A 55,529-nucleotide genomic window follows, 5' to 3' on the forward strand; every position below is an offset into this window, starting at 1 on the left:
TTTCACCCCTCGGCCCCGGGGTTTTCCAGGCCCGCAGGGCCTGGTCTTCAGGGGCGCGGGGAACTGCGCGAGAAGCCCCACTCACCCGCACCCGCCCACGAGACAGGCACCCCCACCCCCTCACGCGGCCTTTCGCTCCACGTACTCCCCGATCTCCACCATCGGCGGCCGTTCCTCCAGGTCCACCGAGTAGGTGCGCGGCTCGAACCCTTCCCGTCCCCGTTCGAACTGCGTCAGCACCGGCCGGATCAGGTGGCCCCGGGCCAGCCGCAGCTGGGCGGTGCGATAGATCGCCGCGGACATGCGGCCCAGCGCCGCACCGTCCTGGTGGCGGTGTTTGCGGACGCCCACGTCGACCTGGGCGAGCGCGTCGAGGCCGACCAGGTGCAGCGCGTCGACCAGCATGCCCAGCTCGATGCCGTAGCCCACCGGGAAGGGCAGCCGCTCCAGCAGCGAGCGCCGGGCGGCGTACTCGCCGCCTAGCGGCTGAACGAAGCCGGCCAGCTGGGGCCAGTGCATGTTGAGCAGAGGGCGGGCCATGAGTTCCGTCACACGGCCGCCCTGGCCGGCGGCGGATCCGAGGGGGCGGTCGTACATCGCCTTGACGAGATCGACACCGGGGTCGGTGAGCAGCGGGCCGACGATCCCGGAGACGAAGTCGGACGAGAACTCCTTGAGGTCCGCGTCGATGAAGCAGACGATGTCGCCGGACGTCACCAGCAACGACCGCCACAGGACCTCGCCCTTGCCGGGCACGGCCGGGACGCGGGGCAGGATGTCGTCACGGTGGACGACTCTGGCCCCGGCGGCCGCCGCGACCTGGGACGTCCGGTCGGTGGACCCGGAGTCGACGACCACGATCTCGTCCACGAGCGGCACCTGCCGCATCAGGTCGTGGCGGATGATCGCGACGATGTCGCCGACCGTTGCCTCTTCGTTCAGCGCGGGCAGGACGACGCTGACCGTCTGCCCTGTGGCTCGTTTCGCGGCCATGATCCGGTGGAGCGGGCGGTCGGCCATGGACCAGGAGCGGGTACTCAGCCAGCGCTCGACTTCCTTCAGCACAGTGCGCGGCTCCTCTGCGTTCATCTCGCGGTTCGGACGGCTCTCTCAACTGTCCTGGCCTTCGGTTACAGTCTTGGACAACGCTGGTGACCATCGCATGTCGCGGCTCGTCGGCGTATACAACCAAATACCGCTCATCCAGAGGGGCAGAGGGATACGGCCCGATGAAGCCCCGGCAACCCTCCAGCCGGTCTCGTAGCGATCACCGTCGATCGCGTCGCGAGGCTCCCGGCTAGGGAAGGTGCCAAATCCGTCTCACGGCGAAGTGCGTCGTGAGGAAGATGAGGAGAAAGGGCCTCGCCTCCATGGCTGCGCAGACTGTTGCAAGCACCACCGACTCCACCGTAGACCTCGGCCCCGCCGCCGCACTGAGCTGCCGCGAATGCGGTCACCGCGTTCCGCTCGGGCCGGTCTTCGCCTGCGAGGAGTGTTTCGGGCCCCTGGAGATCGCGTACGACTACTCCGCCTACGACACGGACGAGCTGCGCAAGCGGATCGAGTCCGGTCCCGCGAACATCTGGCGGTACGCGCCCCTCCTGCCCGTCCCGGCGGACGTGGCCACCAAGCCGAACATCAACCCCGGCTGGACCCAGCTCGTCAAGGCCGACAACCTGGCCGCCGCGCTCGGTGTCGACGCCGGCAAGCTCTTCGTCAAGGACGACTCCGGCAACCCGACGCACTCCTTCAAGGACCGGGTCGTCGCCCAGGCCCTGGAGGCGGCCCGCGCCTTCGGCTTCACCACCCTCTCCTGCTCCTCCACGGGCAACCTGGCCGGTGCCGTCGGCGCCGCCGCCGCCCGCGCCGGCTTCCGGTCCTGCGTGTTCATCCCGCACGACCTGGAGCAGGGCAAGGTCGTCATGGCCGCGATCTACGGCGGCGAGCTCGTCGGCATCGAGGGCAACTACGACGACGTGAACCGCTTCTGCTCCGAGCTGATCGGCGACCCGGCCGGTGAGGGCTGGGGCTTCGTCAACGTCAACCTGCGGCCGTACTACGCGGAGGGGTCGAAGACGCTCGCGTACGAGATCTGCGAGCAGCTCGGCTGGCAGCTCCCGGACCAGCTGGTCGTGCCGATCGCCTCCGGGTCGCAGCTCACGAAGATCGACAAGGGTCTGCAGGAGCTGATCAAGCTCGGGCTCGTCGAGGACAAGCCCTACAAGATCTTCGGCGCGCAGGCCGAGGGATGTTCGCCGGTGTCGGTGGCCTTCAAGGCCGGGCACGACGTGGTGCGCCCCCAGAAGCCGAACACCATCGCCAAGTCGCTCGCGATCGGCAACCCGGCCGACGGGCCGTATGTGCTGGACATCGCGCGGCGGACCGGCGGGGCCGTGGAGGACGTGACGGACGAGCAGGTCGTCGACGCGATCAAGCTGCTGGCGCGCACCGAGGGGATCTTCGCGGAGACCGCGGGTGGGGTGACCGTCGGCGTGACGAAGAAGCTGATCGAGGACGGCGTTCTCGACCCGACGCTGACCACGGTCGTGCTCAACACCGGGGACGGTCTGAAGACGCTGGACGCGGTGGCCGGGACCGGACTCACCGCGACCATTCGGCCCAACCTCGATTCGTTCCGTGCGGCCGGTCTCGCGTAAGGGCTGGTAGTCGTTCGTCTGCGCGTCCGTGGGGCTGGTCGCGCCCACGCGGCGGTAGCCGCATACCCAGTACAGCCCCGCGCCACCACTCTTCTGCACCGACCGGAGGTCACACGTCATGAGCGTCAACGTCCGCATTCCGACCATCCTTCGCACCTACACCGGGGGCCAGGCCGAGGTGAGTGCCGAGGGGGCGACCCTCGGCGAGGTCATCGCCGATCTGGAGAAGAACCACAACGGGATCGCCGCCCGGGTGCTCGACGATCAGGGCAAGTTGCGGCGGTTCGTGAATGTGTACGTGAATGACGACGATGTCCGGTTCGAGCAGGGCCTGGAGACGGCCACGCCGGACGGCGCGGGTGTGTCGATCATTCCCGCGGTCGCCGGTGGCTGACCGCCGCTCCGTACCGGCCGGTAGTAACCGTCGGTAACTTCGATTACCGAGAGTTCATCGAATTGCCCCCACCGTGAGAGAAGCGGAGGGGGCAATTCTCTATGGTTGAGCACTGTAGAGTTGGGGAACCCGGTCCGATCACCTTAGTGATTCCTTGCCGGGCGCATATTTGATCGCGCCGCACGCCCTATATGAAGTAGCCAAAGTGTGCAGGCCTTTTGCGTAATTCGTTCCTTTTGTGGGGCCCGACTTGCCCTGAATTCGGGCGAATTGTTCGTACATTCCCGACCGGTCGTGTCCAGAATTCTCGTCCGATTGACCTGTTGCAGAGGGCAGTTGGACAGATACATTCGGCCGCGGTCGACGCGTTCCGGCGCACACCCCCAACCGTTGGGGGGTGAGGTCTGACCCGGATCCGCGAAGTGTGGATCTGTGCAAGGGCCAGTAATAGGGGAGTTAGGCATGGCTCAGGGCACCGTCAAGTGGTTCAACGCGGAGAAGGGGTACGGCTTCATCGCGGTCGACGGTGGTGCGGATGTTTTCGTCCACTACAGCGCGATCCAGATGGACGGTTACCGCACCCTGGAAGAGGGCCAGCGGGTCGAGTTCGAGATCTCGCAGGGTCAGAAGGGGCCGCAGGCGGACATGGTCCGACTGGCGGCCGGCTGAAGTACGCGCCGGGTTCAACGCAGCGACGTTCTTCGTTCTTCATGGGAGGGCTCGCACCCCGTTTCGGGGTGCGAGCCCTCTCGTGTGTGGGCCGCCGGGCCGACCGGTCCGGGCCCGGGTCGTGGGTCCGCCGACGGGCGCACGGGGGTACGTTCACCTGCGGATCATCGAGAGGCGCTTGCACTCGACCATGCCGAGTGCTAATCATTGGCGTTAGCACTCTGAAGGTGAGAGTGACAACGAAGGACCGGGTCGGTGAGGCCCGCAGGCCAGGTGGGGCAAGGAACCACGGGGCAGGCGAGCCGTCCGTCGCGGGCGCGGGCGCGGTCCGAAGGAATCACCCCCAGTCCTGGAGGGACCACTTCACATGGCCAAGATCATCGCGTTCGACGAGGAGGCGCGGCGCGGCCTCGAGCGCGGCATGAACCAGCTCGCGGACGCCGTCAAGGTGACGCTCGGCCCCAAGGGCCGGAACGTCGTCCTCGAGAAGAAGTGGGGCGCCCCCACGATCACCAACGATGGTGTGTCCATCGCCAAGGAGATCGAGCTCGAGGACCCGTACGAGAAGATCGGCGCCGAGCTGGTCAAGGAAGTCGCCAAGAAGACGGACGACGTCGCCGGTGACGGTACGACCACCGCGACCGTCCTCGCCCAGGCCCTGGTCAAGGAAGGCCTGCGCAACGTAGCCGCCGGCGCCAACCCGATGGCCCTCAAGCGCGGTATCGAGAAGGCCGTCGAGGCCGTCTCCGGTGCGCTGCTCGACCAGGCCAAGGAGGTCGAGACCAAGGAGCAGATCGCCTCCACGGCCTCCATCTCCGCCGCCGACACCCAGATCGGCGAGCTCATCGCCGAGGCCATGGACAAGGTCGGCAAGGAAGGCGTCATCACCGTCGAGGAGTCGCAGACCTTCGGTCTGGAGCTTGAGCTCACCGAGGGCATGCGCTTCGACAAGGGCTACATCTCGGCGTACTTCGCGACCGACATGGAGCGCATGGAGGCGGTCCTGGAGGACCCCTACATCCTCATCGCCAACTCCAAGGTCACCAACGTCAAGGACCTGCTCCCGCTCCTGGAGAAGGTCATGCAGTCGGGCAAGCCGCTGCTGATCATCGCCGAGGACGTCGAGGGCGAGGCCCTGTCGACCCTGGTCGTCAACAAGATCCGTGGCACCTTCAAGTCCGTCGCCGTCAAGGCCCCGGGCTTCGGTGACCGCCGCAAGGCCATGCTCGGCGACATCGCCATCCTCACGGGCGGCGAGGTCATCTCCGAGGAGGTCGGCCTCAAGCTGGAGAACGCGACCCTGGACCTCCTGGGCCGCGCCCGCAAGGTCGTCATCACCAAGGACGAGACCACCATCGTCGACGGCTCCGGTGACACGGACCAGGTCGCCGGCCGGGTCAACCAGATCCGCGCCGAGATCGAGAACAGCGACTCGGACTACGACCGCGAGAAGCTCCAGGAGCGCCTGGCGAAGCTCGCGGGCGGCGTGGCCGTCATCAAGGCCGGTGCCGCGACCGAGGTGGAGCTCAAGGAGCGCAAGCACCGCATCGAGGACGCCGTTCGCAACGCGAAGGCGGCCGTCGAGGAGGGCATCGTCGCCGGTGGTGGCGTGGCCCTGCTGCAGGCCTCCGCGGTGTTCGAGAAGCTCGAGCTGACGGGTGACGAGGCGACCGGCGCCAACGCCGTGAAGCTCGCCCTGGAGGCCCCGCTCAAGCAGATCGCCGTCAACGGTGGTCTCGAGGGCGGCGTCGTGGTCGAGAAGGTCCGCAACCTGACCGTGGGCTGGGGCCTCAACGCGGCCACCGGTGAGTACGTCGACATGATCGCCGAGGGCATCATCGACCCGGCGAAGGTCACGCGCTCTGCCCTGCAGAACGCCGCGTCCATCGCCGCGCTCTTCCTCACCACCGAGGCCGTCATCGCGGACAAGCCGGAGAAGTCCGCCGCGCCCGCCGGCGGCGGCATGCCGGGCGGTGACATGGACTTCTGATCGACCCCGGTCGATCACCGTCCTTCGTACCGAGGGCGGCACCCCCTGGAGACAGGGGGTGCCGCCCTCGGGCGTTTCCCGGCGCGCCCAGCGGGCCCCTTCCGCGGTGTGCCCGGGGTCACAGCGGATGCGGGGGTGGGGGCGGAATCCCGTGGCCGATCGCGTGGTTGTGCGGAGGGCGAGCGCTATATGCGTGCGCATGGAATTCATTCCGCTCTCCCCTTCAAGGAGTCCCCACGTGACCACCGCCTCCACCGCCTCCACCGCTTCCGCCACTGGCTCCGCGTCCCGCGCCGCCGAGGTGCTGTCCCGACCCGTCAGGATCAACGGGCTGACCGTGCCGAACCGGATCGCGATGGCGCCGATGACGCGGGTGTTCTCGCCCGGTGGGGTGCCGGGGGCGGATGTGGCCTCGTACTACGGGCGGCGGGCGGCCGCGGGGGTCGGGCTGATCGTGACCGAGGGGACGTACGTCGGGCACGAGACGGCGGGTGATGTCGACGGGGTGCCCCGGTTCGCCGGTGAGGAGCAGCTCGCGGGGTGGGCGAAGGTCGCGGAGGCCGTGCACGCCGGGGGCGGCACGATCGTGCCGCAGCTGTGGCACATCGGGACCGTCCGGGAGCAGGGCAAGCTCTTCCCGGACGCCCCCGTGTTCGGCCCCTCCGGTCTGCGGGTCGACGGCACCGAGGCCGCGGGCGGCCGGGCCATGACCCAGGCCGACATCGACGAGGTCATCGCGGCCTTCGCCAAGTCCGCGGCCGAGGCGGAGCGCATCGGCATGGACGGCGTCGAGATCCACGGCGCCCACGGCTACCTCGTCGACCAGTTCCTCTGGGAGCGCACCAACCGCCGTACGGACGCCTACGGCGGTGACCCGGTCGCCCGGACGAAGTTCGCGGCGGAGATCGTGGCGGCCGTGCGGGACTCCGTGTCCGCCGACTTCCCCGTCATCTTCCGCTACTCGCAGTGGAAGCAGGAGGCGTACGACGCGCGCCTCGCCGAGACGCCGAAGGAGCTGGAGGCGGTGCTGGCCCCGCTGGTGGCGGCCGGTGTCGACGCGTTCCACGCGTCCACGCGCCGCTACTGGCAGGCGGAGTTCGAGGGTTCCGAGCTGAACCTCGCGGGCTGGACGAAGAAGCTCACCGGCAAGCCCACCATCACGGTCGGCTCGGTCGGTCTGGACGGGGAGTTCCTCGCCGCGTTCACCGGCGAGGCGGCGACGACGAAGGGGATCGACGACCTGCTGGACGGTCTGGAGGCCGAGGAGTTCGACCTCGTCGCCGTGGGCCGTGCGCTGCTCCAGGACCCCGAGTGGGCGGCGAAGGTGCTCGGCGGCCGTTTCGACGAGCTGAAGACGTTCGAGCCGTCGGCGCTGGGGTCGCTCAGCTGAGTCGCCCCCGTGCCGGGCCCGCGCCGGGTGCGCGCCGGGGATCTTTCGCCAAGTCTCCCCAGTACCCGGCGGTAGCGAACCAATTCCGTCATATGTGTCGTTGTAGTGTCGTGGCACAGCGCCGTCAGCGCCCCAACTCTCCTTATTTCACCGGGAGTTGGGGCGCCGATGCGCTGACCATCCCATGATGGTCCCCTTCCCCCACGAATCGGACAAGATATCCATGGCACGACACAAGCTCACCCTCAAGCACAAGCGGTTCCTCGCGGCCGGTGCCGCCGTCGTGGCGGTCGCGGGCGGCCTCGGCGTCGCCGCGAACGCGGGCGCCAGCGAGACGGTCGAGAAGAAGGCACCGGTGCCGAAGGTCGTCGTCAAGACGGTGTTCGCCCCGGCCGACACCGCCGATGTCGCGACCGCCGTCACCTACGACACCGCCCTGGTCCCGGTCGCCGGGCGGGTGCAGGTCAAGGAGGAGCTGCGGCGCGACGGCGGTACGCGGATCGAGCTGCGACTGCGGGACCTCGCCGCGAACCGCGTCTACGGCGCCCACGTCCACACCAAGCCGTGCGGCAAGCTGCCCGCCGACGCCGGGCCGCACTACCAGGACGAGCTCGACCCGACCCAGCCGTCCGTCGACCCGGCGTACGCCAACCCCGAGAACGAGGTGTGGCTGGACGTGCGGACGAACAAGGACGGTTCGGCCCGCTCGATCGCCACCGTCGACTGGCGCTTCCGGGACGGCGGGGCCCGTTCGGTGGTTCTCCACACGGCGGCCACCTCCACCCACGCGGGGCACGCGGGCACGGCCGGGGCGCGGCTGGCCTGCGTGAACGTGCCGTTCAAGTAGGAGCCCCCGGCGGGGAACCCGCGGGCGCGGCCGGTGGCCGGTGGCCGGTGGCCACGCAGCCGGCCTGGGACAGGGACAGGGCCGGCGTCGTACGGCCCAGGGCGGCGAGCAGGATGTGGGCGCGGGAGCGGGTGGGGCGGGCTCGGTCCGGTTCCTCCTCGGGTACGTCACCCCGCGTGAACCTCGCCCACCAGGTGTCGTCGCGCGCGGTACGGGAGAACCACGTTCGGGTGATCCACTGCGACGTCCCCGAATCGGCGGTCAGGTGTTCGCGGCCCCGGCGCAAGTGACCCGCGTCCTGAAGCCTGTTGAGGGCTGTACGCAGGGCGCATTGGCCGTACGGCAGCTCCTTGGCCAGCGTCTTCACACTGATGTCGGCGCCGTCGGGGAGGCGGTCGATGTACGCGGCGATCGCTGCTTCGCGGGGTGGGAGGTCGGCGAAGTCCTGTGCCGTGTGGGGGAGTTGGCCGGGGGCGGCGCGCTTGCCGTAGCCCGGGGCCGCCATGGGATGGCGACGCGGAGGGTGCGGGTCCGCGTGCGCGGGCAGGGGGGCAGCACTAGAGTTGGCAGCAGCCATGGGGATCGAATTCATCCTTCGATCTCGTAGGTCAAGCCCCCGCAGGTGTTGGTAGCACCTGGCGGGGGCTGTTTCGTCTGCGGGCACCGTATCAGCATCGTCACGGTGCGTGGCAAGTCGAACGCGTGACGTCAACTCGCCGGGTGGGAGGGTGGGTTGAGGCCCACCTCCCCTTCCGAAAAAAAGAGGGCTCGCGGCTGGTGGCTTGAGCTTCGGGGCCGGTTCCGCCCGCGCGTCAGCCCATGCTCTTCGCGCCGTCCAGGGACTCCCGGATGATGTCCGCGTGACCGGCGTGCTGCGCGGTCTCGGCGGCGATGTGCAGCAGCACCCTGCGGGCCGACCAGCTCGCCTCCCCCTCGAACCAGGGGGCCTTCGGCAGTGGGTGCGACGCGTTCAGGTCGGGCAGCGTGGCCACGAGTTCGTCGGTCCGGTCGGCCACCTCGACGTACTCCGCGAGCACGCCGGCCAGCGTCTCGCCGGGCAGCATCCGGAACTCGTCGGCGCGCTTGGCCCAGTCGGCCTCGGTCATGGCGGTGAAGTCGGGCATCGTCGAGGGGCCGTCCACGATGAACGCCGCCCAGTTCCGTTCCACCGACGTGACGTGTTTGATCAGGCCGCCGAGACAGAGTTCGCTGGCCGTGGTGCGCTGCCCGGCCTGCTCGTCGGTGAGGTCGCGGGTGGTGAAGCGGAGGAAGTGGCGCTGCTTGGCGAGTGTTTCCAGCAGGTCGGCGCGCTCGCCGGTGGGCAGGGTGGGGGCGGGGGTGTTCGTCGTTGTGTTCATGCCCCCACGGTAGGAACCATGTAGGTCAGATCCTGACCTCTTCGCGGGTCAGTCGCGCTTCAGTTCCTCGATGAACAGGGACCAACTCTCCGCCCGGAACACGAGCTTCGGGCCGAGGGGGTTCTTGGAGTCGCGCACGGGGATGTGGGTGGGGTGCGTGGGGTGGGCGAGGGTGACTTCTAGGCAGTTGCCGCCATCGCCGCCGCTGTAGCTCGACTTGTGCCAGCGGGTGACCTCCAGGCAGTTGCCGCCACTGCCGCCGCTGTAGCTGGACTTGTGCCAAGTGGCCGAGCCCAGCTCGTGCTCAGGGATGCTCCTCATGCGCATAATCCTGGGCCATTGTTTCGAGCATGACCAGGGAGTTCTCTGGCGGCAGTGCGGCGGCGGTGAGGAACTCGAAGGTGCGTCGCTGATGGCGGACGGTGGCGGGGTCGTCCTCCAGGCGGCCGGTGCCGACACCCTCGTAGTAGACGAGCGGGGGCGCCTCCATGAAGTCCATCAACTTGATGGAGCCCTCCATCGACGCGTGGGCGCCGGAGTCGAAGGGCAGCACCTGCACGATCGCCCGGCTCTGGTGGATCATCCCGGCGATGTGCCGTAGGGCCTCGGTCATCACCTTGGGTCCGCCCGTGGTGCGACGCAGTGCGGCCTCGTCCAGGACCACCCACAACAAGGGGTCTGCTGGATCGTCGAGGATGCGGACGCGCTCCATCCTGGCCGTCACCAGGTCGTCGACCACCCGCTGCGGTGCCGTCGGCTGGTACGCCCGGAACACGGCTCGTGCGTACTCCGCGGTCTGGAGCAACCCGGGGATAAGCAGCGGAGCGTACTCCCTGATCTCGGTTGCCTCCGCCTCCGCGTCCGCCGCTTCCGCGAAGTGTTCCGGGTACTTGGACTTGGCGGTGGCCTGGCAGTTCCGTAGGAAGAAGTCCCCCGTGTCCAGCGCGACATCGATCAGCCGGGCGATCTCCGGCTGCATACGCCGTACCGCCGCCTCCAACTGGCCCACGAACGAACCGCTCACGAACAGCCGTTGGCCCAGATCCTCCTGGCTCAGCCCTGCCCGCTCTCTCGCGTGGCGCAGCTCCGCGCCCAGAAGTGCTCGCGGCGACGACGACGGGTCGAGGTCCTTCGGTCCTGGCATGGCCATTACCCCCTGTACAGCAGTCCCCCTGTTGGGGCGTCGTGTCTGGCCAGGCTAGGGCGCTGTCGGACACGCTGTGTGGCGAATCGGCAACCCAGCGTGGAGGAATGGCGACGTGAAGAACAGAGCGGCGAACGGTCGGCGCAGGTCCGCGTTCTCGACCGAGGACGCCGTGGAGCAGCTCGACCAGGCCCTGCGTGGCGTCGGGATCATCCTGCCGTCCCTGCGCGTCGACCCGATCACCGGCGCCAGTGAACTGCCCTACCCGCTCGTCGAGTTGGGTCGCTGCAACCTCCAGGTCGCCGCCAAGCTCGCCGCCGTGCTGCGCAAGGCGGCCGAGACGTGAGCGCCCCGCGGCGGTCGTACGCCGTGGACGTGCGCGACGGGCGGCTCGGCGAGGTGATGGGGCGCGAGGGCGGTTACGTGCAGTTGCGGCCGGTCGGGGGTGGGCGGGAGTGGGACTGCCCGCCGGACGCGCTGCGCGAGGCCCCGCCGGGGGAGGTGCTGCGGGCCCGGGTGCGGCGGGTCAACGCGGAGGGGCGGCTGCCGTGCTGAGCGAGACTCTCGGGCGCCCGGGGTCGCTCACATGTTCCCCAGGGGCTCGATGTCCACCCGTACCGGCTCGCCCCAGATGCGGGTCACGTCGTAGTCGGTGAACTCCTGGACCAGGCGGTAGGCGAGGGCGGGGCGGGGGCCGCGGCGTTGGGCGGCGAGGTAGAGCTCGGCCTCGCGGCGGTCGCGGCGGGGGGTGCCGCAGAGCTGCCAGACCTGGCCGTTCCATGCTTCCGGGAGCCAGCGCTGCTGGGGTTGGGGGCGGTCGTCCCGGATGCCGTAGCGGGAGGGGGCCGGGGTGGTGGGGCCGGTGGGGCGGGACGGGCCGTAGCTGTCGTTCAGCTCGGTGCGGCGGGCGGCGCGGCGGCGGGTCTCGCAGAGCAGGCAGCGGTCGGGGGCCTCCTCGTCCACCGGGCCGTTGGGGTGCTCGGCGCAGCGGGTGGTGGGGGCGGCCGTCGTGACCGTCTCGTCCAGCAGCTCCAGGGCTCGCTTGATGTCGGCCTTCACCTCGTGCAGCCGGGCGTCCGGTGTGTCGGCGTTCAGCGCCTCGCCGTGCTCCCCGAGGACACGCAGGGCACGGCCGAGGGCGGTGAGCTGGGCGTGGTTCATGGTGGTGGTCTCACCCCGGGGTGGTGTGGTCGCGGACCCTCTTCTGACCTATGAAGGGTGCCATGCGGCACCGACAACCCCCTCGATGTGGGTCAGGGGCCGCCGCAGGGTGCCGCCGCGAGCGGCTCACGGAGACGTCGCCGCCGCCAGGGCCGCCCGGAGGTGGCCCTCGTTCTCCGTCAGGAGGCGGGCCGCCGTGGGGGCGTCCACGCCGCTCAGGATGGTGAGGATGGCGTTCTTGACCTGGCCGTTCGAGGCGGTGAGGGCCGTGTCGATCTCGTCGTCCGTCGCGCCGGTGGCGAGGGCGACGATGCGGTGGGAGCGGGCACGGAGCTTGTCGTTGGTGGCCCGCACGTCGACCATCAGGTTCCCGTAGGTCTTGCCGAGGCGGATCATGGTGATCGTCGAGAGCATGTTGAGGACGAGCTTCTGGGCCGTGCCCGCCTTGAGCCGGGTGGAGCCGGTGACCAGCTCGGGTCCGACGACGATCTCGATGCCGTGATCGGCCGCCGCCGCGAGCGCGCTGGCCGCGTTGCAGGACAGGCCCACCGTCAGCGCGCCGGCCGCCCGCGCGTGCTCCACCGCTCCCACCGCGTACGGCGTGCGCCCCGAGGCCGAGACGCCCACCACCGTGTCGTCGGGCGTCAGGGCGAGCGCGTCGAGGTCGGTCCGGGCCAGCTCCGCCGAGTCCTCCGCGCCCTCGATCGAGGTGACCATGGCCTCGCGGCCACCCGCGATCAGGCCCACGACCTGCGTCGGGGCCGTATTGAACGTCGGCGGGCACTCGGACGCGTCCAACACCCCCAGCCGGCCCGCCGTCCCCGCGCCCGCGTAGATCAGCCGACCGCCCCGGCCCATCCGCTCCGCGATCGCGTCGATCGCCGCCGCGATCAGCGGCAGCTGCGCGGCCACGGCCGTCGGCACTCCCGCGTCCTCGGTGTTCATCAGCTTCGCGATGTCGAGCGTCGGAAGCTGATCGATGTCGGCCAGCTCCGGCCGGAACGCCTCGGTCGTCAACGACTCCAACTCCGCGCGCACGGCCAGGTGGTTGGCCAGGGCGGCACCCGGGAGGCCGGAGCCGCCCGGAAGGCCGGCGGCGTTCGAGAGTGCGGAGGTGTCCGGGGAGGTGGGGGGCATGGCGACTCATTTCGTGCGGGTGGAGCGACTGTGCGTTGGCGGGCGGACGCCGCGGTGGTCCGGGCGGCCGGGACGGCCGGCCACGGCCGCCGCGACAGCCGTCCCGGCTACCGCGAGGGGCCCCCGATCCGATGCCGATGGGCCAGCGCCTCGTACGAGGCGGACAGCGCCGGCGCCGCCGACTCGTACGTCCGTTGTGCCACTCCGACGAACAGGCAGTCCACGACCAGCAGTTGGCTCGTCCGGGACGACATCGCCGCCGGTCGCAGCTCGCTCTCCCGTGCCGTGGACGTCGTCAGGACGTGGTCGGCGTACTGGGAGACCGGCCCGTCCGGGCGGCCGGTGATCGCGACCGTCGTGGCGCCGTGGTCGAAGGCGACCCGCAGCGGTTCGATGACGTCGCCCGTGGAGCCGGAGTGGGTGATCGCCACGGCCACGTCCTTCGCGCGGAGCTGCACCGCGTTGGTGACGGCGAGGTGCGGATCGCTGTGCGCCTGGGCTATCAGCCCTATGCGGAGCAGTTTCTGTGTGAGGTCCTGGGCGACCAGCCCGGACGCCCCCACCCCGTAGACGTCGATGCGCCGGGCACCGGCGAGCGCCGCGACCGCCGCGCCGAGCTGGCCCATGTCGAGTCCGGCGGCCGTGTCCGCGAGGGTCTGCTGCTCGTCGTAGGCGAGCTTGGCGACCACGTCGGACAGCGGGTCGTCCACCGCGATGTCGGCCGTGACCGAGGGCGCGCGGCCCGACAGCTGGTGGGCGGCGAGGCCCGCGAGGGCGAGGCGCAGGTCGCGGTAGCCGGGGTAGCCGAGGACGCGGGCGGTGCGGACGACCGTGGCCTCGCTGGTGCCGGTGAGTTCGGCGAGGCCCGTGACGGTGAGCGCCGCGCAGGCGGCCGGGTCGTTCGCCACGGCCTCCGCGACGCGCTGCATGGAGCGGGTCATGGAGGGCGCCAGCGTCCGCACCTTCGCCGCGAGGGCGGCGGGGGCGGGCGGCGCGACCGGGGCGGACGCCGGTGAGAAAATTTCCTTCACGTCATCGCTCACATAGTGAAAGATATTTTCTGTCGGGTGCGATGGTCAAGGGCCGCACAATGGATGCATGAGCCCCAGCAGTGACCCCGTGAGCCCCCTTGAGCAGACGCTGCACGCGGCTCGCGCCCTCGTGCTCGCCGATCTGGTGTCCGGGAAAGTCGCGGAGGCGGACATCGTCTCGATGGTCGAGGAATCCGTCGCACAGCGCCGCTGGTGGGTCGAGCAGTGGCCGGACGGCGCGGCGTACGTCGCCGGGCTCGTCGCCCAGGACGTCCAGGACGCCCTGCTCGAACGGTACGGCCGCTGGCCCCTGTGCCCGGTCTGCGGCGACGGCGACCCGCACGCCCTCGACGTCGAGCCGGAGCTCGGGCCCGATCCGCAGTGGGTGTGCCACAAGGCGGGGGTGCGGGTCGCGGCGCTGGGGTCGCTGGGCGCCCCGTCCGGAGGAGGCTTCGGGGATGCCCCCGGAGGGGCGGTGTCCCCGTGACCCTCTACGTCGATCCCCCCACCTGGCCCGGGCACGGGCGGATGTGGTCCCACCTCGTGAGCGATGTGTCCTTCGACGAACTGCACGCCTTCGCCAGGGAGTTGGGCATCCCCGAGCGCGCCTTCGAGCGCGACCACTACGACATCCCGTCCCATCGCTACACGGAGGTCGTGCGGGCCGGCGCCGTGGAGGTGGGCTCGAAGGAACTGCTGCGCAGGCTGACGGGAGCGGGGCTGCGCAGGCCGAAACGACGAGGGCCCGCGGCCTGAGAGGGCGCGGCTGAGGGCCACGCGGCGCCGGGCGCGCCGCCCGTACGGGGCAGTGGGTCGGTCGACGAAGACCGCGTCCAGCCTGTGCACCCGGTCCCGGAGCGGTCGGGCCCGGCGTACGTCAGGCGCGCAGCCGGAGTTCGTACGCGAACTGCTCCCCGTCCTCCCCGTCGCCCCAGTCGTCGCTCACCTTCTCGAATCCGGCGCGGGAAAGGACGCTCTGCGAAGGGGTGTTGAACTTCTCGACGACCGCGAACAGCGACCGTACGTCCCCCCGCTCCCGGCTCCGCTCCCGCGCCCAGCCGGTCAGCGCGCCCACCGCCTCGGTCATGTAACCGCGCCCGCGCGCCCCCTCGACCAGGTCGTACCCGATCTCGACGCGGCCCTCCTCGTCCGGCGCCCCGTGGTAGCCGAGCGCGCCTACGGCCAGCCCGTCCTCCTTGCGGACGAGCACGAACATGCCCCACTCCGGCCGGTGCACCCCCGCCTCGTACGCCTGGAACACCAGGCCCGCGCCGACCCGGGTGCCCTCGACCGGGCCGCCCACGATCCAGTCGAAGCCGCCGGTGCCGCCCTCGGCGAGATCGGCCGCGGCGGCCGGGTGGACGCCCTGGAGGACGAGCCGCTCGGCGTCGATGTGCAGCGGGTTGCTCCACTTCCACTCGGTGACGGGCGCCCGGTCCGGCAGGTCGCCCCGGCCGGTGGCCCACAGCAGCGTCGCCCAGGGGTCGTCACCGGGCCTGACGTGAGGGAAGAGGCGGGCGAGCACGGACTCCGACAGTCCGAGCCCGGCGGGCGGCACAGCCGCGGCCGTCGGGAGCCCGAGGCCCTCGATGATGTCGTGTACGTGCAGCAGCACCTCGGCGACGCCCATCGCCGCGAAGCCCTCACGGTCGGCGGCGCGGAACGGGTACGGGTGGAAGGCGCGGACCGAGCGGGGGGTGGTGTCGACGGCGGCCGTGAGCAGGGCGCCGGTCGTGCGGATCACTTCCAGCAGGTCGGCGTTGTTCTCGCACTCCGCCATGTCGATCTCGAACGGTGCCCAGCGTGCCGTCGGCCGCCCCGCCAGCTGTCCCGCGTAGGCGATCAGGTCCGACGCGACGTGCTCGGCGGTCTCCCGGCAGGTCCAGTCCAGCCGTCCTGCCTTGGTGCCCTTCCAGTCTCGCTCGGCCACCGTCCCCAGCACCGCGAGGCCGTGCTCGACGGCTTCCCGTACCTGTTCCCCACCCATTGGTCGCATGGCGGCGAGGATAGGCGTGGTCAGGCCTCCGTACGTACTGGATTTACGGTGCCCGCGCCGGCGGTGTCACTGCTTCCGGCCACCAGGCGGGAGGCCCGCGTACGCCGGTGGAGGCGCAGGGACACGGCGGTCGTGACGATGGCGGCCGCGGTGATGGCGCCGCCCGCCCAGGCCGTGGCGGCGAACCCGTGGCCCGCGTCGATGACGACCCCGCCGATCCAGGGGCCACCGGTGTTGCCGAGGTTGAACGCGGCGGTGGTGGTGGCACCGGCGAGGGTCGGGGCGGCGCCGGCGACGTTGAAGAGGCGGGCGTTGAGGGCCGGGGCGGTGTAGAAGCAGGACACCCCGAGGAGGAAGGAGAGGAGGACGGCGGCCACGGCGTACTGGGCGAGCAGCGCCAGGGCGACGAGCAGGACCGTGGAGGCGGCGATCCCGCTGAGCAGCACCCCGAAGAGGTGCGCGTCCGCGAACCGGCCCCCGATCGCCGTGCCGATCAGCGCCCCGATCCCGAACAGCGCGAGCACCGTCGGCACCCAGCCCGCGTCCAGGCCGGAGACGTCCGTGAGCAGCGGCGCGAGGTAGCTGAACGCGCAGAAGACGCCACCGGCGGCGAGCGCCACGATGGCGATGGACAGCCAGACCTGCCCGTCGCGGTAGATCCGGGCCTCCCGGGCGAGCCGGGGCCGCTCGGCGGGCAGCGGGATCGCCGGCACGAGCGTGACCACGCCGACCAGCGCGATCGCCGAGGCGACCGCCACCGCCCAGAACGCCGACCGCCACCCGAAGTGCTCCCCGAGGAACGCGCCCGCCGGTACGCCCAGCACGTTCGCGATCGACAGCCCGCCGATCATGATGGCCAGGGCGCGAGCGCGGGCGTTGACGGGCACCATGGCGACGGCCACGGCCGCCCCGACCGCCCAGAACCCCGCACAGGCGAGCGCGCTCACGATCCGGGAGGCGAAGAGGACGGTGTAGCTGGGGGCGAGGGCGCCGGCGATCTGTCCGAGGCCGAAGACCGTGATCAGGGTGACGAGGGTCGTCCGGCGCGGCAGCCGCAGGGTCGCCACGGCCAGGAGGGGCGCCCCGACCACCATCCCGATCGCGAACGCCGAGATCAGCAGTCCCGCCCTGGGGATGGACACGTCCATGTCCTCGGCGATGGGCGGCAGCAGCCCCGAGAGCATGAACTCGCTGGTCCCGAGCGCGAAGACGGCGAGGCCGAGGACGTAGACGGAGAGGGGTATGCGGAAGCGGGTGGCGTGGTCCGGGGCGGCGGCGGGTGAGGACATATCCATGGGCAACCTTCTCGTTCGGGGCCGCATTCCCGGGTGCGAAATCCGCCGCCGGTTCGCCAATGCACCGGTTCACCGGTTCACCGGTGGGTTGGTGACCGGTTAGCTGTCGTCCGGTTCCGTCCGTCCCGCGGGCTCCGTCAGTCCCGCCGGCTCCGCCAGTCCTTCCAGTTCCGCCAGTTCCGCCCGCAGGTTCTCCCGCGCTCCGCGCTCCCACTCCCGCTGTCCGTGCGGTGTCCTGAACAGCCGCGGCAGGGCGAGGAGTTGGCGCAGGACAGCCGCCCGGCCCGCGCGGAACGCGTCGTCCGGGACGAAGCCGTACTCCTCCCGCACAGCGGCGGCGTAGGCGGCGTACGCGTCCGGCGGGGACGCCAGGATCGCGAGGTCCGCGTCGCACAGCACCTGCCCGTTCGGGTCGTCGTCGGCCGGATCGTGCGTGACGGTGAGGCGCACCAGCCGTGCCACCTCCGCCCTCCTCTCCTCCGGCACCCCCGCCTCCCGCAGCGCCCGCTCGGCGAGCCGCGCCGACCGCTCCTCGTTCTCCGACCGCTCCGGCAGATAGACCGCGTCGTGGAACCAGGCGGCCAGACGGACGAGGTCCGGGTCCGTCGCGTGGTCCTCCAGCACCTCGACACGGTCCAGCACCGCCGTGAGGTGGTCGAGGGTGTGGTACTTCCGCTGCGGCTCCGACCAGCGCTCGATCAGGGCGTCGGCGTACGGGAGCGGCGCGGGATCGCGGGCCCCGTCCCGGGCCGACAGCAGGGCGGGCAGCCAGCGGTGCCGAAGGACCGCACGGCGGCCCTCGTCGCCGCCGGGCGGATCGGGCGTGGTCTCGGGGTCGGGCATGTACGCATTGTGCCGTGGCCGTGCACTCGGCGCCCCGCTCCCCCTAGGGCGCTTCTGGCCTACGGTGGTTTCCATGACGACTGTGGCTGATACGCACGATGTACGGGACCCCGGACTCCCCGCGCGGCTGTTGGCCGGTGAGCGGGACACGCTGGTACCGCTGTTGCGGGCGAGGCCGGAGGGAGACTTCGGGGCGGCGACCTGTTGTCCGGGGTGGAGTGTGCGGGACGTGCTGGCGCACTGCTCGGCCGCGCTGTCGCGGGTGGTCGAGGGCCGGTTCGAGAAGGGTGTGTTCAGCCCGGAGTCGAACGACCGGGACATCGCCGAGCGGGGCGAGTGGTCCGTCGCGCGGATCGTCGACGAGCTGGAGCGGGGCATGACCGAAGCGGGCCCGGTCATCGCCGAGGCCGGTGGCACCTTGGACGGCGTCGCCTTCGGTGAGTGGGTGCACGCCGGTGACGTCCGCGAGGCGTGGGGCCTGCCCGAAGCGTACGGCGGCCCCCAACTGGGCCCCGCCGTGGAGCTGTTGACTCATCTGACCCGGGTGCGCGGCACCCGCCCGCTGCACGCCGACCTCGACGACACCGACACGCCCCTGCTGCTCGGCGCCCCGAGCGGCGACGCCCCGCCCGCCCGTTACATCGGCGACGCGCCCACGCTCGTACGCCTCTATTCGGGGCGTCGCCCACCGGCAGGTACGTCGTACGAGCTGGCGGGCGCCACCGAGGCCGAGCTGAACCTCTACGCGTGAGTGCCGGGGTCAGTCCCAGAGGGACTTGAACTTCGCCGCGTACACCCTTTACTGAGCCACGCGGATCTCCCGGGCCGCCGCCACGAAAGACGACCAGGCGGCGGCCTGGAACACGAGCACATCGCCGGTGGGGTTCTTGCTGTCGCGGACCGGGACGAGGCCGGGGAGGTCGTCGGCGACCTCGACGCACTCGTCGGAGGTGCCTGCGCTGTGGCTGGACTTGCGCCAGGAGAGCGCGGCGCCGATGAAGTCGCCGCCGACTTCGACGCATTCCGCGCTGGTGCCCCCGCTATAGCTGCTCTTGCGCCACGTCGCGGTCCTCAGGTCGAGTGCGGTGTGCATCCTCGTACTCCTCGGCCGCCTGCTCGATCAGGGCGAGGGACGCGCCAGGCGACAGCGCCGCACCCCCAAGCGGATCGTAGGTCAGCGTGAAGCGGGTCACCACAGTGGGCTCATCGAACAGGCGGCCGGTTTCGGCCGCCTGGGTGTACACCATGGGGGGCTCGTCGTTGAAGGCCATCAGCTTGAAGATGCCTCCCGTTCCGGCGTTCGCGGACGATGAGTTGGCGGCGCCGCATCATCGCCGCGATGTGCCGGAGTTGCTCCGCCATGACCGCCGGGCCGCCCACCGGGCGGCGTACGACCATCTCGTCCAGCACCGCCCAGTCCTTGATCGTGTGGGCCAGGCCCTCGAACTCCACCACGTCGGCGAAGTGGTGCTCGTAGGGCGACCTCCTCGCCGCCTCCAGGTTCCGCGTGAAGAACCCGTCCGCGCCCAGCACCTCGTCCGCCATCTTCGCGAACGGGCTGCATCCTGCGCGTCCCGACCTCAAGCATCCCGACATGCGCTCCGGTGATGAACAGCGCGGCCCCCAGCTCCTCCTGGGACATGCCCGCCCGTTCGCGCCGGTGGCGCATTCCGCGCCGTACATCGCGCGCGTGGACTGGGACGGGTCGATGGTCCTGGGCCTTCGGCATCGGGCAACTCCCTCTCGGGCGGACGGTCTTGTTGTCGCGCGCCGATTCGAGGGTAGATGCGGAGGGTGGTCGGACGCCTGCGAACGGTGACGGCCATGTCCAACAGTCCGGGTTGTTGTTAAATTGGACCTCAATTGGACTAGACCTGTTGTCGTCACGTGCAGCCCGAGGGAAGGGGCCCCATGACCACGCGCGCGCTTCTGGAGGTGATCGCCCTCGACGCCGAAGACGCCGTCGCCGCCCAGGCCGGAGGTGCCGACCGGCTGGAGCTGGTGGCGGACATGGCGGCCGACGGGCTCACCCCGACGGTCGCGACGTTCGTGGAGGTGCAGGCCGCGGTCGACATCCCCGTACGGGTCATGCTGCGGCTGGCGGACGGGTTCGCGGCGGGGCGGGTGGACGCGTTGGTGCGGGTCGCGTGCGACCTGCGGGCGGCCGGGGCCGAGGAGTTCGTGCTCGGGTTCCTCGGGGAGGACGGCGGGCCGGATCTGGACGCCGTGGAGCGGGTGGTCGCCGAGCTGGACGGGCGCTCGTGGACGTTCCACCGGGCGATCGACCGTGCCGCCGACCGGGACGCCCTGCGCAAGCAGCTCGCGGACCTGCCGGGGCTGGACACGTATCTGACGGCGGGGTCGGCGCAGGGGGTGGACGACGGTCTGCCGGTGCTGCTGGCGGAGGCCGCGAGACGCGGGGACCCCGGCTACACGCAACGCCTCATGATCGGCGGCGGCCTCCGCCTCGACCACATCCCCCGTCTGCGCGCCGCCCGCGTCGACGCGTTCCACATCGGCGGCGCGGCCCGCCCGAACGGCTGGACCGCGCCGGTCGCCGCCGAGGCCGTACGGGACTGGCGCGAGGCCCTGGACGCCCGCGTCGCCCGCGCGGGAGTGAGACCCCGGGGCGACTGACGCCGCGCGCCGGGGCCGTGGGCTCCTCGGTGGTCTGTCCGGGTCAGCGCGGGTCAGTCGGGGGCACCGGGAGCGCCGCCACCCGGTCCGCGTCGACGGCGGGTTCTTCTTCGACCTCGATGCCGTTCAGGTCGTCGTGCAACCGGGTCAGCAGGGGGAGCAGCTGGGTGCGGGTCATCTTGCGGACGCGTCCCTCGTGGGTCCAGGCGTCGACGGCCGAGGGGTCCAGGAGCACGATCTCCGGGGTCCAGTCGGAGCGGAAGCGGATGACGGCCCGCAGGAGCGTGGTCCACCTCAGGCGGTCGGGGTCGTGGAACCCGGGCAGGGGCGGGAAGCGGGGCGGCTGCCAGTCCGGCCCGTGGACCTGCCGCAACTCCTCGGCGCGCGCGGCCAGTTCACACTCGGCCGCCTCCCGGAAGTCGTCGTACTCCTGCCGGACGTCGTCCGTCTCCCGGTCGCCGTAGATGAGGACCAGTACGGACTCGGGGCGGCGCAGCCGCATCACCTCGGTCAGTTCCCACAGGGTGCCCTGGCTGGTGCCGGCCACCAGCAGCACCAGGCGGGCGTCGGTGATGAGGGAGGTGACGGTGGGCTGCCAGTCGTGGAGGGGGAGGTAGAGGCGGCGGGAGCCGGCGAGGGGGAGCGCCTCGTCGGGTTCCCCCACGGCGAGCGGACGGCCGAAGGCGCTGAACGTCCGGCACACACCCTCCTCCAGGGTGAGCGAACTGCCGCTCACGAGCGAGCCGCCCACCCCCATCCAACGGCTGAACGCGTGCCGCATCAGGGTGCCGGTGGCATCCTCGGCGAAGGGGCGCAGGTAGAGGACGTACGGCTCCCGCCGGGCCTCCTCCATCGTCCTGACCACCCGGACGTGATGGCGCCGCCCGTGCCGCCGCATACGCAGCCCGACCACCAGCGACAGCGCACCCCAGAGGCCGATGCCCGCGACGACCGCCACGTTCTGCATCATGGGCCCGATGCCGTCGACCGGGATGAAGACGGTGTGGACCCGTTTGGCGGCCAGGATCACCATCAGCCCGCCCCAGACCGTCCCCGCCAGGCCCACGAGCCGCAACGCGCAGCCGAGCAGGGGGCGCTGGCGTCGGCGAGGTGTTCCGAAGGGAGTGTGATCAGTCATGCGGAACAACAGATCCGAGGCCGGTCGCGCCGCGCAATCGAACAGCGAGATCACGGAGCCGGATTCGCTCTTTCGTGGCACGCGACGGCCCGTACCGGTGGGGATCCGGCGCGGCGGACATGATGGGCGGATGGCAGACCTCCACCACTCCCTGTGGAACGCAGACGTCGCCCCCGACAGCTACACGCCCGCCAACACCCCTTATCTGGGCGTGCTCTTCGAGCAGTACAAGCTCTGTGTGGAGACGGCCGACCGCGTCAGCGCCCGGCGAGGCGCTGCCAACACCTTCTTCCTGTCGCTCAACAGCGCCATCGCCACGGCCATGGTCGGCGGGCTGGGACCGCGTCCTGGCCGGGTGTCGGTGTGGCTGCTCCTCGCCGGTCTGCTGATCCTCGTCGGGCAGTGTGCGGCCTGGTACCTGATGGTCCGTTCCTACCGCCAGCTGAACACCGCGAAGTGGGCGGTCATCGGCGCGTTCGAGAAGCGGCTGCCCGCCTACGCCTACTCACGCGCCGAATGGACCGAGCTGGGGGAGGGCGAGGACTGGCGCCGGTATGTGCCGCTGACCCGGCTGGAACAGTGGGTGCCGCCCCTGTTCGTGGCCGCCTACCTGGTGGGGTTCCTCGCGCTGGCGTGGGCGCCGTAGCCCCGCCCCGCCGTCAGGCGTTCGGGTCGAAGGAGATCCCCGACGGCATGGCCTTCGTGAGGTTCGAGGCGAAACTTCCGTCCTTGAGGCCGAAGTTGGCGCTGCCGAAGTCGTAGGAGACGAGGATGTCGCGGATGCCGGCCGGGTAGCCGTTCCAGCCGACGAGTGGCGGGTACTGCCAGGTGCCCTCGTGGTTCTCCGGCGGCTCGTCGTTCGAGCCCGCGAGGCGGAAGCAGTGCGTCCGGATGCCGTCCTTGTGGTAGACGATCTTCGGGTGGGTGCCGTCCCAGCGCACCGAGGACGCGGCGTGCACGGTGAAGCCGCCGTGGTTGGAGGTCGAGACGTACTGGGCCGTGCCGTTCTGCACCCAGACCACGACGTGCTCCCAGTCGTGCCGGTGGCCGCCGATGCTGCTGCCCGCGAGCGCCTGGTCCTTCTCGAAGTAGAGGTCGTACATGATCGCGCACCAGCCGTTGTCGCACTTGTAGCGCGAGTAGCCGTTGGTGTTGTCCAGGTCGGACTGGTCGCGGCAGTTGCCGTTCAGTGAACCGGTGGGCTTCAGGCCGCCGTTGACCGTGCCCGTCGGACCGATCGCGGGAGTCGAGTAACAGCCGTCCGTGTCGTAGTCGTACGCCGGCTGCCACGTCTTCTCCAACGTCTCCGCGTTGGCGGGCAGTGCGGCGGGCGGAGCCGCGTACGCACTGCCGGCGACGCCGACCACCAGCGTGACGGTGGCGCCGAGCACCACGGCGGATCTGCGGAAACGACGCGAAGTGCGGGTGCGCGAACCTGTCTTCACTGCGACCTCCTGAGGCCCGCCGGGGGATGGCATGCGCAGGTCAGATTGACGCTACTCGCGGGTAGTGCACAAGGGTCCGGAGGTGTCGGAGTGATGACGAATCAATCATGGTGAGGAACCCGTGAGTTGGATCCGTCGCGACCGATGGATACGGACCCGCCACATCACAGGTAGATATCCGCCACGTAGTTGTTGTGTGCGAAGTCGCCGCGAAGGGCGCCCGGACGATCATCGAGCGCTCACGCGCGGGCATAGTGGTCTCCGCCCCAGACAAGCGGGGGCATGACAAGTTTCATCACACGGGGACGGGCTCCATGCCATTCATACGCCGCCGCGGCCTCACGGCCGCTGCCGCCGTGATCGCCGCGGTCATGGTCACTACCACCGCCTGCAGCAAGACCGAGGAGAGCGGGGCCAAGGCCTCCGACTCCACCACCGCCCAGGCGGACGCGGGCGACAACATCGACACCGGCGAGAACGAGAGCGGCGGTGACACGACCGTCGGCGGCTTCAAGCTCCCGGAGGGCGTGCCCACCGAGCTCGACGGTGACGCGCTGCGGAAGTGGAAGGACGGTGGCTGGCAGGACTTCAGCAGCGACTGGGCCTCCAAGGCGGAGGACTTCGCCAACCCGTACATCGAGAACTTCTGGACGCCGGAGCGCATCGCCGAGGCCGAGGAGAACCTGCCGGACCTGCCCGCGATCGCCGAGGCGGGCAACACCGCCACCGGTTCGAGCAAGACCACCCAGGTCTGGCTGCCCGACGGCAAGGTCAAGAAGCAGCAGGCCAGTAGGGTCAAGGCGACCTACCACAAGTACGCGCCCCCGGTCGGCAAGCTCTTCTTCACCACGCCCCAGGGGTCGAGCGTCTGCTCCGCCGCCGTCGTGAAGGACCCGGCGCACCCGGGCAAGTCCAACCTCGTGTGGACCGCCGGGCACTGTGTGCACGCGGGCAAGGGCGGCGGCTGGTACCGCAACATCGCCTTCGTCCCGTCCTTCAACAACACGGGCAAGCTGAACATCGGCCAGGCGTCGGCCAACTACCGCGCCGGCAACGTCTCCCCGTACGGCGTCGCCTGGGCCGACTGGGCCACCACCTCCGGCACCTGGATCAAGGGCGGTGCCGCGAGCAAGGGCACCGTGGCCGCCGCCTACGACTACGCGGTACTGCACGTGAAGCCGGAGAAGGGCGCCAAGTCCCTGGAGGAGCGCCTCGGTTCGGCCCTGCCGGTGTGGTTCAACGCCCCCGCCGCCAACAAGGTCAAGAACATGAAGGTGCGCGGCTACCCGGCCGAGGCCCCGTACGACGGCTCGAAGATGTACCACTGCCAGGGCGCCACCAAGCGCTTCGTCCTCGGCTACGGCTACCCGAGCGACTACCCGGCCCAGTACATGGTCGGCTGCACCATGAACGGCGGCGCCTCCGGCGGCCCCTGGTTCATGTCCCACAAGGGCCGCACCTACCTGGTCTCCAACAACTCCCTCAGCGACCGCTCGACGTTCATCACCGGGCCCCGGCTCGGCAAGAACGCCAAGCAGGTCTACCTGGCGACCAGCAACAAGTTCAAGTAGGCGGAACACCCGCCCGAGCGGCCCCCGGTGACCTCGGTCGCCGGGGGCCGTCTCGCACGGCGAGCACGTCCGGTGACGCCCATCCGGGTGGCCGTCGGTCGCCCGCCGCCGGACGTGACGTCGCGGGAGTGGGCGAGGCGTGTCCGGGCGGCCATCATCTCCCTCATGACCGGGCCGACCGGACTTGCCGGGCTGGCCGAGCCGACAGGTTGGCAGGCCCGGCCGGCGAACCCGACCAGTGGTTGAAAGGGAGTCACCAGCCATGTCACTCGTTCGTGTCCACAACTTCTCCATCTCGCTCGACGGCTTCGGCACCGGTGAGGGCCTGAGCCGCGACGAGCCGTTCGGCCACGCCGGTGAGCGGTTGCACGAGTGGATGTTCGCCACCCGGTGGTGGAAGGAGGCGACCGGCGGGTCCGGCGGGACCGCCGGCCTCGACGACGCCTTCGCACGGAAGTTCCAACCCGGGGTCGGGGCCGAGATCATGGGCGCCGGGAAGTTCGGCTACCCCGGATGGGACGAGGACCCGGAGTGGAAGGGGTGGTGGGGGCCCAACCCGCCCTTCCACACCCCGACCTTCGTCCTGACCCACCACCCCCGGCCGTCGATCGAGATGGAGGGCGGCACGACCTTCCACTTCCTCGACGCCTCACCCGCCGAGGCGCTGGAGGCCGCCCGCGAGGCCGCGGGCGGCCAGGACGTACGCATCGGCGGTGGGGTCACCGTGGTCCGGGACTTCTTCGCCGCCGGGCTCATCGACCACATGCACGTCGTGGTGGCCCCCCTCCTGCTCGGCCGGGGCGAACGCCTCTGGGACGGGCTGGAGGGTCTGGAGAAGGACTACGAGGTCGAGGCCGTCTCCTCGCCCAGCGGGGTCACGCACCTGACGTTCAGCCGACGCTAGCCGAGCTCCGGCGGCAGCGGGGCCGCGTGGGTGACGATCAGTCCCGACACCGCCCGGGTGAGGGTCACGTAGAGGCGGCGCAGGCCGGTCCGTTCGTCGGGCTCGCCGTCGACGATCGCGCGCGGCTCGTCCAACACCACGTAGTCGTACTCCAGACCCTTGGCGAGCGACGCCGGTACGAGGGTGAGGCGCGTGACGTGCGTGGTCTCCTCGCCCGGCGCGAGATGGCCGATCCCGGCCGCCGCGAGCGCCTCGGCGAGCGCGGGCACCCGGGCGTCGGCGGCGATGAGCCCCACCGACCCCTCGTTGCGGAGCAACTCCTCGCAGGCGGCGACCACCCGGGAGTCGTCGGCGCTCTGCCGTACCTCGAAGAAGCCCGGGTTCTCCCGGACGGACGCGACCGGCGTCAGACCGGGCGCGATGTGCGGCAGGAGCCGGGAGGCGTAGGCGATGACGTCGGTCGGGACGCGGAAACCGGCCGTCAGCTCCTCCACGTGGGCCTCCGCCTTGCCCAGGTGCGCCAGCGCCTCCTGCCAACTCCGCGTCGCCCACGGGGTCGTGCCCTGCGCGAGGTCACCGAGGACCGTCGCGGAACCGGTGGTGCAGCGGCGGCCCACCGCCCGGTACTGCATGGGGGAGAGGTCCTGCGCCTCGTCGAGGACCACGTGCCCCAGCGAGTGCGTCCGCTGCACGAGGTCGGTGGCCTCGTCGATCAGCACGGCGTCGGCCGCCGACCACTTCACCGACTTCACGCTCCGCGCCGGCTTCGCCCACAGGATCGTCTTCCGCTCCTCCTCGGTCAGGATCCCGTCCGCGTGCTCGGCGAGGAAGTCCGCGTCGGAGAGGAGACGCATGACGAGCTTCGCCGGCTCGACGGGCGGCCAGATCGCCTTGACGGCCGCCTTCACGGCCGCGTTGCGGGCCACCGCGTCCTGCACGCGGTCGTCGGGCGCCTCACCGGAGCGCTCCATCTGCACCAGCACGGCGTGCGCGATCCGCTGCGGCAGGGCGTCGCGGGCGGCCCCGTAGCGAATGTCCCGGTCCAGCAACTCCCGCACGATGTCTTCGAGTTCGTACGCCGGTACGCGCCAGCGACGCGACCCCCGGACGACCACGACCGGCTCGGTGGGCAGCGTGACGTGCGACCGTACGGCCCGCCGGAGCACCTCGGCCATCCGGGCGTCGCCCTTCACGACGGCCGCCGCCGCGTCGTCCGTGCCCCGCACCTCGACGTGGGCGACGAGGTCGTCGACGGTCGCCTGCTTGACCTCCAACTCGCCCAGCGCGGGCAGCACCTGCTCGATGTAGTGGAGGAAGGAGCGGTTCGGCCCGATGACGAGGGTGCCGGTGCGGGACAGGCGCTCGCGGTGGGCGTACAGGAGGTAGGCGACCCGGTGCAGGCCGACGGCGGTCTTCCCCGTGCCGGGGCCGCCCTGGACGCAGAGGGAGCCGGCGAGGTCGGAGCGGACGATCTCGTCCTGCTCCGGCTGGATCGTCGCCACGATGTCCCGCATCGGGCCGACACGCGGCCGCTCGATCTCCTGCTGCAGCAGCTTGCTGGTGGTGGCCGCCTCGGCGGGGTCGGTGAGGTGCTCGTCCTCGTACGCGGTGAGGTCACCGCCGGTGTACCCGAAGCGGCGCCGCAGCCCCACGTCCATGGGGTCGGTCCTGGACGCCCGGTAGAAGGGCTGCGACACGGGGGCGCGCCAGTCGATGACCATCGGGTCGCCGTCCGCGTCGTGCACATGTCGGCGCCCGATGTGCAGTGTCTGATAAGCGGCCTCCGGCCGCGGGCGCTCCCCCTCCGCGCCCTCCGCCCGGTCCGCGCCGGGGGCGTGGAGGTAGTCGAGCCGGCCGAAGAAGAGGGGGGTGTGGCTGAGGTCCGCGAGGGCCTTGATCCGCTCCTCGATCTGGCGGGACAGCACCTCCGCGTTCACCCAGTTCGCGGTGACGTCCTTGATGTCCAGCGCCTCCACGTCCTCCCGCATGGCCCGCAGCGCGGCACGGGAGGCGGCGAGATGGGAGCGCTCACGGGAGAGCGGGTCGGTGGGGGCGGCGGGGCCGGCGGGGTCGGCGGTGGGCTGCGCGGACAAGGGGGTGCCTCCGGGGGCCTGCGGGAGCTGGGGGTACGCCTGACGGCGGTGACCGACCGGTTTCCGTCCGGGCGGTGGCGCTCCACGGACGGGAGGCGGGCAAGAGCGGAGAGTTTAGGTGAGGTGCGCGGGAGGATGCCAACGGATTTCTCCGCCGTACCCCTAGGGGGTCCGTACACCGCCGGTACTAGGGGTGGGCTGAACCTGAGAGGGAGTAGAGGGCCCGGCGCACTCACTCCGCAGACCGACGCAATCCAGAGGCGGACGTTCCACCATGGAGACATGAGTGCAGCGACCTTCATCCCAGCATCGGCCTCCGGCCGACCCGGTCCGCCGCCCGGCGCGACCGGCCTCGACGACCACCACAACCGTCACCGCCTCGCCGACGCCCTGCGCGCCGTCAAGGTCTTCGCGAGCACCGCGTTCGGCGTGGTCATCCTCGGCGAGTACGCGGAGGAAGCGGGCGTACGCCGCCGGTGAACTCCGGCCCCTCACGCGTGGCCCGCCGATCACCCCTGCTTCAACGCCTCAACCGCCGTTCACCGCCCGCCTCCAGGGCCCGACGACGTGGTTCCCGCTGCCCGCACTCAAGGCGGCCTCCGTCCTCGGCGCCCCTGCCCGGGACCGGTGACCGAGAACGGTCACCGGTCACCGGTCACCGGTTGTGGACTCAGCCCTCCGCCAGCAGCTCGTCCGCGTCCATGATCCGGTAGGCGTAGCCCTGTTCGGCGAGGAAGCGCTGGCGGTGGGCGGCGAAGTCCTGGTCGATGGTGTCGCGGGCGACCACGGAGTAGAAGTGGGCCTTGTGGCCGTCGGCCTTGGGACGCAGGACGCGACCGAGGCGCTGGGCCTCCTCCTGACGGGAGCCGAAGGTGCCGGAGACCTGGATGGCGACCGTGGCCTCCGGCAGGTCGATGGAGAAGTTCGCGACCTTCGACACCACCAGGACGTTGATCTCGCCCTGCCGGAACGCTTCGAAGAGCTTCTCGCGCTGGGCGTTGCTGGTCTCGCCCTTGATCACGGGCGCGTCCAGATGGGCGCCCAGTTCGTCGAGCTGATCGATGTACTGCCCGATGACGAGGATCTGCTGACCGGCGAAGCGGCGGACGATCGCCTCGGCCACCTTCCGCTTGGTCGCGGTGGTGGAACAGAAGCGGTACTTCTCCTCCTGCTCGGCGGTGGCGTAGGCGAGCCGCTCGGAGTCGGTCAGGTTCACCCGGACCTCGACGCAGTCGGCGGGCGCGATGTAGCCCTGCGCCTCGATCTCCTTCCAGGGCGCGTCGAACCGCTTGGGCCCGATGAGGGAGAACACGTCCGACTCGCGCCCGTCCTCCCGGACCAGCGTCGCCGTCAGCCCCAGCCGCCGACGGGCCTGGAGGTCGGCGGTGAACTTGAAGACCGGCGCGGGCAGCAGGTGCACCTCGTCGTAGACGATGAGGCCCCAGTCACGGGAGTCGAAGAGCTCCAGGTGCGGATAGACGCCCTTCCGCCGGGTCGTCAGCACCTGATAGGTGGCGATGGTGACGGGGCGGATCTCCTTGCGCGTCCCGCTGTACTCGCCGATCTCCTCCTCGGTCAGCGACGTCCGCTTCACCAACTCGTGCTTCCACTGCCGCGCGGAGACGGTGTTGGTGACGAGGATGAGGGTGGTCGACTTGGCCTGGGCCATGGACCCGGCGCCGACGAGGGTCTTTCCGGCGCCACAGGGCAGTACGACGACCCCGCTGCCGCCGTGCCAGAAGTTCTCCACCGCCTGCTTCTGGTAGGGACGCAGCGCCCAGCCGTCCTCGGCCAGCTCGATCGGGTGCGCCTCACCGTCCACGTACCCGGCGAGGTCCTCGGCGGGCCAGCCCAGCTTCAGCAGGGTCTGCTTGATCTGCCCGCGCTCGGAGGGGTGCACGGCGACGGTGTCGGGGTCGATCCGCGCCCCGATGAGCGGAGCGACCTTCTTCGACCGCAGGATCTCCTCCAGCACCGGCCGGTCGGTGGTGGTCAGGACGAGACCGTGGGTCGGGTGCTTGGAGAGCGTGAGCCGGCCGTAGCGGTCCATCGTCTCGGCGACGTCCACGAGCAGCGCGTGCGGCACCGGGTAGCGGCTGTACTGCACCAGCGCGTCGACGACCTGCTCGGCGTCGTGGCCGGCGGCGCGCGCGTTCCACAGCCCGAGCGGCGTCACCCGGTAGGTGTGGATGTGCTCCGGCGCCCGCTCCAGCTCGGCGAAGGGCGCGATGGCCCGACGGCACTCGTCCGCCTGCTCGTGGTCGACCTCCAGGAGCAGCGTTTTGTCGGACTGGACGATGAGGGGACCGGGACCGTTCACGCGTGACACCTTTCGATTCGGCCAAACGTCCAGTGTGCCTGATCGTCGGGGATCCGCGGGGCGTCCGGCCGTGCGAAACTCCTTCCCCCACCACCACCGTCACCGCCGGTCCTATTGGATGTCTATTCATTCCGATGAGTGGCTGGAATTCAGATTTGCGGCCACGGTTCCCAAGAATGCGAACCGTGCACCCACCCACCCCGGCCGACGCCGACCCGGTCACTCCGTCCGTCTCCCCGCAGGGCACCACGCTCGGCTACGCCCTGTTCGCCACCCGCTGGCTCCAGGCGCCGCTGTACTTCGGTCTGGTGGCGGCGCAGGGCGTGTACGTCTACAAGTTCTTCAACGAGCTGTGGACGTTAATCGTGCGGTGCGTGAGCGGGAGCGCCACCGAGACCTATGTGATGCTCGCGGTGCTCAAACTGGTCGACGTCGTCATGATCGCCAACTTGCTGATCATGACGATCGTCGGCGGCTATGAGACCTTCGTCTCCCGCATCGGCCTCCAGGGCCACCGTGACCAGCCGGAATGGCTCTCGCACGTCAATTCCAACGTACTGAAGGTCAAGCTCGCGACCGCCATCGTGGGCATCTCCTCGGTGCATCTGCTCCAGATGTTCGTGGACGTCCACCACACCTCCCACCACGCGCTGCTGTGGGGCACGGTGATCCACATGGCCTTCATCGCCTCGGCGGTCCTGCTGGCCTACATGTCGGGGCCGATGCTGCGCGAGGACAAGGGCCACGGCTCCCACCACGACCCGTCCGACGACCCGAAGCCACCGAGGGGCCCGCGCGGTCCGGCCGAACCGACGGAACGGAGCGAGCCGACGGTGGCCGCCGCCCCTGTGGTGTTCCGGGCGCCGCTGCCGATCCCGGCCCAGGCCACCTCGTACGAGAACCGCGAGAGGTACGACAGCCGCGAGAGGCACGACAGGCACGAGACCCGCGAGAGGCACGAGACCCGCTTCGCGCGGGGCGGGACGCGGCTGGTGGTCGAGACGGGCCTCGGGACCGGGGTCGAGGGGCGGGTGCGGGCGGCCGGGTTCCCGGCGCGCAAGCTGCTGGAGGAGTTCGACGAGGAGCACCCGCGCTCCTTCGACCGGCGGGTGCTGACCCGGCTGGGCACGCTGGACTTCGTGGACACCGGGCGGAACGTGGTGTTCGTCGGCGCCCCCGGCACCGGCAAGACCCATCTCGCGATCGGGCTCGGCGTACGGGCCTGCCAGGCCGGCCACCGAGTGCTGTTCGCGACGGCTACGGAGTGGGCCGCCAGACTGGCCGCGGCACGGGCCGAGGGCAGGCTCGCCCAGGAACTGTCCGCACTCGACGCCTGCCCCCTGCTGATCGTCGACGAGGTCGGCTACCTCCCCTTCGACACGGACACCGCCCGGCTCTTCTTCCAGCTGATCGCGCACCGCTACGAGCGGGCCTCCCTGGTCGTGACCAGTGACCGGCCGCTCGGCCGCTGGGAGGAGATCTTCGGCGGGGCCGCGGCGGCGATGGTCGACCGCCTCGCGCACCACGCCGAGATCGTCCTCCTCGAAGGGGACAGCTACCGGCTGCGCCGGGCTACTTCAGCAGGCTGACGTTCTGGATCAGCGGCCCCTCCACGCCGATGCCCTCGCCGACGAGGGTGCCGAGTTCGGGGAGGGGCAGGGGTGGGTTCGCGGCGGCCGGGGCGGCGAGTGCGCCCATCAGGGCGACGGTGACGGCGGCGACGGCGGAGGCGGAGACGAGCGTGGCGAGCGGGCGCATGCGTATGTGTGGGCCTTTCGAGCGCAGGAGTCGATCTCGATCGGAGACAGGGTGGCTGCCCAGCGTTCCGGGAGAGGATGCGCCGGGCGATCCGCGCTCGCCCATGAGGGGGAAAACCGGGCGTGGCCTGCATGAAAGCGGGCGTACGCCCGAACGGGTGATCTCCGGGAGGTGGCTTGATCGACGGCGTCCCCCGGAACCGGCGGGTCAGGTCGCGTCGTCCGCCAGTTCCGCGACGCCCGTGATCCGGTGGAGCGGGAAGGTGCGGACCTCGTCCGCCGTGTGGTCGTACGCCGTCACGAAGCCGCCCTCGACACGGACCGGGGCGATGACGCGCTGGCTTGCGGAGCCCTCGGCGTTGACGTAGCCGATCCAGAGGGCCTCGCCGGTGAGGACGGCGGCCTGCATCGTCGCGAGGGTCTCGGCGGAGCCGGTGCGCGGCAGGGCGCCCGGTGGGGTGGCCGCCCCGCCGGACGTCCGGCGGGGCGTGGTGGAGGCGAGGTCACCGGCGCGGATGGCACGGATCGCGGCGCCCAGCAGGGTGTCGTCCGGGGCCGGAGGGCCGTCCGGGACGGGATCCGGTGCCGTCCGCGGCGGGGTGCGGTGGGCGAGCGCCCGGGTGATCAGCACGTCGCCCTCCGCCGACTCGGCGGCCGGTGCGTACCCCATCGCCCGCAGCCCGTCGAGGAGCGTCGCCGGGTCGGCCTGGGCGGCGAGCACGGTCGGCGCGAGCCTGCGCAGCCCGAGCCCCTGCGACCGCTTGTCGGCCAGGATCTCGCTGAGCATCGCGTCGTCGTCGCAGCGGACGTACGCCGACGCCGCGCCGATCCGCAGATGGCCGTGGCGGCGCGCCACGTCGTCGATCAGATACGCGAGCGGCTGCGGGACCGGCGTACGGGAGTGCGCGGTCAGGAAGTCGTGCAGGTCGGAGGCGCTGCGGCCCGCGTCCAGGGCCCGGCGCACGGACCCCGGCGTGAACCGGTACACCGTCGCGCCACCCTTCGACTCCACGTCCGCCAGCACACCCAGCGTGTCGGCCAGCGGACGTCGCAGCGGGCCCGGCGCGACGGCCGTCAGGTCCGCCTGCAGCAGGACGTGGTCCAGCGGCTCGGGGAGCAGCGGCGCGAGCAGCCGGGCGGCCCGGGCGGCGGCCGCCGCCTGCTCGGCGACGGGGTCGGCGGACGACGCCGGACGGTCGGGCAGGGGCACATGGTGGGCGGGGAGCTTGTCGCCGGGGGTCTCCGGCAGCTCGGCCGTGGCAGGGGCCTCATGGGCGAGCCCGAGGAGGGCGCGACCGTGCGAGGACAGCGCACCACGCCCGGTGACCCCGAGCGACTCGGCCTCGGAGAGGGTCCACCGGGCGATCCGGGCCCGCAGGTCCTCGCCCTGGCGCGACCGGGCGGCCGGTTGCTGGGACGACGGGGCAGAGGGGGACGAGGGGGCCGATGAAGGCGACTGGGACTGAGACGGCTGCGCGGGGGCCTGGTGGGACTGCTGGCCGCCGCGCGTGGGGCGTTCCCAGTGCAGGCGGGCGAGGACGGAGTCGGGGGTGGCCGAGGTGCCCTCGGGGAGCCCGGCGAGCAGGGCGAGGACCCGGTGACGCACCTCGGGCGCGGCCGACCGGTCCAGCCCCGGGCCCAGCGCCGACAACGTACGGTCCTTGGCGTCCCGTTCCCCGATCACGCCCGGCGTACGGGTCGCCGTCAGCCAGGCCGTGGCGAGCCGCGCCCAGCGCTCGGCGGCGGGCAGCTCCAGCCACTCGTCGTACGCGGGCGTCGCGGCGTACCGCTCGTCCGCCTCCCCGTCGGAGGCCAACAGCCCGGCGGCGTAGGCGAGTTCGACCCAGAAGGCGGCGACCGGCTCGGGCAGGTCGAGGGCCACCGCGGTCCGTTTCAGGTCCCGCACGCTCAGCCCGCCCGCGCGCAGGACGCCGGGACCGCCCTCGTCCCAGTCCTTCAGCAGCTCCTCCACGGTCGCCAGCGCGGTGTACGCCTGCCCGGCCGCCGTCGCGTCCACAACCTGTGGACGGTGTGTGCCCGACGCCTCGACCGGCGGCGGCACCGGCTGGACCTCCCGGTGCGCCCGGCCCGACCGCAGATGCAGGGCGACCTCGCGGGGGATGACGACCGTGCCGGGGGCGGTCGGCAGCAGCAGTCCCCGGTCCAGCAGCCAGCGCAGATGGGGCGCCGGGTTGGCGGTGACCTGGCCGTACGGCGGCCCCCACACCAGCCGGGTCAGGACGTCGAGCGACTCGGCGGGCGCGGCGGCGAGGAGGCCGGCCATGCGGCGGCGGTCGGTGAAGAGCGCGGCGAGGGAGGTGACCGCCGAGACCGAGTCATGGGTGCTCGGCAGACCCACCGCCGCGACGATCTCCTGGACCCGCCCCGGCGACATGCCCGCCGTGGCCTCCGCGACGGTCGGCCCGAGACCGGTGGGCGAGGGGTGCTGCGGCGAGGGCGCGAGCAGTTCCCGGGCCGTGCGGACGAGGCGGAGCCGGTCGTCGGGGCCCCACACGAGGGCCTGGTCGCGCAGGGTGCCGACGGCGTGGGGCAGCGCGGCCGTGACGGCGGGGTCCGCGTCGTCACCGGCCAGCAGGGAGGCCAGTTCGTCGTACGACGCCGGGTCCGCCGCCACGGCCAGGGCCTGCGCCGTCTGCAGGGCGAACCGGTCCAGGCGTTCCAGCGCCCGTACGACCGACGCGCGCGTCCCGGCGCGGGTCGCCAGCTGGGTCAGGTCGGTGGGCACGGGTGTGATGAGGTCCGGCCGAGCCCGGAGCAGCACGGCGAGCGAGCGGTCGTCCCGCCCGCGCAGGGCTTCCGCCAGGGAACGGGGGGCTCCACCGGCGGGCGCCGCCTCCGTGGGGAACTGCTCCTCGGTGCTCATCCGGCCAACGGTAGCGGCTGCGCCGGAGCGGGGCCCCCAGGAGCCCGGGGGCGCGTGCATTCGGGCGGCCGCGGGTTCGGTGGGGGCCTCGCGCCCCGGCGGCCGAGCCGCGGACCGGCACAGCCGCGCGCCCCTGACAGGGTTGAGTCCCTGACAGGGCTGGGTCCCTGACGGGGCTGAGTCCCTGAAAGGGCTGCGCCCTTCCCCTCGCCGCGCCCCCCACGGGAAGCGATACCGTCTGGGAAGTACGCGCGCCAACCCCGGAGGGGCTTCGTGGGGATTGAGAGCGACCAGGTCGTCTACGAGTATCTGAGCCGGGTCGGTGACCTGGCCCAGCAACGGCAGTTGCCGTCGTCGACGCGGATGCGTCTGGTGTCGGGGCTGCGGGACGAGATCGACCGGCGACGGGCGAAGGCGCCGGTGGACAGCCCGGCCGCCGTGCGCCGCATCATCGCCCGCCTGGGTACGCCGGACGAGGTCGTCGAGGCGGCGGGCGCGCCCGGTGACGTACCGGAGCCGCCGGCCGCCGCCGTGCCCGTGCAACGGGTGACCGGTGGGAACACGGCCCCCGAGGACACCGGGGACGCGGGAGACACCGGGGAGCGGGCCAAGGGCCTGTCCAGGGGGCTGCGCCGGGTCGTGCCGCGACCGCGTTCCGCCGATGCCGTGCCGCCGCCGGTGGCGGGTGGCGGTGCCGCTCCGCCGCATCTCGCCCCGCTGCACGAGCTCGGCGAGGGGGACGCTCAGCCCGACTGGTGGCGGGTCGGTGGGGGCGGGGGAACCGGCGGTGACATCGGGTTCGGCCTCGGGGACTCCGTGCCGGGGTTCGTCGGCGGCGTGGAGATTCCCGAGCTGCTGAAGCCGCCTCCGGTGCCGGCGGAAGGGGACGGGAAAGCGGACGGGGAGCGTGGCGCGGGGGCGGTCGTCGAGAAGGCGGCGGCCTCGGCGGGTGGTGGTGTGTCGGCGGGCGAGGCGGAGCAGGAGGCGTCGTCCCGGCGGCGACGGGTGCCGTTGCCCCGGTTGCGGCCCGCGGGCGGGGGGTGGAGCAATCCGCTGCTGTTGCTGGCGGCCGTGCTGCTGGTCGCGGGAGCGGTCATGGGGAGCCTGGTGCCGCTGGGGCTGGGGTGGTTGATCGCCTATCTCTCGCGGAGGTTGACGCCCGCGGAGTCGAAGTGGGCGGTGATGGGGCTTCCCGGCGTGGTGGCGGCGGGGGGTGTGGTGTGGCTGTGGGGACGCGGTGACGGGCGCTGGGGGGATCCGATCGCTCAGGGGCAGATGAGCGATGCGTTGGCGGAGACGTGGCCGTGGATGCTTCGGGTGGCGGCCGTGTCGTCGGCGCTCTACCTGCTGTGGCGGTCGCAGCGGCCGCGGTGAGCTGTGGGTTCGTCCCGCCCCGCGTTCGGTGGTTCTTCGGGTGCGGGTGCGTGGGGGCTTCTCGCGCAGTTCCCCGCGCCCCTGAAAAGCCAGGGGCTGCGCCCCGTGCTTTTCAGGCCCGCGGGGGCCTGCTCTTTCAGGGGCGCGGGGAACTGCGCGAGAACCCCCTGCCCACCCGCACCCACAGTCGGACCTCCTCCAACCCCACCCCACAATGGACCGCATGACCTCTCGCATGCTGACCGTCGGGTTCGATCTCGATATGACGTTGATCGATTCACGGCCGGGCATCCACGCCTGTTATGAGGCGTTGGCCGCGCGGACGGGGGCCCACATAGACGCCGACCTGGCCATCACCCGGCTGGGGCCGCCCCTGGCGGACGAGCTGGCGCACTGGTTCCCGGCGGCGGAGATCCCTGCCATGGCGGACCTCTACCGCGAGATGTACCCGGCGATCGCGATCGCCGCGACCCCCGCGATGCCGGGCGCGCCGGAGGCGATCGCGGCGGTCCGGGCGGCCGGGGGCCGGGCGATCGTCGTCACCGCCAAGTACGAGCCGAACGCCAAGCTGCACCTGGAGCACCTCGGCATCGAGCCCGACGTGGTCGTGGGCGACCTGTGGGCGGAGGCCAAGGCGGACGCGCTGCGCGAGCACGGCGCGAGCGTGTACGTCGGCGATCACACCGGCGACGTACGCGGCGCGCGCACGGCGCAGGCGTACTCGGTCGCCGTCGCCACCGGCCCCTGCGACGAGCGGGAGCTGCGCGAGGCGGGCGCCGACGTCGTCCTCGCGGACCTGACGGCCTTCCCCGCGTGGCTCGCCACGCACCGAGGGGCGCCCGGCCGGTAGGCCGCCCCGGTCCGGCTAGAAACGTGCCTCGCGGGCCCTTCTGCGCCCCGCCGCGACGGACTGGAGGACTCCGGCACCGGCGATGAGGAATCCGACGCCCATGAGCATGCTCAGGACGAACATGAACGTGGGGAACGGAGTCGTTCCGAGGAACAGCGGGGCCACGGTGACGAGTGTGGCCACGGCGCCGACGATGAAGACGATGCCGCCGACACGGATCAGCCGGTCACCGGGTTCGGCGGAATTCGGTTGGGTTTTGTCACGCACCCGACCAGGGTAGTTCCCAGCGCGAGGGAACAGTCGGCCGACGTCTTGTCACTCGCCCCCGGACCAATAGGCTGGGTACCGGCGGGTCCGACGACCCGCTGTAGTGCTGTCCAGAGCAGTTTGCGCACACCGAGAACACACTCAGAACACCTACGAACACTTTTCAGACGCAGTTTCCGACGAGTACGAGGACGAGGACAGACGGTGCCTACCGGCAAGGTCAAATGGTTCAACACCGAGAAGGGCTTCGGCTTTCTCTCCCGCGACGACGGCGGTGACGTCTTCGTCCACTCCTCCGTACTGCCCGCCGGTGTCGACACCTTGAAGCCGGGTCAGAAGGTCGAGTTCGGAGTCGTCGCGGGTCAGCGCGGCGACCAGGCCCTTTCCGTGACGATCCTGGAGCCCGCCCCCTCGGTCGCCGCCGCCCAGCGCAAGAAGCCCGACGAGCTGGCCTCGATCGTGCAGGACCTGACCACCCTGCTGGAGAACATCACGCCGATGCTGGAGCGGGGCCGCTATCCCGACCGTGCCGCCGGCAAGAAGATCGCCGGTCTGTTGCGCGCCGTCGCCGACCAGTTGGACGTGTAGCCCCGCCGACTCCCGTCCCTCTCAAGGGAATTCGAGCGCGTCCGGGCCGAGGGGCGGTACCAGTCCCTCGGCCGCCGCGCGGGTGAGCAGCCCCCTGACCGCCGCGTAGCCGTCCTCGCCGAGGTCGGCCGTGAACTCGTTGACGTACAGGCCGATGTGCTGGTCGGCGACGGCCGGGTCCATCTCCTGGGCGTGTGCCAGGACGTACGGGCGGGAGGCCTCGGGGTCGTCCCAGGCCGCGCGGACGGAGGTGCGGATCGTCTCGGCGAGCGTCGTCAGGGTCTCCCGCCCCAGCGAACGCTTCGCGATGATCGCGCCGAGCGGGATCGGCAGTCCCGTCGTCTCCTCCCAGTGTTCGCCCATGTCGGCGAGCTTGTGGAGGCCGTAGTTCCGGTATGTGAAGCGGGCCTCGTGGATGACGAGTCCGGCGTCGACCTTCCCGTCCCGTACGGCCGGCATGATCTCGTGGAACGGCAGCACGACGATCTCGCCGACCCCGCCGGGCAGCGTGTCCGCCGCCCAGAGACGGAAGAGCAGATACGCGGTCGAGCGCTCGCTCGGCACGGCCACCGTACGGCCGGTGAGGTCCGTGCCCGGCTCCCGCGTCAGCACCAGCGGACCACAGCCCCGCCCGAGCGCACCGCCGCACGGCAGCAGCGCGTACTCGTCGAGGACGTACGGCAGGACGGCGTACGACACCTTCAGTACGTCGAGGTCGCCGCGTTCGGCCATCCCGTTGGTGATGTCGATGTCGGCGAACGTCACGTCCAGGGCGGGCGCGCCCGGGATCCGGCCGTGGGCCCACGCGTCGAAGACGAAGGTGTCGTTCGGGCAGGGCGAGTACGCCATCCGCAGCGTGCCGGTCCCCTCGGCGGCGGGGGCGGCTTCGCCGGGGGCGGTCGTGGGGCTCGTCTCAGGGCTCATAGGGGTCCCAACTCTCCAGTACGGGCGTCAGCTTCCCGAAGCCCGTGGTGAGTGCGGTCAGGGCGTCGCCGATCCGCCAGGCGGCGCGGTCGCGCGGGCCCACGGGATTGGAGACGGCCCGCAGTTCGAGGACGGGCGTGGAGTGCGCGGCGGCGGCCTCGGCGACCCCGAAACCCTCCATCGCCTCGGCGAGCGCGCGCGGGTGGAGTGCGCGCAGGGCGGCCGCGCGTTCGGCGCTGCCGGTGACCGTGGAGACGGTGAGGACGGTGCCGGTGCGGGCGCCGGTGGCGGTCGCGGCGGCGCGTACGAGGTCCCGGGGCGGGTGGTGGGTGACGGTGCCGAAGCCGAGGTCGGTGACCGGGAGGAAGCCGTCCGGTGTCTCGGCGCCGAGATCGGCGGCCGTGATCTCGTCGGCGAGGACGAGTGAGCCGAGGGGCGCCTCGGGCAGGAAGCCGCCCGCGATGCCGGCGGACACGACCAGCCCGTACGGCCTGCCCGCCAGGGCCGCGGCGGTCAGCGCGCCGGAGGTGGAGGCGGCGGCGAGGGCGGGGCCCACCCCGGCGGCGAGGAGGTCGTACTCCGGGCCGGTGGTGAGGGAGGCGGGCTGCGAGCCGGTGGTGAGGGGGGCGGCGGACGGTGGCGTGTCCGGTCCGTGGGTGGTCGTCCGGTGGCGGTGCAGGGTGCCGGCCGGGAGGCGGGTCTCGGTTCCCGGGGCCGGAAGCGCTCGTGCCACCGCGTCCCGTTCGGCCGGGACGGCGGTGGCTACGAGGATGCGCATGGGTGTCGGCGGTGGATCAGGCGTCCGGGTTCTTCAGCTCGAAGTTCCACACGCCCTCGATCTTCGAGCCCTCGGCGTTCTGCTCGACGACGCTGATGGTCAGCGACTTCTGGGCGGCCTGACCGGGCTGGGTGGCGAAGAGGTCGGCGTTCTCGAAGGCCCAGTAGGTCTTGTCGAACGTGTTGTTGGTGGCCTGCTCCCCGTTGATCCACAGGGCCCAGCCCGTCTCCGACACCTCCGGGTCGACACCGATGCGCAGGGTCTCGCCCTGGGCCAGCTCGATCGACTTGGAGGGCTTCTCCTGCGCGCACTCCTTGGCCTGTTCGGCGGTGAGGGTCCGGTAGCAGGCGGCCTCGGAGCTGATCGAGTCGGTACCGATCGTGACGGTGGCCATCGGCGTCGGCTCGTCGCAGGCCGACAGGACGAGGAGTCCGGCGGAGACAGCGCCGAGAGTGGCTGCGGCGCGACGGCTGTGTCGACGAGCGGCTCCGCCGCGGGGCTGGAAGGTCATGGGCGAAGGCTATCTGGCCCGTCCGGGGGTGCCCCTACGTGGGGTACGGCGTGCCGGGTGGGTCATGCCACACGGGGCCGGGGCGCACCCCCGTGCCGGGCGGAGGCGAGCAGTCCGCGGACCGTGGTGAGCCAGCCGACGGCGACGATCGCGGCGGCCACGGCCATGCCCAGAGTGCCGTTGAGGGGCAGGGCGATCCCGATGGCGCCGCCGACCACCCAGGACATCTGGAGCAGGGTCTCGGAGCGGGCGAAGGCGGAGGTCCGCACGGCTTCGGGGACGTCACGCTGGATCAGGGCGTCCAGCGACAGCTTGGACAGGGCCTGCGAGAAACCGGCGACCGCGGCGAGGCAGGCGATGAAGAACGTGCCGAAGAACAGCGTCGCCAGGATCGCCACCGCGAGTTCCACGGCGACGACGGTCACGATGATCAGCTCCGGCGAGCGCTGCTTCACCCAGGCACCGACGGCCGTGCCCAGCGCGTTGCCGGTACCGGCGGCCACGGCCACCATGCCCAGCGACAGGGCCGCACTCTGCCCGTGCAGCGGGTGGATGCGCAGCAGGAACGCCAGATAGAAGATCAGGAATCCGGAGAGGCCGCGCAGGGCGGCGTTCGCGGCGAGCGCGTGGGTGACCGCCGGGCCGACCGTCCGCAGGCCCGGCCGCTTGAGCGTGCTGGTGCGGTGCGGGCCGTGCAGATGCTCGGCGTCCGCCGCGAGCAGGGCCCGGTCCTCGCCCTTCGCCGAGTCGACCTTCGCGGGCAGCGTGAAGGAGAGGAACGTACCCGCCACGAAGATCAGGAAGGCGCCGTAGAGCGGCCAGCGGGGGCCGAGCGCCTGCAGTCCGGCGCCGATGGGCGCGGCGACGCCGGTGGCGAGCAGACCGCAGAGGGTGACCCGGGAGTTGGCCTTCACCAGGGAGAACCGGGGCGGCAGGAGACGGGGGACGACCGCGCTTCTGACCACGCCGTACGCCTTGGACGCGACGAGGACGCCCAGGGCGGCGGGGTAGAGCTCGATCCCGCCCGTCTCGACGGCGCCGACCAGGATCAGGGCGAGGAACGCCCGGGCCAGCATGGCGCCGGCCATGGCGGCGCGGCGGCCGTGGGGGAGACGGTCCAGCAGCGGGCCGACGACCGGGGCCAGCAGGGCGAAGGGGGCGAGGGTGATGGCGAGGTAGAGGGCGACCCGGCCGCGGGCCTCGTCGGTGGGGACGGAGAAGAAGACGGTGGAGGCGAGGGAGACGGTGATCATGACGTCGCCGGCGCCGTTCACCCCGTGCAGCTCGATCAGTTTGCCGAGGCCGGACTCGCCGGCGCCGTGGGCGTGGGTGGCCTTGCGGATGCCTCGGGCCGGGCCGGTGAACGGCAGGTGCAGGGCGCGGCCCACCGAGCGGACCGCGCCGGTCACCCGACCCGATCCGCGCGCTTCGCTCCGCTCGGCGCCGTTCACCCCGTCATAGTGCCCCGAGAAGGCGGGGCGTAGTGCGGTTACCGCTCGTATGGCCGTGGGGTGGGTCGGGGGCGCCTGTTTCGTCGGCGGGTGCGGGTGAGTGGGGCTTCTCGCGCAGTTCCCCGCGCCCCTGAAAGCCATCAGGCCCCTGCGGGCCTGAAAGAGCAGGCCCTGCCGGCCTGGAACGGCAACGGGGCCGCGGGGGAAAAGCACGGGGCGTAGCCCCTGCTTTTCCGGGGCGCGGGGAACTGCGCGAGAAGCCCCACCGGGCCCGCGCATGACCACGTCGCCCCGGCTTCCGGACCGGCTGACGTGGAGCCCACCGCAGGCCACGGCGGTTTCCCGCCAACCATCGACCCCGCCCGAAGTCCGCCCCCACCCCCCGTCGTCGGCCGGAGCCGAGCGCAGCGGAATCGCGGAACCCTTACGTCGGTGTGGGCGCGGAGCCTCGGAGAAGGTAGCGTGCATAGCGCGCCTGCGGCGGTTGTTCTCGGCCGCGCGCCTCTCGTTCATCCCGCAGAATGGATGACATAGGTGCGCCCGAGTGCGATCGGGCGCGGACGTCGACGCGGCCCCTTGGTCCGCTCCGTCCGCTCCCCCCGCCGAGGGAGGCGCACTCGTGAGACGGCGTAGGAGAGAAGCGATACCTGTGAGCGCAGCGACAACGCGAAGCCGCACCCCCGACCGTCTGTGTGCCGAGGCCGTCGACCTCGCCCGCTCCGCCGCCGAGGAGGCCGCCGCCCCCGGTGTGGTGGGCGAGCACGCGGGGCTCGTCTCCGAGGGCGATCGTGTCGTGACGCACTTCTTCGAGTGCAAGGAGATGGGCTACCGGGGCTGGCGCTGGGCGGTGACCGTCGCCCGTGCCTCCCGCGCGAAGATCGTGACCCTGGACGAGGTCGTGCTGCTGCCCGGCCCGGACGCGCTGCTCGCGCCGGAGTGGGTGCCGTGGAGCGAGCGGCTCCGGCCCGGCGACATGGGCCCCGGCGATCTGTTGCCCACCGACGCCGAGGACCTGCGGCTGGAGCCCGGGTACACCGGCGAGGACGAACCGCTGCCCAACTCCCCGGTCTCGCACGACATGGCCGAGCTGGTGGAGGCGGAGGACGCCGAGGTCACCGGCGGGGTGCCGGCGAACCTGCCGCTCGTGCCGAGCCGCGGGTCGATCGCCGCGGTCGCCGAGGAGCTGGGCATGCGCCGGGCCCGTGTCCTGTCCCGGTACGGGCTGCACACGGCGGCGGACCGGTGGGAGGAAGGGTTCGGGGCCAAGACCGCGATGGCCCAGGCCGCGCCCGCCGCGTGTGTGAGTTGTGGATTCCTCGTGCCGATCGGGGGATCGCTCGGGCAGGCCTTCGGCGTGTGCGCGAACGAGTTCGCCCCGGCGGACGGGCGGATGGTCTCCCTGACGTACGGGTGCGGGGGGCACTCCGAGGCGGCGGTCATGCCGAAGCCGCCGCGGCCTGCTCCGCCGCGGCTCGACGAGACCCGGGTGGACCCCTTCCCGCTGCGGCCGGCCCCGGATTCCGGGTCGGTGCCGATGGGGTCGGAGGATGTCGAGTCCGAGGCGGACCTGGGGCATTCGTAGGGCCGCCGGTTCACCGGTCGCCGGTTCGCCGGTTCGCGGGTGCGGCTCCGGTGGGGCTGCTCGCACCCCCGGACATACCAGCTACCCCCACCACCCTGGACAGACGGCCTAGCCAGCGCGGCGACCCGGTACCTTCGTGTCCACCACACGACAGGGAGAAGTGAACCGTGAGCAAGTTCGTGCGGCCGGCAGCCGAGGGTGCGGACCCGTTCGGGACGGCGCGACTGCGGCGGGGCGTGCTGGACGCCTGGGCGACCAGCCCCGCCCGGTTCCGCGAGGACGCCAACGCCGAGGAGGATCTCGTCCTCGGCGGCTACCGGGACCGCCTCGTCGTGGAACTGGCGCAGAACGCCGCCGACGCCGCCGCCCGGGCCAAGGTGCCGGGACGGCTGAGGCTGACCCTCCGGGACGGTGTCCTCGTCGCGGCCAACACGGGCGCCCCGCTGGACGCGGGAGGCGTGGAGTCGCTGTCCACGCTCCGCGCGTCCGCGAAGCGGGACACCCAGGGCGGCGGCCACGAGGGCGCGGTCGGCCGGTTCGGTGTCGGGTTCGCCGCCGTGCTCGCCGTCACCGACGAGCCCGCCGTCGTCGGGCGGCACGGCGGTATCCGCTTCTCGCTCGCCGAGGCCCGGCTGCTCGCCGCCGACACCGCCCGGCACAGTCCGGGACTGGGCGACGAGATCCGCCGCCGTGACGGTCACGTGCCGCTGCTGCGGCTGCCGTTCGCGGCCGAGGGGACCGCTCCGGACTCGTACGACACCGTCGTGATCCTGCCGCTGCGCGACGCCGCCGCCGCCGATCTCGCCGAGCGGCTGCTGCACGCGGTCGACGACGCGCTGCTGCTGGCCCTGCCCGGCCTCGACGAGGTCGTCATCGAGATCGGCACCGATGAGGTACGGACGATGCGACGGCGCGTGGAGGGGGCGTACGTCGTCGTGGAGGACTCGCGGGACGGGGTGACGCGCTGGCGTACCGTCGCCGAGCACGGGGCGATCGAGGCCGCGCTGCTCGCCGACCGGCCCGTCGAGGAGCGGCTGCGGCCGTACTGGTCCGTCACCTGGGCGGTGCCGACCGGGCCCGACGGCGCGCCGGTCCGGCCGCGCACCAGCCCCGTCGTGCACGCGCCGACGCCCAGCGACGAGGCCCTCGGGGTCCCCGCGCTGCTCATCGCCTCCTTCCCGCTGGACACGACGCGGCGGCACGCGGCGCCCGGACCGCTCACCGACTTCCTCGTGCAGCGCGCGGCCGACGCGTACGCCGCGCTCCTCGCGGCCTGGGAGCCGGTGGGCGAGGGCATCATCGACCTCGTGCCCGGCCCGCTGGGCAAGGGCGAGCTGGACGGGGCGCTGCGGCAGGCGATCCTGGAGCGGCTGCCGCGGACCGCGTTCCTGCCGCGTGCCGTGACGCCCGAACCCGACGACGAGCTGGACGAGTTGTCCGCCGCGCTGCGTCCGCGTGACGCCGAGGTCGTCGAGGGGGCCGGCGCCGAGACCGTGCGGGTGCTCGCGGACGTCCTGCCCAGCCTGTTGCCCGCCGGGCTCGAACGGCGCGCGGAGCTGCGGACGTTGGGCGTCGCCCGCCTGCCGCTGGGGGACGCGATCGACCGGCTCGCGGGGCTGGAGAAGGCCCCCGACTGGTGGCGGCGCCTCTACGACAGCCTCGCCGGGGTCGACCCGGACCGGCTGTTCGGTCTGCCCGTGCCGCTCGCGGACGGACGGACCGCCATCGGCCCCCGGCAGATCCTCCTGCCGACCCCCGACGGCCCGCAGACGGCCCGCCCCGACACCCTGGCCCGCCTCGGGCTGAGGGTGGCGCACCCGGACGCCGCGCATCCCCTCCTGGAGAAGCTGGGCGCGCTGCCCGCGACCCCGCGTGCGGTGCTCACGACCCCGCAGGTGCGGGCCGCCGTGGCCGCCTCCCTGGACGACGAGGGCGGTGTCTGGGACGAGGAGGACGGACGGCCGGACGCCGAGGAGCTGGCCGATCTCGTCCTCGCCCTGGTCCGTGACGCGGCCCTCGACCCCGGGGACGAGCCCTGGCTCGGCGCCCTCGCGCTGACCGACGAGGACGGCGAACTGGCCCCCGCCGGTGAGCTCGTGCTGCCCGGCAGCCCGTTCGCCCGCGTCATGCGCGAGGGTGAACTCGCCTTCGTCGACGCCGAACTGGCCGACCGCTGGGGCGAACAGCCCCTGGCCGCCTGTGGGGTCCTCGCGGACTTCGCCCTCGTCCGCGCCACCGACGTCGTCCTCGACCCCGACGAACTGGAGCCGCGCGACGGGGACTTCGCCGAGCCCGACGACGCCGGTCTGCTGGACGCGGTGGACGTGTGGTCCGAGGACATCCTCGACCGGTTCCCGGACAGCCCGGTGCCGCCGGTCGCGACGGAGATCGTGGCCGTGCGCGACCTGGACCTCGTCGACGAGGACCGCTGGCCGGAGGCGCTCGCCCTGCTCGCCCGCCCGCCGCTGCGTGACGCGCTGGTCCAGCCGGTGCGCATCCTGCTCCCGGACGGTACGCACGAGATCGTCCGCCCCTACACGGCCTGGTGGCTGCGCGGCCACCCGGTGCTCGACGGCCGCCGCCCGGCGGGCCTGCTCGCGGCCGGCGGCGATCCGCTGCTGCGCGGCCTGTACGACGAGGCCGACGCCACCGGCTTCGACGACGAGCAGGTCCTGCGGGCGCTGGGTGTGCGCACCTCGGTGGCCGCGCTGCTGGACGAGCCGGGTGGCGCCGCCGAACTGCTGGACCGTCTGGCCGACCCCGGCCTCCCGGTGTCCGCCACGCAACTGCACGGCCTGTACGGCGCGTTGGCCGACCTCGATCCCGAACAGGTCACCCTCCCCGATGAGTTGCGCGCTGTGCTGGACGGCGAGGTGACCGTCGTGGACGCGGCCGACGCCGTGGTCGTCGACTCGCCCGACCTGCTTCCCTTCACCTCCGGGGTGCCACTGCTCCCCGTACGGCCGTCGCGGGCCGCGGAGTTGGCCGAGCTGTTCCAGGTGCGGCGGCTCAGCGAGTCGGTGACCGGGGAGGTCGACTCGGAGGGCACGGAGCACGACGTACCGGAGTCGGTACGGGTCCTGCTCGGCCCGGCCACCCCGTCGTCGTACGTCGAGCACGAGGAACTCGTCGTCGACGGAGTCGAGTTGGACTGGCGCCGCACCCGGGACGGCGTGCTGCACGCCGCCACGCTGGAGGGCGTCGCGGCCGGGCTGGCCTGGGCGGCGGGGCAGTGGCCGCGTCGCTTCGAGGTGGCCGCGCTGCTCGAAGACCCGTCCAGGACCGAGGAGTTGGCGCGGGACCGCTGGTTCGACTGACCAAACCTTCGCGATGTGATCCGCGCAACATTCGCAAAGGTTGTTCACAACTCGTACAACCATTCCCACGGGCCCCGAGTCTGATCTGGTGAGCCACCCGGCTCTCCAGACACTCGGGCCCCGTGTGCCGACACTTCGTGCGTCATCTTCGCCGCGGGTCCCCTTCTACGTGGGGAATACATTGCACAAGCGTGCGACTCTGGGCGTCGTCGTCACCGGCGCCCTGGCTCTGACCGCCCTCGCTGCTCCGGCCGCGCAGGCCGACGAGAAGTACGGCAACATCAAGGTCACCAGCGTTTCCGTCAACGGCGGCAAGGCCGTCGTCGTCGGCGCGAAGGCCAAGAAGACCATCACGCTCAAGTTCACCGTCACGGACAACTCCGGCCACCGCATGGCCACGGCGTACCTGTACCGCGGTGCGAACATCGAGACCGCCGACAGCGCCGCCTCGCCGAGCAAGGACCCGATCACCTGCAAGAAGGTGACGTCGACCAAGTCCAACTGCACGGCGAGCTTCACCTTCACGCCGAACGGCAACGCCATCAACTCCGTCGCGGGCACGTGGAAGACCTGGGCGATCGCCCAGGCCAAGGACTACGACTACGTCCAGAAGGACAACCTCAAGTCGTTCAAGGTCCTGCGCGCCGCCCAGCTCGCGGGTGCGAACGCCTCGCCGGAGCCGGTCGCCAAGGGTGCGACGATCACCGTCACCAGCAAGCTGACCCGCGCCAACTGGAACACCGGCGTGAACGGCGCGCTCGGCGGTCAGCCGGTGCAGCTGCAGTTCAAGAAGGCGGGCACGACCGCCTACAAGACGGTCAAGACCGTCAACTCCGCCTCCACGGGCGCGGTGTCCACCACCGTCAAGGCGAGCGCCGACGGCACCTACCGCTACGTCTTCGCGGGCACCTCGACCACGGCGGGTGCGACCGCCACGGGCGACACCATCGACGTGAAGTAAGCAGCTGGACCAGGGGACGTGCCGGGGGAATCGGCGCGTCCCCATCCGCAGCGCCCGCGGGTCGACCGACTCGCGACCACCTGGGCCCATGGGACGACTACCGTGAGCCCCACCTCACCACCGGGGGAAATACATGCGTATGCGTGCCACTGTGATCGCCGTCTCGGGCGCTCTCGCCCTGTCCGCCTTCGCCGTTCCGGCCGCGCAGGCCGATGACGCGCCCGGCGCCCTCGGGGCGTCGGTCACGCCGTTCGGGGCCCTGGCGGACGAGATCGTCGGCGACACCGTCATCAAGAAGGTCACCGTCAACGGTGGCAAGGACATCGTGGTCGGCACCTCCAAGAAGAAGAGCGTCACGCTCTCGGTCACCGCGACCGACCCGTCAGGCATCGAGGACGGCTACGCGTTCCTGTGGAAGGGGAACGACATCGACTCCGGCGATGTCGTGGGCGCGATGGTCCCGGACGCGGATAACGGCACCTGCACCGCCGTCGACGCGACCACGTCCACCTGCAAGGTGACCGTCGTCGCCGACCCGAAGGACAACATCTACAGCAACGTCCTGGCCGGCAAGTGGCACGTCTATGCCGGTGCCCTGGCCAAGGACGGCGACTACAACATCCAGGAGAAGCACTCCACGGCGAGCGTCAAGCGCGCGTCCGCGCTGACCACCAACGCCTCTCCCGAGCCGGTCAAGAAGGGCAAGACCATCACGGTCTCCGGCAAGCTGACGCGCGCCAACTGGGACACGCTCAAGTACGCGGGCTACACCGGACAGTCCGTGAAGCTGCAGTTCAAGAAGAAGGGCACGTCCGTCTACAAGGACGTCAAGACGGTCAAGTCCGGCTCCGGCGGTGCGCTGAAGACCACCGTCAAGGCGAGCGCCGACGGTTCGTACCGCTTCACGTTCGCGGGCACCTCCACCACGCCGGCCGTGACCTCCGCGGCCGACGCGATCGACGTGAAGTAGGACGTCGAGCACGGACCCGGCGAGGGGTGTCGTGGCCGGTCGTCGGCCGCGGCACCCCTCTCCGTTCGGTCAGAGCGTCGGGAAGAGCAGGGCGAAGAAGAGCCACAGCAGGACGGCCCAGAAGAGTGCCGCCGCCAGCGACACCAGCAGGGAACCGCGCCACTTCAGGACCAGGAACGGGAAGAGCACCAGGGCCGCCCAGTAACCGGCCACGTCGATGGAGACGCGGGCCGCTTCGCCGAGGGTTCTCGCGCGGCCGGTGGCGATGTGGCGCAGCAGCCGCTGGGAGGCGAAGCCGTACAGGCCGAAGACGACGGGGAAGAACCACAGCGGTGTGATCGAGACCAGCTCGGACTCGGAGAACTCGTCGAACATGACCAGGTAGACGAGACCGGCGGTGAGCAGACCACCGATCAGCGTGGTCACGTAGAGGGCGGTCAGCGCGAGCGGCTCGACGGCGTCGGCCGGGACGGGCACCGCCGAGGCGTACGGGACGTCGGGCGGCGGGACCCGGACCACCTGATGACAGTGGGGGCAGCGGACCTCCTGCCCGACGCGGTCGGCCGGTGCCGAGATCAGATGCCCGCACGGGGCGTGGAACTCCACCGGCTGATCCGGGTTCATGTGGTGCTTCCCCCCTCGCTGTACCGGACACCGCGCACGGTCCCGCTCCCGGCCGGTGAGGCCCCGGCCGGTGAGGCCAGGGAGGCCGGGCAGGCCGGGAGCGGTCGCGACGAGGTCGGTCAGAGGCGAGGACGCCGGCCGGGCGGGTCCGGTTTCCCCCACGGGCGCACGCCCGACTCCCGCGCGGGCGTACGCCCTGCGCGCGGTGCCCGTGCTACGCGGGGAAGCGGCGGTCCACCCATCTCCACAGGAACTCCAGGATCGCCGCGGCCCCGGCCGCGACGGCGACCGCCGTCCACGGCATCGTCGTACCGACCAGGCGCAGCGCGAAGAAGTCCTGGAGCCAGGGGACGACGAGGACCAGCAGGAACCCGGCCGCCATCGCGGCGACCAGGCCGAGACGCCACCAGGTGTAGGGGCGGGCGATGATGGCCAGCACCCACATGGAGATCAGGAAGAGCGTGAGGGTGGCGGCGCTGGTCTCGGCCTCCAGCGCGTCCTCACCCGTGTAGTGGTGGCGGGCGATCAGGTAGGTGGCGAAGGTCGCCAGGGCCGCCAGTACGCCGCCCGGGATGGCGTAGCGCATGACCCGGCGGACGAAGTGGGGTCTCGCCCGCTCCTTGTTGGGGGCGAGGGCGAGGAAGAACGCCGGGACGCCGATCGTCAGGGTGGAGAGCAGGGTCAGATGGCGGGGGAGGAAGGGGTACTCCACCTGCCAGCAGACGACCAGGATGGCGAGGAGCACCGAGTAGACCGTCTTCACCAGGAAGAGCGTCGCCACGCGGGTGATGTTGCCGATGACCCGGCGGCCCTCGGCGACCACCGACGGCAGCGTCGCGAAGCTGTTGTTGAGGAGGACGATCTGGGCCACGGCTTTCGTCGCCTCCGACCCGGAGCCCATCGCCACACCGATGTCGGCGTCCTTGAGGGCCAGGACGTCGTTCACCCCGTCGCCGGTCATCGCCACCGTGTGGCCGTGGGACTGGAGCGCGCCGACCATGTCCCGCTTCTGCTGGGGGGTCACGCGGCCGAACACGGTGCCCGCGTCGAGGGCCGTCGCCATCTCGCCGCGTTCGGCGGGCAGCCGGCGGGCGTCGACCACGTCGCCGCTCAGGCCGAGCTTTCCGGCCACCGCGCCGACCGACACCGCGTTGTCGCCGGAGATGACCTTCGCCCGTACGTTCTGTTCCTCGAAGTAGCGCAGGGTGTCGGCGGCGTCCGGGCGCAGCCGCTGTTCGAGGACGACGAGGGCGGTGGGGTGCGCGCCGGTCGCGACCTCGGGGTCGTCCAGTTCCCGGGTCACCCGGGCCAGCAGCAGCACCCGTAGCCCGTCCTCGTTCAGCCGTTCGGTCTCGGTGAGGGCCGGGTCGTCGTCGGGGAGGAGGACGTCGGGGGCGCCCAGCAGCCAGGTGCTGGACTCGCCGTCACCCTCGTTGAAGGCCGCGCCGCTGTACTTGCGGGCCGAGGAGAAGGGCAGTGACTCGGTGCAGCGCCAGTCCTCGCCGTCCGGGTAGGCGTCGATGATCGCCTGGAGCGAGGCGTTCGGCCGGGGGTCCGAGGTGCCGAGGGCGCCCAGCACACGGCGTGCGTACGACTCGTCCGTCCCGCCCAGGGGACGCAGCTCGGTGACGTCCATGCCGCCCTCGGTGAGCGTGCCCGTCTTGTCCAGGCAGACGGTGTCTACGCGGGCCAGGCCCTCGATGGCCGGCAGCTCCTGCACCAGGCACTGCTTGCGGCCGAGACGGATGACGCCGATGGCGAAGGCGACGGAGGTGAGCAGGACGAGGCCCTCGGGGACCATCGGGACGATGCCGCCGACCGTGCGGGCGACGGAGTCCTTGAAGTCGTTCTCCTTCACGATCAGCTGGCTGATGATCAGGCCGATCGCTGTCGGGACCATCATCCAGGTGACGTACTTGAGGATGGTGGAGATGCCGGAGCGCAGCTCGGAGTGGACGAGGGTGAAGCGGCTCGCCTCCTCGGCCAGCTGAGCCGCGTACGCCTCGCGTCCGACCTTGGTCGCGGTGAACGCGCCGCCGCCCGCGACCACGAAACTGCCCGACATCACCTGGTCGCCGGGCTGTTTGACGACCGGATCGGCCTCACCGGTGAGCAGCGACTCGTCGATCTCCAGCCCGTCGGTCTCGACGCACTCCCCGTCGACGACGATCTTGTCCCCGGGCCCGATCTCGATCAGGTCCCCGAGGACGATCTCGGAGGTGCCGACCGACGCGGCGGCGCCGTCCCGCCGGACCGTGGGCCTCGCCTCGCCGATCACCGCGAGGGAGTCGAGGGTCTTCTTCGCCCGCCACTCCTGGACGATGCCGATGCCCGTGTTGGCCAGGATCACGAAGCCGAAGAGACTGTCCTGGATCGGCGCGACGAAGAGCATGATCACCCAGAGGGCGCCGATGATCGCGTTGAACCGGGTGAAGACGTTCGCGCGGACGATGTCCACCGTGGAGCGGCTGCTCCGTACGGGTACGTCGTTCACCTCGCCGCGCGCCACCCGCTCGGCCACCTCGGCGGCGGTCAGACCACGCGCCCGTTCCGTGTCCAGGGGGGCCGAGGCGGTGGTGGGGTGCACAGGATCGAGGTCGGTGCCCGCGTCGATGTGCGTCATGCATTCGACGGTACGTGCGGATTTGGGGGTTCACCCACCGAGTGCGCGAAAGATCCGACCTGGGGAGGAGGGGGGAAGGGGCGCCGTGGTGCCCGGGAACTACACCGGAGGTTCGGGCCGCCCGGTCCGGCGGAGGAGTGCCCGCTCGGCCGGTGTGATCCCTACTCGACCGGTGTGACGTCGGTGGCGTCGGCCCCGGTGCCCGCCCCGGCCTTACCGGTCTGCGCGTCCGCCTCCGCCTCGGCCGCCCGCTTGATCGCCGCGTCCCGTCTGCGCACGTAGTAGATGCCGATGAAGCCGAGTCCGCCGCCCGCCAGGCAGGTCCACACCCACCAGGTGTGCCCGTGGTCCTCGTACCAGCCGTAGAAGGGGAGCTGGACGACGAAGAGGACGAGCCACAGGATCGTGCCGCCGATGATGGTCGGCACGATGGGCCCTTCCAGGGGCTCCGGTGCCTCGTGCTTGGGGGTCCACTTCGCCATGGGCACAGCTTACGAGGCGCCGGGGTCTACGCGCGGAGATGGCTTCGACCGCAATGTATGTTCATACTGAAACGGTTTCTGACTGGCCACTTCCGTTCGTAGAAAACTCCAACAAGCCTGAAGGTCTGTTGGGGATGAGGTCTCGTATGTCCCCGCAGGGCTCCTTCGACCGCTACTTCAGGATCACGGAGCGCGGCAGCACACTGTCGCGTGAGATCCGGGGCGGGTTCGCCACCTTCTTCGCGATGGCGTACATCATCGTGCTCAACCCGATCATCCTGAGCAGCGCGAAGGACATGTACGGGCATCAGCTGGACTACGGCCAGCTGGTCACCGCCACCGCGGTCACCGCCGCCTTCACCACCCTCCTCATGGGCGTCATCGGCAATGTGCCCATCGCGCTGGCGGCGGGGCTCGGCGTGAACACGGTCGTCGCCCTCCAGCTCGCGCCGCGCATGTCGTGGCCGGACGCGATGGGCATGGTGGTGCTGGCCGGTTTCATCGTGATGCTGCTGGTGGCGACGGGCCTGCGGGAGCGCGTCATGAACGCGGTGCCGCTGGGCCTGCGCAAGGGCATCTCCATCGGTATCGGCCTGTTCATCATGCTGATCGGGCTGGTCGACGCCGGCTTCGTCACCCGTGTCCCGGACATCGCCAGGACGACCGTGCCGCTCCAGCTCGGCGCGGACGGGCACCTCAACGGGTGGCCGGTGCTCGTCTTCGCCCTCGGCGCGCTGCTGACGCTCGCGCTGATCGTGCGCAAGGTGCCGGGCGCGATCCTCATCTCGATCGTCGCGATGACGCTGCTCGCGGTGGTCGTCGAGGCCGTCGCGAAGCTTCCTGCCGGTTCCTGGGGCCTGACCACCCCGCAGTGGCCCGGCAGCCCGGTCGCGACCCCCGACTTCGGGCTGCTCGGCGAGGTCAGTCTCTTCGGCGGCTTCGACAAGGTCGGCCTGTTGACCGGCGTCCTCTTCGTCTTCACGGTCCTGCTGTCGTGCTTCTTCGACGCGATGGGCACGATCATGGGCGTCGGCGACGAGGCCAAGCTGACCGACGCGGACGGTCAGATGCCGGGCATCAACAAGGTGCTCTTCGTCGACGGCATCGCCGTCGCGGCCGGTGGTGCCAGCTCCTCGTCCGCCACGACCTGCTTCGTGGAGTCGACGGCGGGCGTGGGCGAGGGCGCGCGCACCGGCTTCGCGAACGTGGTCACCGGTGGCCTGTTCGCCGTCGCGCTGTTCCTCACCCCGGTCGCCACCATGGTCCCCTCCCAGGCGGCCACTCCGGCGCTGCTCGCGGTCGGGTTCCTGATCCTCGCGAACTCCGTCCGCGAGATCGACTGGGCCGACTACACGATCGCGATCCCGGCCTTCGTGACGATGGTGATGATGCCGTTCACCTACTCGATCACCAACGGCATCGGCATGGGCTTCATCACCTTCGTCGTGCTGCGGCTGGCCGCGGGGCGCGGTCGCGACGTTCCGGTCGCGATGTACGCGGTGTCGGCGGTCTTCCTCTTCTACTACCTGATGCCGGCGCTGGGTCTGACGTGAGCGGGCGCGGCCGCTGCGGCTGACCCCGCCTCCCCGGCCCTCGGTCCCCCACGTCGCCCCGGCCCTCAGGTCACATCAGCCCTCAGGTCACCCCGTAGAACTTCTCCGTCTCGTCGACGGCGGTCTGGAACCGCTCGTCGAAGTCGTCCCGAATGAGCGTCCCGATCACGTAGTCCTGGACGCTCATTCCCCTTTTCGCCGCGTGGGTCCGGAGCCGTTCGAGCAGCTCCTCGTCTATCCGCAGGCTGAGCACAGTGGTCCCCATGTGTACGAGGGTCAGGTGCGCTCTGGCCGGTCGTGTCATGTTCTGCGTACTAGTCACTCATATGAGTGATCCGGGGCGTGGATCGGCGTGAGTGGCGGGGCTCACGGGCACGGCTGTGGAGTTTCAGTGGTCTTTAGGGAGAGTAATGAGTTAGGCTAAAGAACATGCCTGACCTGAACCATGGCGACGACGAGGCCGCTGTGAACGCCCTCCGCTCCGCCGTGATGCGCCTGTCCCGTCGGCTCAAGCACCAGCGGGTCGACGAGTCGCTGAGCCCGACCGAGATGTCGGTGCTCGGCACGCTCGCCCGTTGCGGTACGGCCACCCCCGGTGAGCTGGCCCGCAAGGAGCATGTGCAGCCGCCGTCGATGACCCGGATCGTCGCCCTGCTGGAGAGCAAGGGGCTGGTGAAGCTGGAGCCGCACCCCGAGGACCGGCGGCAGAAGGTGGTCACCCAGACCGAGCGGGCCGAGGCGATGTTGGAGGAGAGCCGGCGCAAGCGCAACGCCTTCCTCACGTCCCTGGTCGAGGGACTCGGCGAGGAGGAGTGGGCCGCGCTCCGGACCGCCGCGCCGGTGCTGGAGAAGCTCGCGCACCTCTGATCCCGGGACCGGCCGTCTGATCCCGGGACCGGCCGTCGGATGCGCCGCCTTCGTGGGCGGCGCGCCGGTGCAGCCGCCGGTGCGCCCCGGCATACAGCCCGTGCGCCGTCCGGGGTCGGGCATGGGCCGACCCGAAAGCCAGCAGACAGAACAGGAGCGGTGAGGCTCACGCAACCCCACGACGTACACGCGTTTCACGCAAGGAGGCGAGCCCCTTTGAGTACGGGCCCCGGAACACCTTCCGTCCCCGCACCCCCGCCCACCCACGAGCCCCGGCCCACCCCCGCCGTACCGGAGGCCCCGCCGGATACCACCGGCCAGGTGCACAAGAGCGAAACACCGGGGAACTCCGGCTCACCTACCGCGCCCACCACGCCCACCATCCCGCCCGCTCGCCACCCGGTGGCGCATGGCTCCGAGCCCGGCGGTTCCCCGGCCGGCGCGGTCGAGGCCTCGCGGGCCTCCATGTTCCGGTCGTTGCGGGTGCGGAACTACCGGCTGTTCTTCGTCGGGCAGGTCGTGTCGAACATCGGCACGTGGATGCAGCGCATCGCGCAGGACTGGCTGGTGCTGAGCCTGACGGGGTCGTCGACGGCCGTCGGTGTGACGATGGCGCTCCAGTTCCTGCCGATGCTGCTGTTCGGGCTGTACGGCGGCGTGCTCGTCGACCGGTTCCCCAAGCGGCGCCTGCTGTTCGTGACGCAGACGTCGATGGCGGTGACGGGGCTGGCGCTGGCCGCGCTGACGCTCTCGGACCAGGTACAGGTGTGGCACGTGTACGTGGCCGCCTTCGCCGTGGGTATGGCCACGGTCGTCGACAACCCGGCCCGGCAGTCGTTCGTGTCCGAGATGGTCGGGCCGGACCAGCTGCAGAACGCGGTCAGCCTCAACTCGGCGAACTTCCAGTCGGCCCGTCTCGTCGGCCCCGCCGTCGCCGGTGTGCTGATCACCACCGTCGGCACGGGCTGGGCCTTCCTCTACAACGGCCTCTCCTTCGTCGCCCCCATCATCGGCCTGCTGCTGATGCGGACCCGCGACCTGCATCCCGTCCGCCGCGCCCCCCGCGCCAAGGGCCAGCTCCGCGAGGGCCTGCGCTATGTGGCCGGACGCCCCGAACTGCTGTGGCCCATCGTCCTCGTGGGCTTC

53 protein-coding genes, 2 pseudogenes and 1 riboswitch (1 of these 56 running past the window's edge) are annotated in these 55,529 nt (G+C 71.4%); of the genes and pseudogenes, 27 read left to right on the forward strand and 28 right to left on the reverse strand.

Translation table 11 applies throughout. The annotated features are described in order from the left end of the window. Positions 1-120 precede the first annotated feature (120 nt). Positions 121-1,065 (reverse strand): glucosyl-3-phosphoglycerate synthase, encoded by a 945-nt coding sequence (locus RM704_RS32780; protein ID WP_033525957.1) that lies wholly within the window; start codon positions 1,063-1,065, stop codon positions 121-123. A gap of 131 nt (positions 1,066-1,196) precedes the next feature. After that, a riboswitch (SAM riboswitch) is annotated at positions 1,197-1,353 on the forward strand. A 17-nt stretch (positions 1,354-1,370) separates the two neighbouring features. Between RM704_RS32780 and thrC the strand changes: the two genes are divergently transcribed. The 6 genes from thrC to RM704_RS32810 all read left to right on the forward strand — a co-directional run bounded on the left by thrC (position 1,371) and on the right by RM704_RS32810 (position 7,947). Continuing rightward, complete coding sequence (gene thrC / locus RM704_RS32785; RefSeq protein ID WP_033525956.1) at positions 1,371-2,657, forward strand: threonine synthase; 1,287 nt, start codon at positions 1,371-1,373, stop codon at positions 2,655-2,657. A 118-nt stretch (positions 2,658-2,775) separates the two neighbouring features. Continuing rightward, on the forward strand, positions 2,776-3,051 hold the full coding sequence (locus RM704_RS32790) for a ubiquitin-like small modifier protein 1 (RefSeq protein WP_033525955.1): 276 nt from the start codon (positions 2,776-2,778) through the stop codon (positions 3,049-3,051). Between the two features lie 462 nt (positions 3,052-3,513). Next, positions 3,514-3,720, forward strand: a complete 207-nt coding sequence (locus RM704_RS32795) for a cold-shock protein (protein WP_005486335.1) — start codon at positions 3,514-3,516, stop codon at positions 3,718-3,720. Between the two features lie 367 nt (positions 3,721-4,087). Further along, positions 4,088-5,710: a chaperonin GroEL gene (groL, locus tag RM704_RS32800; protein WP_033525954.1), complete on the forward strand. Its 1,623-nt coding sequence runs from the start codon at positions 4,088-4,090 to the stop codon at positions 5,708-5,710. A 238-nt stretch (positions 5,711-5,948) separates the two neighbouring features. After that, positions 5,949-7,100 (forward strand): NADH:flavin oxidoreductase, encoded by a 1,152-nt coding sequence (locus RM704_RS32805; RefSeq protein WP_052145902.1) that lies wholly within the window; start codon positions 5,949-5,951, stop codon positions 7,098-7,100. Positions 7,101-7,323: 223 nt separating this feature from the next. Next, entirely contained in the window at positions 7,324-7,947 is a 624-nt protein-coding gene (locus RM704_RS32810; RefSeq protein WP_033526055.1) for a superoxide dismutase family protein, read from the forward strand. A gap of 49 nt (positions 7,948-7,996) precedes the next feature. On the opposite strand, the pseudogene RM704_RS32815 reads toward RM704_RS32810, so the two are convergent. The 4 genes and pseudogenes from RM704_RS32815 to RM704_RS32830 form a co-directional block, all read right to left on the reverse strand. Further along, positions 7,997-8,452: pseudogene (locus RM704_RS32815) on the reverse strand (hypothetical protein); the annotation flags it as partial. Between the two features lie 307 nt (positions 8,453-8,759). Beyond that, complete coding sequence (locus RM704_RS32820) at positions 8,760-9,305, reverse strand: DinB family protein (RefSeq protein WP_033525953.1); 546 nt, start codon at positions 9,303-9,305, stop codon at positions 8,760-8,762. A 48-nt stretch (positions 9,306-9,353) separates the two neighbouring features. Next, positions 9,354-9,626 carry a DUF397 domain-containing protein gene (locus RM704_RS32825; RefSeq protein ID WP_033525952.1) on the reverse strand — a complete coding sequence of 91 codons (273 nt, stop codon included), beginning with the start codon at positions 9,624-9,626 and terminating at the stop codon, positions 9,354-9,356. Further along, positions 9,610-10,449 (reverse strand): helix-turn-helix domain-containing protein, encoded by an 840-nt coding sequence (locus RM704_RS32830; protein WP_033526053.1) that lies wholly within the window; start codon positions 10,447-10,449, stop codon positions 9,610-9,612. Before RM704_RS32830 ends, RM704_RS32825 begins: the two co-directional genes overlap by 17 nt. A 115-nt stretch (positions 10,450-10,564) precedes the next feature. Here RM704_RS32830 and RM704_RS32835 point away from each other — a divergent pair, with 115 nt between their 5' ends. Together RM704_RS32835 and RM704_RS32840 are read left to right on the forward strand one after the other, a co-directional pair. Next, entirely contained in the window at positions 10,565-10,795 is a 231-nt protein-coding gene (locus tag RM704_RS32835) for a hypothetical protein (RefSeq protein WP_033525951.1), read from the forward strand. Then, positions 10,792-11,004, forward strand: a complete 213-nt coding sequence (locus RM704_RS32840) for a hypothetical protein (protein ID WP_033525950.1) — start codon at positions 10,792-10,794, stop codon at positions 11,002-11,004. Before RM704_RS32835 ends, RM704_RS32840 begins: the two co-directional genes overlap by 4 nt. 27 nt (positions 11,005-11,031) lie before the next feature. On the opposite strand, the gene RM704_RS32845 is transcribed toward RM704_RS32840, so the two are convergent. From RM704_RS32845 to RM704_RS32855, 3 genes are all read right to left on the reverse strand, one after another. After that, complete coding sequence (locus RM704_RS32845) at positions 11,032-11,610, reverse strand: hypothetical protein (RefSeq protein WP_033525949.1); 579 nt, start codon at positions 11,608-11,610, stop codon at positions 11,032-11,034. 126 nt (positions 11,611-11,736) lie between these two features. Next, entirely contained in the window at positions 11,737-12,747 is a 1,011-nt protein-coding gene (gene murQ, locus RM704_RS32850) for an N-acetylmuramic acid 6-phosphate etherase (protein WP_311591693.1), read from the reverse strand. Between the two features lie 107 nt (positions 12,748-12,854). Next, complete coding sequence (locus tag RM704_RS32855) at positions 12,855-13,790, reverse strand: MurR/RpiR family transcriptional regulator (RefSeq protein WP_033525948.1); 936 nt, start codon at positions 13,788-13,790, stop codon at positions 12,855-12,857. A 55-nt stretch (positions 13,791-13,845) separates the two neighbouring features. Between RM704_RS32855 and RM704_RS32860 the strand changes: the two genes are divergently transcribed. Then, complete coding sequence (locus tag RM704_RS32860; protein ID WP_033525947.1) at positions 13,846-14,265, forward strand: DUF8819 family protein; 420 nt, start codon at positions 13,846-13,848, stop codon at positions 14,263-14,265. Further along, entirely contained in the window at positions 14,262-14,534 is a 273-nt protein-coding gene (locus tag RM704_RS32865; RefSeq protein ID WP_033525946.1) for a DUF4031 domain-containing protein, read from the forward strand. Before RM704_RS32860 ends, RM704_RS32865 begins: the two co-directional genes overlap by 4 nt. Positions 14,535-14,655: 121 nt before the next feature. Here RM704_RS32865 and RM704_RS32870 read toward each other — a convergent pair whose 3' ends face one another. The 3 genes from RM704_RS32870 to RM704_RS32880 all read right to left on the reverse strand — a co-directional run bounded on the left by RM704_RS32870 (position 14,656) and on the right by RM704_RS32880 (position 17,912). Next, positions 14,656-15,765: a GNAT family N-acetyltransferase gene (locus RM704_RS32870; protein WP_033525945.1), complete on the reverse strand. Its 1,110-nt coding sequence runs from the start codon at positions 15,763-15,765 to the stop codon at positions 14,656-14,658. A gap of 29 nt (positions 15,766-15,794) precedes the next feature. Next, positions 15,795-17,018 carry a Cmx/CmrA family chloramphenicol efflux MFS transporter gene (locus RM704_RS32875; RefSeq protein ID WP_052145910.1) on the reverse strand — a complete coding sequence of 408 codons (1,224 nt, stop codon included), beginning with the start codon at positions 17,016-17,018 and terminating at the stop codon, positions 15,795-15,797. Positions 17,019-17,168: 150 nt separating this feature from the next. Next, positions 17,169-17,912: an HD domain-containing protein gene (locus tag RM704_RS32880; RefSeq protein WP_052145901.1), complete on the reverse strand. Its 744-nt coding sequence runs from the start codon at positions 17,910-17,912 to the stop codon at positions 17,169-17,171. A 73-nt stretch (positions 17,913-17,985) separates the two neighbouring features. Between RM704_RS32880 and RM704_RS32885 the strand changes: the two genes are divergently transcribed. Then, positions 17,986-18,663, forward strand: a complete 678-nt coding sequence (locus tag RM704_RS32885) for a maleylpyruvate isomerase family mycothiol-dependent enzyme (RefSeq protein ID WP_033525943.1) — start codon at positions 17,986-17,988, stop codon at positions 18,661-18,663. A gap of 48 nt (positions 18,664-18,711) precedes the next feature. Here the strand turns inward: RM704_RS32885 and RM704_RS32890 are convergent, their stop codons facing one another. After that, positions 18,712-19,005 carry a DUF397 domain-containing protein gene (locus tag RM704_RS32890; protein WP_033525942.1) on the reverse strand — a complete coding sequence of 98 codons (294 nt, stop codon included), beginning with the start codon at positions 19,003-19,005 and terminating at the stop codon, positions 18,712-18,714. Then, positions 18,953-19,595 (reverse strand): annotated as a pseudogene (locus tag RM704_RS32895) (Scr1 family TA system antitoxin-like transcriptional regulator). Before RM704_RS32895 ends, RM704_RS32890 begins: the two are co-directional and overlap by 53 nt. A 228-nt stretch (positions 19,596-19,823) precedes the next feature. On the opposite strand from RM704_RS32895, the gene RM704_RS32900 reads away from it, so the two are divergent. Next, positions 19,824-20,549 carry a copper homeostasis protein CutC gene (locus RM704_RS32900; RefSeq protein ID WP_033525941.1) on the forward strand — a complete coding sequence of 242 codons (726 nt, stop codon included), beginning with the start codon at positions 19,824-19,826 and terminating at the stop codon, positions 20,547-20,549. 43 nt (positions 20,550-20,592) lie between these two features. On the opposite strand, the gene RM704_RS32905 is transcribed toward RM704_RS32900, so the two are convergent. Then, the gene (locus RM704_RS32905; RefSeq protein WP_157856662.1) at positions 20,593-21,687 is read right to left on the reverse strand and encodes a hypothetical protein; all 1,095 of its coding nucleotides are present in this window, start codon (positions 21,685-21,687) and stop codon (positions 20,593-20,595) included. Positions 21,688-21,817: 130 nt separating this feature from the next. Here RM704_RS32905 and RM704_RS32910 point away from each other — a divergent pair, with 130 nt between their 5' ends. Then, positions 21,818-22,333, forward strand: a complete 516-nt coding sequence (locus RM704_RS32910; protein WP_033525940.1) for a RipA family octameric membrane protein — start codon at positions 21,818-21,820, stop codon at positions 22,331-22,333. 13 nt (positions 22,334-22,346) lie between these two features. Here the strand turns inward: RM704_RS32910 and RM704_RS32915 are convergent, their stop codons facing one another. Next, positions 22,347-23,132 (reverse strand): NPP1 family protein, encoded by a 786-nt coding sequence (locus RM704_RS32915; protein WP_033525939.1) that lies wholly within the window; start codon positions 23,130-23,132, stop codon positions 22,347-22,349. A gap of 314 nt (positions 23,133-23,446) precedes the next feature. On the opposite strand from RM704_RS32915, the gene RM704_RS32920 reads away from it, so the two are divergent. Together RM704_RS32920 and RM704_RS32925 are read left to right on the forward strand one after the other, a co-directional pair. Continuing rightward, a complete protein-coding gene (locus RM704_RS32920) occupies positions 23,447-24,703 on the forward strand; it encodes a trypsin-like serine peptidase (RefSeq protein WP_033525938.1) in 1,257 nt (418 codons plus the stop codon). Between the two features lie 262 nt (positions 24,704-24,965). After that, a complete protein-coding gene (locus RM704_RS32925; RefSeq protein ID WP_033525937.1) occupies positions 24,966-25,607 on the forward strand; it encodes a dihydrofolate reductase family protein in 642 nt (213 codons plus the stop codon). Here RM704_RS32925 and RM704_RS32930 read toward each other — a convergent pair. Then, the gene (locus RM704_RS32930) at positions 25,604-27,700 is read right to left on the reverse strand and encodes a HelD family protein (RefSeq protein WP_033525936.1); all 2,097 of its coding nucleotides are present in this window, start codon (positions 27,698-27,700) and stop codon (positions 25,604-25,606) included. The genes RM704_RS32925 and RM704_RS32930 overlap by 4 nt on opposite strands. Before the next feature lie 282 nt (positions 27,701-27,982). Here RM704_RS32930 and RM704_RS32935 point away from each other — a divergent pair, with 282 nt between their 5' ends. After that, positions 27,983-28,180, forward strand: a complete 198-nt coding sequence (locus tag RM704_RS32935; protein ID WP_033525935.1) for a hypothetical protein — start codon at positions 27,983-27,985, stop codon at positions 28,178-28,180. 190 nt (positions 28,181-28,370) lie between these two features. On the opposite strand, the gene RM704_RS32940 is transcribed toward RM704_RS32935, so the two are convergent. Next, on the reverse strand, positions 28,371-30,020 hold the full coding sequence (locus tag RM704_RS32940; RefSeq protein ID WP_033525934.1) for a DNA repair helicase XPB: 1,650 nt from the start codon (positions 30,018-30,020) through the stop codon (positions 28,371-28,373). Positions 30,021-30,196: 176 nt separating this feature from the next. On the opposite strand from RM704_RS32940, the gene istB reads away from it, so the two are divergent. Further along, positions 30,197-31,609 carry an IS21-like element helper ATPase IstB gene (gene istB / locus RM704_RS32945; protein WP_033525933.1) on the forward strand — a complete coding sequence of 471 codons (1,413 nt, stop codon included), beginning with the start codon at positions 30,197-30,199 and terminating at the stop codon, positions 31,607-31,609. Here istB and RM704_RS32950 read toward each other — a convergent pair. Together RM704_RS32950 and RM704_RS32955 are read right to left on the reverse strand one after the other, a co-directional pair. Further along, positions 31,593-31,778 carry a hypothetical protein gene (locus tag RM704_RS32950; protein WP_033525932.1) on the reverse strand — a complete coding sequence of 62 codons (186 nt, stop codon included), beginning with the start codon at positions 31,776-31,778 and terminating at the stop codon, positions 31,593-31,595. The two genes, istB and RM704_RS32950, sit on opposite strands and share 17 nt — an antisense overlap. 207 nt (positions 31,779-31,985) lie before the next feature. Beyond that, positions 31,986-34,661, reverse strand: a complete 2,676-nt coding sequence (locus RM704_RS32955; protein ID WP_033525931.1) for a helicase C-terminal domain-containing protein — start codon at positions 34,659-34,661, stop codon at positions 31,986-31,988. Between the two features lie 273 nt (positions 34,662-34,934). On the opposite strand from RM704_RS32955, the gene RM704_RS32960 reads away from it, so the two are divergent. Both RM704_RS32960 and RM704_RS32965 read left to right on the forward strand, forming a co-directional pair. Next, a complete protein-coding gene (locus RM704_RS32960) occupies positions 34,935-36,035 on the forward strand; it encodes a membrane protein (RefSeq protein ID WP_033525930.1) in 1,101 nt (366 codons plus the stop codon). A 214-nt stretch (positions 36,036-36,249) separates the two neighbouring features. Continuing rightward, a complete protein-coding gene (locus tag RM704_RS32965; RefSeq protein ID WP_033525929.1) occupies positions 36,250-36,885 on the forward strand; it encodes an HAD family hydrolase in 636 nt (211 codons plus the stop codon). 15 nt (positions 36,886-36,900) lie between these two features. On the opposite strand, the gene RM704_RS32970 is transcribed toward RM704_RS32965, so the two are convergent. Further along, a complete protein-coding gene (locus RM704_RS32970) occupies positions 36,901-37,152 on the reverse strand; it encodes a hypothetical protein (protein WP_033525928.1) in 252 nt (83 codons plus the stop codon). 204 nt (positions 37,153-37,356) lie between these two features. Between RM704_RS32970 and RM704_RS32975 the strand changes: the two genes are divergently transcribed. Beyond that, positions 37,357-37,740 (forward strand): cold-shock protein, encoded by a 384-nt coding sequence (locus RM704_RS32975; RefSeq protein WP_033525927.1) that lies wholly within the window; start codon positions 37,357-37,359, stop codon positions 37,738-37,740. Positions 37,741-37,761: 21 nt separating this feature from the next. Here the strand turns inward: RM704_RS32975 and RM704_RS32980 are convergent, their stop codons facing one another. From RM704_RS32980 to RM704_RS32995, 4 genes are all read right to left on the reverse strand, one after another. Then, a complete protein-coding gene (locus RM704_RS32980; protein WP_033526049.1) occupies positions 37,762-38,589 on the reverse strand; it encodes a 1,4-dihydroxy-6-naphtoate synthase in 828 nt (275 codons plus the stop codon). A 64-nt stretch (positions 38,590-38,653) separates the two neighbouring features. Next, entirely contained in the window at positions 38,654-39,442 is a 789-nt protein-coding gene (locus RM704_RS32985) for a futalosine hydrolase (RefSeq protein ID WP_033525926.1), read from the reverse strand. 16 nt (positions 39,443-39,458) lie between these two features. Further along, positions 39,459-39,953, reverse strand: a complete 495-nt coding sequence (locus RM704_RS32990) for a hypothetical protein (protein WP_033525925.1) — start codon at positions 39,951-39,953, stop codon at positions 39,459-39,461. A 62-nt stretch (positions 39,954-40,015) separates the two neighbouring features. Beyond that, a complete protein-coding gene (locus RM704_RS32995; RefSeq protein ID WP_078937002.1) occupies positions 40,016-41,404 on the reverse strand; it encodes an MFS transporter in 1,389 nt (462 codons plus the stop codon). A gap of 649 nt (positions 41,405-42,053) precedes the next feature. Between RM704_RS32995 and RM704_RS33000 the strand changes: the two genes are divergently transcribed. From RM704_RS33000 to RM704_RS33015, 4 genes are all read left to right on the forward strand, one after another. Further along, complete coding sequence (locus RM704_RS33000) at positions 42,054-42,986, forward strand: DUF3027 domain-containing protein (protein WP_033525923.1); 933 nt, start codon at positions 42,054-42,056, stop codon at positions 42,984-42,986. A gap of 167 nt (positions 42,987-43,153) precedes the next feature. Next, complete coding sequence (locus tag RM704_RS33005) at positions 43,154-46,303, forward strand: sacsin N-terminal ATP-binding-like domain-containing protein (protein WP_033525922.1); 3,150 nt, start codon at positions 43,154-43,156, stop codon at positions 46,301-46,303. Positions 46,304-46,484: 181 nt separating this feature from the next. Next, positions 46,485-47,264 carry a hypothetical protein gene (locus RM704_RS33010; protein WP_033525921.1) on the forward strand — a complete coding sequence of 260 codons (780 nt, stop codon included), beginning with the start codon at positions 46,485-46,487 and terminating at the stop codon, positions 47,262-47,264. 133 nt (positions 47,265-47,397) lie between these two features. Further along, complete coding sequence (locus RM704_RS33015) at positions 47,398-48,234, forward strand: DUF5707 domain-containing protein (RefSeq protein ID WP_033525920.1); 837 nt, start codon at positions 47,398-47,400, stop codon at positions 48,232-48,234. A gap of 69 nt (positions 48,235-48,303) precedes the next feature. Here RM704_RS33015 and RM704_RS33020 read toward each other — a convergent pair whose 3' ends face one another. The 3 genes from RM704_RS33020 to RM704_RS33030 form a co-directional block, all read right to left on the reverse strand. After that, a complete protein-coding gene (locus RM704_RS33020) occupies positions 48,304-48,858 on the reverse strand; it encodes a hypothetical protein (RefSeq protein ID WP_033525919.1) in 555 nt (184 codons plus the stop codon). Between the two features lie 214 nt (positions 48,859-49,072). Next, positions 49,073-51,481, reverse strand: coding sequence for an HAD-IC family P-type ATPase (locus tag RM704_RS33025; protein ID WP_033525918.1), 2,409 nt, complete (start codon positions 51,479-51,481; stop codon positions 49,073-49,075). A gap of 161 nt (positions 51,482-51,642) precedes the next feature. Next, positions 51,643-51,963, reverse strand: a complete 321-nt coding sequence (locus RM704_RS33030) for a DUF2530 domain-containing protein (protein WP_052145899.1) — start codon at positions 51,961-51,963, stop codon at positions 51,643-51,645. Positions 51,964-52,097: 134 nt separating this feature from the next. Here RM704_RS33030 and RM704_RS33035 point away from each other — a divergent pair, with 134 nt between their 5' ends. Then, positions 52,098-53,516, forward strand: a complete 1,419-nt coding sequence (locus RM704_RS33035) for an NCS2 family permease (protein ID WP_438828967.1) — start codon at positions 52,098-52,100, stop codon at positions 53,514-53,516. Between the two features lie 82 nt (positions 53,517-53,598). Here RM704_RS33035 and RM704_RS33040 read toward each other — a convergent pair whose 3' ends face one another. Continuing rightward, complete coding sequence (locus RM704_RS33040; protein ID WP_033525916.1) at positions 53,599-53,781, reverse strand: ribbon-helix-helix protein, CopG family; 183 nt, start codon at positions 53,779-53,781, stop codon at positions 53,599-53,601. Positions 53,782-53,945: 164 nt separating this feature from the next. On the opposite strand from RM704_RS33040, the gene RM704_RS33045 reads away from it, so the two are divergent. Beyond that, positions 53,946-54,383 carry a MarR family winged helix-turn-helix transcriptional regulator gene (locus tag RM704_RS33045; protein WP_033525915.1) on the forward strand — a complete coding sequence of 146 codons (438 nt, stop codon included), beginning with the start codon at positions 53,946-53,948 and terminating at the stop codon, positions 54,381-54,383. 465 nt (positions 54,384-54,848) lie between these two features. Beyond that, a protein-coding gene (locus RM704_RS33050; RefSeq protein ID WP_052145898.1) for an MFS transporter crosses the window boundary here: on the forward strand, positions 54,849-55,529 show its 5' portion. 642 nt of this gene lie beyond the right edge of the window; only the first 681 of its 1,323 coding nucleotides appear in the window; the start codon lies at positions 54,849-54,851; the stop codon falls past the right edge of the window.

This window comes from Streptomyces gottesmaniae, from assembly GCF_031845845.1.
GTDB classification, from domain to species: Bacteria; Actinomycetota; Actinomycetes; order Streptomycetales; family Streptomycetaceae; genus Streptomyces; species Streptomyces akebiae.

What these genes read in the sequence shown, in the direction of transcription:
- thrC (WP_033525956.1), top strand. Translation starts at nt 1,371, where the DNA reads ATGGCTGCGCAGACTGTTGCAAGCACCACCGACTCCACCGTAGACCTC.
- RM704_RS32790 (WP_033525955.1), top strand. Translation starts at nt 2,776, where the DNA reads ATGAGCGTCAACGTCCGCATTCCGACCATCCTTCGCACCTACACCGGG.
- RM704_RS32795 (WP_005486335.1), top strand. Translation starts at nt 3,514, where the DNA reads ATGGCTCAGGGCACCGTCAAGTGGTTCAACGCGGAGAAGGGGTACGGC.
- groL (WP_033525954.1), top strand. Translation starts at nt 4,088, where the DNA reads ATGGCCAAGATCATCGCGTTCGACGAGGAGGCGCGGCGCGGCCTCGAG.
- RM704_RS32810 (WP_033526055.1), top strand. Translation starts at nt 7,324, where the DNA reads ATGGCACGACACAAGCTCACCCTCAAGCACAAGCGGTTCCTCGCGGCC.
- RM704_RS32820 (WP_033525953.1), bottom strand. Translation starts at nt 9,305, where the DNA reads ATGAACACAACGACGAACACCCCCGCCCCCACCCTGCCCACCGGCGAG.
- RM704_RS32825 (WP_033525952.1), bottom strand. Translation starts at nt 9,626, where the DNA reads ATGAGGAGCATCCCTGAGCACGAGCTGGGCTCGGCCACTTGGCACAAG.
- RM704_RS32830 (WP_033526053.1), bottom strand. Translation starts at nt 10,449, where the DNA reads ATGCCAGGACCGAAGGACCTCGACCCGTCGTCGTCGCCGCGAGCACTT.
- RM704_RS32845 (WP_033525949.1), bottom strand. Translation starts at nt 11,610, where the DNA reads ATGAACCACGCCCAGCTCACCGCCCTCGGCCGTGCCCTGCGTGTCCTC.
- murQ (WP_311591693.1), bottom strand. Translation starts at nt 12,747, where the DNA reads ATGCCCCCCACCTCCCCGGACACCTCCGCACTCTCGAACGCCGCCGGC.
- RM704_RS32860 (WP_033525947.1), top strand. Translation starts at nt 13,846, where the DNA reads ATGAGCCCCAGCAGTGACCCCGTGAGCCCCCTTGAGCAGACGCTGCAC.
- RM704_RS32870 (WP_033525945.1), bottom strand. Translation starts at nt 15,765, where the DNA reads ATGGGTGGGGAACAGGTACGGGAAGCCGTCGAGCACGGCCTCGCGGTG.
- RM704_RS32880 (WP_052145901.1), bottom strand. Translation starts at nt 17,912, where the DNA reads ATGCCCGACCCCGAGACCACGCCCGATCCGCCCGGCGGCGACGAGGGC.
- RM704_RS32885 (WP_033525943.1), top strand. Translation starts at nt 17,986, where the DNA reads ATGACGACTGTGGCTGATACGCACGATGTACGGGACCCCGGACTCCCC.
- RM704_RS32890 (WP_033525942.1), bottom strand. Translation starts at nt 19,005, where the DNA reads ATGCACACCGCACTCGACCTGAGGACCGCGACGTGGCGCAAGAGCAGC.
- RM704_RS32900 (WP_033525941.1), top strand. Translation starts at nt 19,824, where the DNA reads ATGACCACGCGCGCGCTTCTGGAGGTGATCGCCCTCGACGCCGAAGAC.
- RM704_RS32905 (WP_157856662.1), bottom strand. Translation starts at nt 21,687, where the DNA reads ATGACTGATCACACTCCCTTCGGAACACCTCGCCGACGCCAGCGCCCC.
- RM704_RS32910 (WP_033525940.1), top strand. Translation starts at nt 21,818, where the DNA reads ATGGCAGACCTCCACCACTCCCTGTGGAACGCAGACGTCGCCCCCGAC.
- RM704_RS32920 (WP_033525938.1), top strand. Translation starts at nt 23,447, where the DNA reads ATGCCATTCATACGCCGCCGCGGCCTCACGGCCGCTGCCGCCGTGATC.
- RM704_RS32925 (WP_033525937.1), top strand. Translation starts at nt 24,966, where the DNA reads ATGTCACTCGTTCGTGTCCACAACTTCTCCATCTCGCTCGACGGCTTC.
- RM704_RS32935 (WP_033525935.1), top strand. Translation starts at nt 27,983, where the DNA reads ATGAGTGCAGCGACCTTCATCCCAGCATCGGCCTCCGGCCGACCCGGT.
- istB (WP_033525933.1), top strand. Translation starts at nt 30,197, where the DNA reads ATGCGAACCGTGCACCCACCCACCCCGGCCGACGCCGACCCGGTCACT.
- RM704_RS32950 (WP_033525932.1), bottom strand. Translation starts at nt 31,778, where the DNA reads ATGCGCCCGCTCGCCACGCTCGTCTCCGCCTCCGCCGTCGCCGCCGTC.
- RM704_RS32955 (WP_033525931.1), bottom strand. Translation starts at nt 34,661, where the DNA reads ATGAGCACCGAGGAGCAGTTCCCCACGGAGGCGGCGCCCGCCGGTGGA.
- RM704_RS32965 (WP_033525929.1), top strand. Translation starts at nt 36,250, where the DNA reads ATGGACCGCATGACCTCTCGCATGCTGACCGTCGGGTTCGATCTCGAT.
- RM704_RS32980 (WP_033526049.1), bottom strand. Translation starts at nt 38,589, where the DNA reads ATGGCGTACTCGCCCTGCCCGAACGACACCTTCGTCTTCGACGCGTGG.
- RM704_RS32985 (WP_033525926.1), bottom strand. Translation starts at nt 39,442, where the DNA reads ATGCGCATCCTCGTAGCCACCGCCGTCCCGGCCGAACGGGACGCGGTG.
- RM704_RS32990 (WP_033525925.1), bottom strand. Translation starts at nt 39,953, where the DNA reads ATGACCTTCCAGCCCCGCGGCGGAGCCGCTCGTCGACACAGCCGTCGC.
- RM704_RS33015 (WP_033525920.1), top strand. Translation starts at nt 47,398, where the DNA reads ATGCGTATGCGTGCCACTGTGATCGCCGTCTCGGGCGCTCTCGCCCTG.
- RM704_RS33020 (WP_033525919.1), bottom strand. Translation starts at nt 48,858, where the DNA reads ATGAACCCGGATCAGCCGGTGGAGTTCCACGCCCCGTGCGGGCATCTG.
- RM704_RS33025 (WP_033525918.1), bottom strand. Translation starts at nt 51,481, where the DNA reads ATGACGCACATCGACGCGGGCACCGACCTCGATCCTGTGCACCCCACC.
- RM704_RS33030 (WP_052145899.1), bottom strand. Translation starts at nt 51,963, where the DNA reads ATGGCGAAGTGGACCCCCAAGCACGAGGCACCGGAGCCCCTGGAAGGG.
- RM704_RS33035 (WP_438828967.1), top strand. Translation starts at nt 52,098, where the DNA reads ATGAGGTCTCGTATGTCCCCGCAGGGCTCCTTCGACCGCTACTTCAGG.
- RM704_RS33040 (WP_033525916.1), bottom strand. Translation starts at nt 53,781, where the DNA reads ATGGGGACCACTGTGCTCAGCCTGCGGATAGACGAGGAGCTGCTCGAA.
- RM704_RS33045 (WP_033525915.1), top strand. Translation starts at nt 53,946, where the DNA reads ATGCCTGACCTGAACCATGGCGACGACGAGGCCGCTGTGAACGCCCTC.